Annotated in this window: 47 protein-coding genes (2 of these 47 running past the window's edge); 26 read left to right on the forward strand and 21 right to left on the reverse strand. The window is 67.7% G+C overall.

The features are described 5' to 3' along the window. The 10 genes from truB to ACE3SG_RS12875 form a co-directional block, all read left to right on the forward strand. Window positions 1-541, forward strand: the 3' portion of a protein-coding gene (truB, locus tag ACE3SG_RS12830) for a tRNA pseudouridine(55) synthase TruB (protein ID WP_374565469.1). It extends 416 nt beyond the left edge of the window; 541 of the gene's 957 nt are visible here — the last part of the coding sequence; the start codon falls outside the window, past its left edge; its stop codon occupies window positions 539-541. Then, window positions 538-2367 (forward strand): translational GTPase TypA, encoded by a 1830-nt coding sequence (gene typA / locus ACE3SG_RS12835; protein WP_374565471.1) that lies wholly within the window; start codon window positions 538-540, stop codon window positions 2365-2367. The genes truB and typA overlap by 4 nt, the downstream gene beginning before the upstream one ends. A 112-nt stretch (window positions 2368-2479) precedes the next feature. Then, entirely contained in the window at window positions 2480-3382 is a 903-nt protein-coding gene (locus ACE3SG_RS12840) for a DMT family transporter (protein WP_374565472.1), read from the forward strand. Between the two features lie 18 nt (window positions 3383-3400). Next, complete coding sequence (locus tag ACE3SG_RS12845; protein ID WP_374565473.1) at window positions 3401-4510, forward strand: enoyl-CoA hydratase/isomerase family protein; 1110 nt, start codon at window positions 3401-3403, stop codon at window positions 4508-4510. 80 nt (window positions 4511-4590) lie between these two features. Further along, window positions 4591-6219: a wax ester/triacylglycerol synthase family O-acyltransferase gene (locus tag ACE3SG_RS12850; protein WP_374565474.1), complete on the forward strand. Its 1629-nt coding sequence runs from the start codon at window positions 4591-4593 to the stop codon at window positions 6217-6219. Window positions 6220-6265: 46 nt separating this feature from the next. Beyond that, entirely contained in the window at window positions 6266-7069 is an 804-nt protein-coding gene (locus ACE3SG_RS12855; RefSeq protein WP_374565475.1) for an esterase/lipase family protein, read from the forward strand. Between the two features lie 4 nt (window positions 7070-7073). Then, complete coding sequence (locus ACE3SG_RS12860; RefSeq protein ID WP_374565476.1) at window positions 7074-7958, forward strand: alpha/beta fold hydrolase; 885 nt, start codon at window positions 7074-7076, stop codon at window positions 7956-7958. Window positions 7959-7985: 27 nt separating this feature from the next. Then, a complete protein-coding gene (gene dusA / locus ACE3SG_RS12865; protein WP_374565477.1) occupies window positions 7986-9023 on the forward strand; it encodes a tRNA dihydrouridine(20/20a) synthase DusA in 1038 nt (345 codons plus the stop codon). Between the two features lie 52 nt (window positions 9024-9075). Next, complete coding sequence (locus ACE3SG_RS12870) at window positions 9076-10179, forward strand: hypothetical protein (protein ID WP_374565478.1); 1104 nt, start codon at window positions 9076-9078, stop codon at window positions 10177-10179. A gap of 316 nt (window positions 10180-10495) precedes the next feature. After that, entirely contained in the window at window positions 10496-11473 is a 978-nt protein-coding gene (locus tag ACE3SG_RS12875; RefSeq protein WP_374565479.1) for a hypothetical protein, read from the forward strand. 28 nt (window positions 11474-11501) lie between these two features. On the opposite strand, the gene ACE3SG_RS12880 is transcribed toward ACE3SG_RS12875, so the two are convergent. The 15 genes from ACE3SG_RS12880 to ACE3SG_RS12950 form a co-directional block, all read right to left on the reverse strand. Beyond that, window positions 11502-11891, reverse strand: coding sequence for a hypothetical protein (locus tag ACE3SG_RS12880; RefSeq protein ID WP_374565481.1), 390 nt, complete (start codon window positions 11889-11891; stop codon window positions 11502-11504). Then, entirely contained in the window at window positions 11888-14824 is a 2937-nt protein-coding gene (locus tag ACE3SG_RS12885) for a G8 domain-containing protein (RefSeq protein WP_374565482.1), read from the reverse strand. The genes ACE3SG_RS12880 and ACE3SG_RS12885 overlap by 4 nt, the downstream gene beginning before the upstream one ends. A 110-nt stretch (window positions 14825-14934) precedes the next feature. Further along, window positions 14935-15897: a DMT family transporter gene (locus ACE3SG_RS12890; protein ID WP_374565483.1), complete on the reverse strand. Its 963-nt coding sequence runs from the start codon at window positions 15895-15897 to the stop codon at window positions 14935-14937. 30 nt (window positions 15898-15927) lie between these two features. Beyond that, window positions 15928-17259 carry a type III glutamate--ammonia ligase gene (glnT, locus tag ACE3SG_RS12895; RefSeq protein ID WP_374565485.1) on the reverse strand — a complete coding sequence of 444 codons (1332 nt, stop codon included), beginning with the start codon at window positions 17257-17259 and terminating at the stop codon, window positions 15928-15930. 112 nt (window positions 17260-17371) lie between these two features. Next, the gene (locus ACE3SG_RS12900; RefSeq protein WP_374565487.1) at window positions 17372-18859 is read right to left on the reverse strand and encodes an aldehyde dehydrogenase; all 1488 of its coding nucleotides are present in this window, start codon (window positions 18857-18859) and stop codon (window positions 17372-17374) included. Between the two features lie 62 nt (window positions 18860-18921). Beyond that, entirely contained in the window at window positions 18922-20295 is a 1374-nt protein-coding gene (locus ACE3SG_RS12905; protein ID WP_374565488.1) for a DUF3138 family protein, read from the reverse strand. A gap of 25 nt (window positions 20296-20320) precedes the next feature. Then, a complete protein-coding gene (locus tag ACE3SG_RS12910) occupies window positions 20321-21184 on the reverse strand; it encodes an ABC transporter permease subunit (protein ID WP_374565489.1) in 864 nt (287 codons plus the stop codon). Further along, window positions 21181-22110: an ABC transporter permease subunit gene (locus tag ACE3SG_RS12915; RefSeq protein WP_374565490.1), complete on the reverse strand. Its 930-nt coding sequence runs from the start codon at window positions 22108-22110 to the stop codon at window positions 21181-21183. The genes ACE3SG_RS12910 and ACE3SG_RS12915 overlap by 4 nt, the downstream gene beginning before the upstream one ends. A gap of 13 nt (window positions 22111-22123) precedes the next feature. Further along, window positions 22124-23215: an ABC transporter ATP-binding protein gene (locus ACE3SG_RS12920; RefSeq protein WP_374565491.1), complete on the reverse strand. Its 1092-nt coding sequence runs from the start codon at window positions 23213-23215 to the stop codon at window positions 22124-22126. 119 nt (window positions 23216-23334) lie between these two features. After that, complete coding sequence (locus ACE3SG_RS12925; protein ID WP_374565492.1) at window positions 23335-24450, reverse strand: polyamine ABC transporter substrate-binding protein; 1116 nt, start codon at window positions 24448-24450, stop codon at window positions 23335-23337. Between the two features lie 168 nt (window positions 24451-24618). After that, window positions 24619-26028, reverse strand: a complete 1410-nt coding sequence (locus ACE3SG_RS12930; RefSeq protein WP_374565493.1) for an aspartate aminotransferase family protein — start codon at window positions 26026-26028, stop codon at window positions 24619-24621. Between the two features lie 99 nt (window positions 26029-26127). Continuing rightward, on the reverse strand, window positions 26128-27495 hold the full coding sequence (locus ACE3SG_RS12935; protein WP_374565495.1) for a glutamine synthetase family protein: 1368 nt from the start codon (window positions 27493-27495) through the stop codon (window positions 26128-26130). 106 nt (window positions 27496-27601) lie between these two features. Continuing rightward, window positions 27602-28402, reverse strand: a complete 801-nt coding sequence (locus ACE3SG_RS12940; protein WP_374565496.1) for a gamma-glutamyl-gamma-aminobutyrate hydrolase family protein — start codon at window positions 28400-28402, stop codon at window positions 27602-27604. A gap of 5 nt (window positions 28403-28407) precedes the next feature. Then, entirely contained in the window at window positions 28408-29706 is a 1299-nt protein-coding gene (locus tag ACE3SG_RS12945; protein WP_374565497.1) for an NAD(P)/FAD-dependent oxidoreductase, read from the reverse strand. A gap of 60 nt (window positions 29707-29766) precedes the next feature. Next, on the reverse strand, window positions 29767-31086 hold the full coding sequence (locus tag ACE3SG_RS12950) for an aspartate aminotransferase family protein (RefSeq protein ID WP_374565498.1): 1320 nt from the start codon (window positions 31084-31086) through the stop codon (window positions 29767-29769). A gap of 163 nt (window positions 31087-31249) precedes the next feature. Here ACE3SG_RS12950 and ACE3SG_RS12955 point away from each other — a divergent pair, with 163 nt between their 5' ends. Further along, the gene (locus tag ACE3SG_RS12955) at window positions 31250-31738 is read left to right on the forward strand and encodes an Lrp/AsnC family transcriptional regulator (protein WP_374565499.1); all 489 of its coding nucleotides are present in this window, start codon (window positions 31250-31252) and stop codon (window positions 31736-31738) included. Window position 31739: 1 nt separating this feature from the next. On the opposite strand, the gene ACE3SG_RS12960 is transcribed toward ACE3SG_RS12955, so the two are convergent. Next, window positions 31740-32672, reverse strand: coding sequence for a hypothetical protein (locus ACE3SG_RS12960; protein WP_374565500.1), 933 nt, complete (start codon window positions 32670-32672; stop codon window positions 31740-31742). 288 nt (window positions 32673-32960) lie between these two features. Further along, entirely contained in the window at window positions 32961-34025 is a 1065-nt protein-coding gene (locus tag ACE3SG_RS12965) for a mechanosensitive ion channel family protein (RefSeq protein WP_374565501.1), read from the reverse strand. 266 nt (window positions 34026-34291) lie between these two features. Here ACE3SG_RS12965 and ACE3SG_RS12970 point away from each other — a divergent pair, with 266 nt between their 5' ends. The 5 genes from ACE3SG_RS12970 to ACE3SG_RS12990 all read left to right on the forward strand — a co-directional run bounded on the left by ACE3SG_RS12970 (window position 34292) and on the right by ACE3SG_RS12990 (window position 39934). Continuing rightward, window positions 34292-35599 carry an extracellular solute-binding protein gene (locus ACE3SG_RS12970; protein ID WP_374565502.1) on the forward strand — a complete coding sequence of 436 codons (1308 nt, stop codon included), beginning with the start codon at window positions 34292-34294 and terminating at the stop codon, window positions 35597-35599. Beyond that, on the forward strand, window positions 35596-36555 hold the full coding sequence (locus ACE3SG_RS12975; RefSeq protein WP_374565504.1) for a carbohydrate ABC transporter permease: 960 nt from the start codon (window positions 35596-35598) through the stop codon (window positions 36553-36555). Before ACE3SG_RS12970 ends, ACE3SG_RS12975 begins: the two co-directional genes overlap by 4 nt. Before the next feature lie 2 nt (window positions 36556-36557). Beyond that, window positions 36558-37427, forward strand: coding sequence for a carbohydrate ABC transporter permease (locus ACE3SG_RS12980; protein WP_374565505.1), 870 nt, complete (start codon window positions 36558-36560; stop codon window positions 37425-37427). 70 nt (window positions 37428-37497) lie between these two features. After that, entirely contained in the window at window positions 37498-38862 is a 1365-nt protein-coding gene (locus tag ACE3SG_RS12985) for a GH1 family beta-glucosidase (RefSeq protein ID WP_374565506.1), read from the forward strand. Window positions 38863-38884: 22 nt separating this feature from the next. Continuing rightward, window positions 38885-39934, forward strand: a complete 1050-nt coding sequence (locus tag ACE3SG_RS12990) for an ABC transporter ATP-binding protein (protein ID WP_374565507.1) — start codon at window positions 38885-38887, stop codon at window positions 39932-39934. A 39-nt stretch (window positions 39935-39973) separates the two neighbouring features. Here the strand turns inward: ACE3SG_RS12990 and ACE3SG_RS12995 are convergent, their stop codons facing one another. The 3 genes from ACE3SG_RS12995 to ACE3SG_RS13005 all read right to left on the reverse strand — a co-directional run bounded on the left by ACE3SG_RS12995 (window position 39974) and on the right by ACE3SG_RS13005 (window position 43122). Beyond that, window positions 39974-40849 carry a hypothetical protein gene (locus ACE3SG_RS12995; RefSeq protein WP_374565509.1) on the reverse strand — a complete coding sequence of 292 codons (876 nt, stop codon included), beginning with the start codon at window positions 40847-40849 and terminating at the stop codon, window positions 39974-39976. 2 nt (window positions 40850-40851) lie between these two features. After that, window positions 40852-42036, reverse strand: a complete 1185-nt coding sequence (locus ACE3SG_RS13000) for a hypothetical protein (protein WP_374565510.1) — start codon at window positions 42034-42036, stop codon at window positions 40852-40854. Between the two features lie 237 nt (window positions 42037-42273). After that, window positions 42274-43122, reverse strand: coding sequence for a DUF2272 domain-containing protein (locus tag ACE3SG_RS13005; RefSeq protein ID WP_374565512.1), 849 nt, complete (start codon window positions 43120-43122; stop codon window positions 42274-42276). Between the two features lie 189 nt (window positions 43123-43311). Here ACE3SG_RS13005 and ACE3SG_RS13010 point away from each other — a divergent pair, with 189 nt between their 5' ends. The 6 genes from ACE3SG_RS13010 to ACE3SG_RS13035 all read left to right on the forward strand — a co-directional run bounded on the left by ACE3SG_RS13010 (window position 43312) and on the right by ACE3SG_RS13035 (window position 49896). Further along, window positions 43312-44022, forward strand: coding sequence for a sterol desaturase family protein (locus ACE3SG_RS13010; protein WP_374565513.1), 711 nt, complete (start codon window positions 43312-43314; stop codon window positions 44020-44022). After that, window positions 44019-45752, forward strand: a complete 1734-nt coding sequence (locus tag ACE3SG_RS13015; protein WP_374565514.1) for a GMC oxidoreductase — start codon at window positions 44019-44021, stop codon at window positions 45750-45752. The genes ACE3SG_RS13010 and ACE3SG_RS13015 overlap by 4 nt, the downstream gene beginning before the upstream one ends. 73 nt (window positions 45753-45825) lie before the next feature. Beyond that, window positions 45826-46479 carry a hypothetical protein gene (locus tag ACE3SG_RS13020; RefSeq protein ID WP_374565515.1) on the forward strand — a complete coding sequence of 218 codons (654 nt, stop codon included), beginning with the start codon at window positions 45826-45828 and terminating at the stop codon, window positions 46477-46479. A gap of 6 nt (window positions 46480-46485) precedes the next feature. Further along, window positions 46486-47532, forward strand: a complete 1047-nt coding sequence (locus ACE3SG_RS13025; RefSeq protein ID WP_374565517.1) for an AraC family transcriptional regulator ligand-binding domain-containing protein — start codon at window positions 46486-46488, stop codon at window positions 47530-47532. Window positions 47533-47554: 22 nt separating this feature from the next. After that, window positions 47555-48583: a phospholipase gene (locus tag ACE3SG_RS13030; RefSeq protein ID WP_374565518.1), complete on the forward strand. Its 1029-nt coding sequence runs from the start codon at window positions 47555-47557 to the stop codon at window positions 48581-48583. Then, entirely contained in the window at window positions 48580-49896 is a 1317-nt protein-coding gene (locus tag ACE3SG_RS13035) for a peptidylprolyl isomerase (RefSeq protein WP_374565520.1), read from the forward strand. Before ACE3SG_RS13030 ends, ACE3SG_RS13035 begins: the two co-directional genes overlap by 4 nt. A 12-nt stretch (window positions 49897-49908) precedes the next feature. On the opposite strand, the gene ACE3SG_RS13040 is transcribed toward ACE3SG_RS13035, so the two are convergent. Continuing rightward, window positions 49909-50775, reverse strand: a complete 867-nt coding sequence (locus ACE3SG_RS13040; RefSeq protein ID WP_374565521.1) for a family 16 glycosylhydrolase — start codon at window positions 50773-50775, stop codon at window positions 49909-49911. 378 nt (window positions 50776-51153) lie between these two features. On the opposite strand from ACE3SG_RS13040, the gene ACE3SG_RS13045 reads away from it, so the two are divergent. The 4 genes from ACE3SG_RS13045 to ACE3SG_RS13060 form a co-directional block, all read left to right on the forward strand. Further along, entirely contained in the window at window positions 51154-54171 is a 3018-nt protein-coding gene (locus ACE3SG_RS13045; RefSeq protein WP_374565522.1) for a TonB-dependent receptor, read from the forward strand. 110 nt (window positions 54172-54281) lie between these two features. Further along, a complete protein-coding gene (locus ACE3SG_RS13050; protein WP_374565524.1) occupies window positions 54282-55829 on the forward strand; it encodes a tryptophan halogenase family protein in 1548 nt (515 codons plus the stop codon). A 103-nt stretch (window positions 55830-55932) separates the two neighbouring features. Then, window positions 55933-56631 carry a SapC family protein gene (locus ACE3SG_RS13055; protein WP_374565525.1) on the forward strand — a complete coding sequence of 233 codons (699 nt, stop codon included), beginning with the start codon at window positions 55933-55935 and terminating at the stop codon, window positions 56629-56631. 2 nt (window positions 56632-56633) lie between these two features. After that, on the forward strand, window positions 56634-57330 hold the 5' portion of the coding sequence (locus ACE3SG_RS13060; protein ID WP_374565527.1) for a cupin-like domain-containing protein. It continues 296 nt past the right edge of the window; only the first 697 of its 993 coding nucleotides appear in the window; the start codon lies at window positions 56634-56636; its stop codon lies beyond the right edge, outside the window.

The raw sequence follows: 57330 nt of genomic DNA on the forward strand, positions 1-57330 counted from the left end.
GTACGAATACGCCCGGGCCGGCATCGAGGTCGAGCGCGAAGCGCGCCGCGTGACGATTCACGCGATCGACATGCTGGGCTGGGACGATGCGCGGTTTGAGCTGACGATCGCCGTGCGCTGCAGCAAGGGCACCTACATCCGCACGCTGGCCGAGGACATCGGCGAGCGCCTGGGCTGCGGCGCGCACCTTGCGTCGCTGCGCCGCACCGAGACCGGCGCCTTGACGCTGGCCGGCGCGATCACGTTGGACGCCTTGGCAGCGCTCGACGAACCGGCGCGCGACGCGCTGCTGCACCCACCGGACTGCCTGCTCAACGACTGGCCGCTGCTGCGGCTGGCCGAGGCCGAAGCGGCGCGATTCCTGTCTGGATTGCGCCGCCGCGTGAATGAGCCGGACCGTGAAGCGGTCCGCGTCTACGGCCCCGAACCAGCCGCCTTCCTGGGCAGCGCCCACATCACCGCCGGCGAGCTGATCGCCGACCGCCTGCTGAGCCCGATCGAGGTGCAGGCCCTGATCCAAGTTACCGAGAGCACGACATGACCCGCCAGATCCGCAACATCGCCATCATTGCCCACGTCGACCATGGCAAGACCACGCTGGTCGACCAGCTGCTGCGCCAGAGCGGCACCTTCCGTGAGAACGAGAAGGTCGCCGAGCGCGTGATGGACAGCAACGACATCGAAAAAGAACGTGGCATCACCATCCTGGCCAAGAACTGCGCCGTCGAATGGAAGGGCACCCACGTCAACATCGTCGACACCCCGGGCCACGCCGACTTCGGCGGCGAGGTCGAGCGCGCGCTGTCGATGGTCGACGGCGTGGTGCTGCTGATCGACGCGCAAGAAGGCCCGATGCCGCAGACGCGCTTCGTGACCAAGAAGGCGCTGGCGCTGGGCCTGAAGCCCATCGTCGTCGTCAACAAGGTCGACAAGCCGGGTGCGCGCCCCGACTACGTGATCAACGCCGCTTTCGAGCTGTTCGACAAGCTGGGCGCCAACGACGAGCAGCTCGACTTCCCGGTCGTCTACGCCTCGGGCCTGAACGGCTGGGCGTCGCTGGAAGAAGGCGCACCGGGCGAGCAGTGGGGCCAGGACATGACCGCGCTGTTCGACACCGTGCTCAAGCATGTGCCGGCGCACCAAGGTGACCCCACCGCGCCGCTGCAGCTGCAGATTTCGTCGCTCGACTATTCCACCTACGTCGGCCGCATCGGCGTGGGCCGCGTCAACCAGGGCACGATCAAGCCGGCGATGGACGTGGTCGTGATGGAAGGCCCGGACGGCAAGACCATCAAGGGCCGCATCAACCAGGTGCTCACCTTCGAAGGCCTGGAGCGCGTGCAAGCCACCGAAGCCGGCCCGGGCGATATCGTGCTGATCAACGGCATCGAGGACATCGGTATCGGCGTGACCATCACCGACCCGCTGAACCCGCAGCCGCTGCCAATGCTGCGCGTCGACGAGCCGACGCTGACCATGAACTTCTGCGTCAACACCTCGCCGCTGGCCGGCCGTGAAGGCAAGTTCGTCACCAGCCGCCAGATCTGGGACCGGCTGCAGAAAGAGCTGCAGCACAACGTCGCGCTGCGCGTGAAAGAGACCGACGAAGACGGCATCTTCGAAGTCTCGGGCCGCGGCGAACTGCACCTGACCATCCTGCTCGAGAACATGCGCCGCGAAGGCTACGAGCTGGCCGTGTCGAAGCCGCGCGTGGTGTTCCATGAAGTCAATGGCGAGAAGCACGAGCCGATCGAGCTGGTCACCGCCGACGTCGAAGACACCCACCAAGGTGGCGTGATGCAGGCGCTGGGCGAGCGCAAGGCCGAGCTGGTCAACATGGAAACCGACGGCAACGGCCGTGTGCGGCTCGAATACCGCATCCCGGCACGGGGCCTGATCGGCTTCTCGAACGAGTTCATGAACCTGACCCGCGGCACCGGCCTGATCAGCAACATCTTCGACGGCTACGAACCCCACAAGGGCGACATCGAAGGCCGCAAGAACGGCGTGCTGATCAGCATGGACGACGGCGAAATCTTCACCTACGCGCTGGGCAAGCTGGACGACCGCGGCCGCATGTTCGTGAAGCCGGGCGACCCGGTCTACGAAGGCCTGATCATCGGCATCCACAGCCGCGACAACGACCTCGTCGTCAACGCCACCCGCACCAAGCAGCTGACCAACTTCCGTGTCAGCGGCAAGGAAGACGCGATCAAGATCACCCCGCCGATCGACCTGACGCTCGAATACGCGGTGGAGTTCATCGCCGACGACGAACTGGTCGAGATCACGCCCAAGAGCATCCGGGTGCGCAAGCGATTCCTGAAGGAACACGACCGGAAACGTGCCTCGCGCGAAGGTGCATAAGCACCTTCTTGCTCGGTACATTTCCATTTTCGTTTCGCTCCCTTGAGCCCCCTCCAAGCGGGGGCTCCAGTTTGAGTGACACTCGCGGCTCCTTGGGAGCCGCTTTCAATCCATGACCCACCGCCGCGCCGTGTTCGTGATGATTGTGGTGACCCTGCTGTGGAGCACCGCAGGCGTCATCACTCGGCAACTGGAGCAGGCGCGCTCGTTCGAGGTCACCTTCTGGCGCAGCCTGTTCAACGCCGTCGGCCTGATCGTGCTGCTCGGCTGGCTGCGCGGGCCGCAGGCGCTGGTGGCGCGCATCCGCACGGGCGGCAAGGTGCTGTGGGCCTCGGGCCTGTGCTGGAGCGTGATGTTCACTGCCTTCATGGTGGCGATCACGCTGACCACGGTGGCGAACGTGCTGGTCGTGATGGCCACCGCGCCGCTGTTCACCGCGCTGCTGTCGCGCTTTCTGCTGAATCACCGTCTGCCGGCCCGCACCTGGGCCGCGATCCTGGTGGCCGGTGGCGGTATCGCGTGGATGTTCGGCGCCGACATCAGCGGCGCCGGCGGCAGCCACCTGCTGGGCACCGGCATCGCGATGGGCGTGCCGGTGGCCGGCGCGATCAACTGGACGCTGATCCAGCACGCGTCGCGCAGCGAAGCCTCGTCCGACATGCTGCCGGCCCTGCTGATCGGTGCGTTGATCTCGGCGGCCGTCACCTTGCCGGTGGCCTGGCCGCTGCAAGCTTCGGCGCCGGACGTCGGCTGGCTCGCCTTGCTCGGCGTGACGCAACTGGCCATTCCCTGCGTGATGGCCGTGACGGCCGCGCGCACGCTGGCCGCGCCCGAAGTGGCCTTGCTGGCCTTGCTCGAGGTGCTGTTCGGCGTGGCCTGGGCCTGGCTCGGCGCTGGCGAAAAGCCGTCCCCTGCCGCGATGTTCGGCGGGGCGCTCGTGCTGGGTTCGCTGGCCGCCAACGAGTTGTTCGCCTTGCTGCGCCGGTCCACGGCACCCGCCCCGGCCTCTGTTTGACCTGACCTTGTAGTACCGATGAGCGACACCCTCCACACCGACGCGCAGATCCTGGCCGAACGACGCGGCCGCCTGGGCTTGATCACGCTGAACCGCGCGCCGGCGCTGAACGCGCTGTCGCTGGACATGATCCGCGAGCTGACCCGCTGGCTGCGAGCCTGGGAAGACGACGACCGCATCGACGCGGTGCTGGTGCACGGTGCTGCGCGGCCCGGCAAGGCGCCGGCCTTCTGCGCGGGAGGCGACATCCGCTTCTTCCATCAGGCGGCGCTGGCTGGTGACCCGAAGCTCGAAGACTTCTTCACCGAAGAGTACGCGCTGAACCACCTGATCCACGGCTACCCGAAGCCCTACATCGCCTGGATGGATGGCATCTGCATGGGCGGTGGCATGGGCATTTCGCAGGGCGCGTCGCACCGCGTCGTCACCGAGCACAGCAAGCTCGCGATGCCCGAGACCCACATCGGCCTGTTCCCGGACGTGGGTGGTGGCTGGTTCCTCTCGCGCTGCGCCGGCCGCCTGGGTGAATACCTCGCGCTGACCGGCCATGTGTTGAAGGCCGCCGATGCGATCGAGACCGGCTTGGCCGACATCGAGCTGCCCTCGGCCACGCTGCCGGCGGTGATCGACGCGCTGGCCGCTTTGCCGTGGTTGACGATGCAATCGATCGCCGACACGCTGCGCCACCACGCGGCCCCGCAGCACACCGCCGCCCCGATCGCCGCGCACCGCGCGCTGATCGACCAGCATTTCGCCGGCGCTCACCTGCAAGCCTTCGAGCAGTCGCTCGCGGCCGACCCCGGCGAATGGGCGCAGGCCACGCTGGCCGCGTTGCACAAGCAATCGCCGTTGATGATGGCCGTGACGCTGGAGCAGATTCGACGCGCGCGCCAGATGAGCCTGGCCGACGACCTGCGCATGGAGCGTGACCTGGTGCGCCACTGCTTCCACCTGCGCCCCGGCGCGGCGAGCGAGACGGTGGAGGGCGTTCGCGCCCTGGCGGTCGACAAGGACCACGCTCCGCGCTGGAACCCGCCGCGGGTGGCCGACGTGACGCCAGCGATGGTTGACGCCTTCTTCGACAGCCCCTGGCCCGCCTGGGCGCACCCGCTGGCCCAGCTGCGCTGATCCTAGGGCGACCCCCGAGCGTCCACCCCGGCGCTGCGCCCTAGCATGGGCCGATTCCGATTCGAACCGCAGGGACCCCCATGCTTCAGCTCAGCGGCCTGGACGCGACCTTTCTCTACATCGAGTCGCCCGAGATGCCCATGCACGTGGGCGCCTTGCATGTGCTCGAGTTGCCGAAGGGCTACCGCGGCCCATTCGTCAAGGACCTGCGGGCCCTGATGGCCGCGCGCCTGCCGTTGATGCCGGCGCTGCGCCGTCGCCTGTGGTGGATGCCGCTGAACCTGGCGAACCCGGTCTGGGTCGACGCCGAGCCCGATCTCACCCAACACATCGTCGAGGTCAAGCTGCCGGCGTCGGCCAAGAAGGGCGACGGCCTGGCCGAGCTGCATGCGGCCGTTGGCGCACTGCACCCGCAGCTGCTGGACCGCAGCAAGCCGCTGTGGCGGTTTCATGTGCTCGAGGGCCTGGGCAACTCGCACTCGGGCCACAAGCGCGTGGCGCTGTACAGCCAGGTGCACCACGCCGCGGTCGACGGGCAGGCCGCGGTGGCCCTGGCCAACATCCTGTTCGACCTGACCCCCGAGCCGCGGGTGATCGAGACGCGGCCGTCCAAGCGCGTGAAGACCTTTCGCCACGACATGGCCGAGATGCTGCGCGGCGCGATCGCCGGCGAGGTGCTGCAGGTCGGGCAGATCATCCGCGAGCTGCCGGCCACGGTCAGCAGCCTCACCCGCGCCGCCGGCGCAGTGGCCATGCACACCCCGCTGCTGAACCGCGGCAAGGGCAACAAGGTCAGCAACCTCGCGCTGGCGCCACGCACGATGCTGAACGTGTCGGTCACGCCGGGCAGGGCGTTTGCCAGCCTGTCGCTGCCGCTGGCCGAGATGAAGGCCCTGGCCAAGCTGCACGAGTGCAGCCTGAACGACGTGGTGCTGTTCGTCTGCGCCGGTGGCCTGCGCAAGTACTTTGCGGCCCATGGCATCACGGTGCCGCGCAAGCCGATGATTGCTGCGGTGCCGATCTCGCTGCGGCAGCCGGGCGACACCAGCTCAGACAACCAGGCCTCGCTCAGCTTCATCAGCCTGGGCACGCACCTGGCCGACCCGCAGCGCCGGCTGGCGCACATCAAGGCGTCTTCTGCGGCGATGAAGGCAACGATGGGCTCGCTCAAGAGCGTGCTGCCGACCGACTTTCCCAGCATCGGCGTGCCGTGGTTGATGGAAGCGGCCAGGTCCATCTACGGCAAGGCCAAGGTGGCCGAGCGCATCCCGCCGGTGGCCACGCTGGCGATCTCGAACGTGCCGGGCCCGCAGGTGCCGCTGTACCTGGCCGGCGCGCGCATGCTGACCAACTACCCGACCAGCATCGTCGTGCACGGCCTGGCACTGAACGTGACGGTGCAGAGCTTCGACAAGCACATGGACTTCGGCATGATGGCCGACGCCGCGGCGATGCCCGACGTTGCGCGCTACGCCGAGGCCGTGCGCGCCGCCTACGCCGACCTGCAACTGCTGCCGCCAGAGTCTGCGCCGGCACCAGCACCGGCACCAGCCCGCAAGCGGCCGGCGGCCAAGGCCCCGCCCGCGGCGAAGAAAGCCGGTGCCGCGCCGGCAGCCCAAGGCAGAAGGGCGCCCACGGCCGCATCGAAGCCGGCACCGGCGCCCGCCCGCCAGAGTCGCCAGCCTGTCACGAAGGCGACAAAAGCCTAGGGCAAGCGCCCGACCGGCGCTTGCAGCGGCTCGCTAAGATCGGGCCATGCCCGTTCATGACAACGATTCCAGCCCGGTGCGTGCGCCGGGGCTGCTGAAGCTGGCCCTCGAAGGCCGGGCGCCGTGGGAATTCGCCGCGCTGCTGGCCAGCGCGCCCTGGCTGCGCCAACTGCCGGCCGGCGACGGCCACCCGGTCATCGTCTTTCCCGGCCTCGGTGTTTCTGATTTCAGCACCGTGCCGATGCGCAACTTCCTGCGCGACCGCGGCTTCGCGCCGCAGCCGTGGCGCCAGGGCTTCAACTTCGGCCCGCGCGAAGGGGTGCTGGAAGGCTGTGTCGAGCTCCTGCAGCAGGCGCACGCGCGAACCGGCCAGAAAGTCAGCCTCATCGGCTGGAGCCTGGGCGGCGTCTATGCGCGCGAGCTGGCCAAGCAGCTGCCGGACCTGGTGCGCTGCGTCATCACGCTGGGCTCGCCATTCGGTGGTCACCCGCGGGCGACCAATGCCTGGCGCTTCTTCGAGCTGGTCAGCGGCAAGTCGGCCCACGACCCGGAAGTGATCGCCGAGATCCGCCGCCCGCCACCGGTGCCCACGACCTCGGTCTACTCGCGCACCGACGGCGTGGTGGCCTGGCAGTGCAGCCTGAACCCGCCGCTGCCGCACACCGAGAACATCGAGCTGCAGGCCAGCCACGTCGGCATGGGCATGAACCCGCTGACGATGTACCTGATCGCCGATCGCCTGCGCCAGCCCGAGGGGGCCTGGCAGCCGTTCGAGGCCGCCGGCGTGCGGCGCTGGTTCTTCAAGCCGACACCGGGCGACAGCTGGCACGCCGCGCCGCAGGCCGCTTGACCCCATGCAACTGAGCGCGAACGGCATTTCGATCGAGGTCGAAGACGAGGGCTCGACCGCCGGCGAGCCACTGCTGCTGATCATGGGCCTGGGCATGCAGCTGACCAGTTGGCCGACCGAGATGGTGCAAGCCCTGGTCTCCCGGGGTTTCCGCGTCATCCGCTTCGACAACCGCGATGCGGGGCTGAGCCAGGGCTTCGACCACCTCGGCGTGCCCAACCTGCCGCTGGCCACCATGCAGCACATGCTGCACTGGCCGGTGAAGGCGCCTTACCAACTGGCCGACATGGCGCGTGATGCGCTGGGCGTGCTCGACGCCCTGGGCCTCCGCAGCGCCCACGTCTGCGGGGCCTCGTTGGGCGGCATGGTGGCGCAGCACCTGGCGGCCGAGCATCCGCAACGCGTGCTCAGCCTGAACCTGATGATGACCACCAGCGGCTCTCGCAAGCTGCCGCAGGCCACCCTGGCGGCGCGCCGCGTGATGCTGCAGCGCCCGCGCACCAACGATCTGGAAGGCCTGCTCGAACACTACGCCCACCTCTTCCAGGTCATCGGCAGCCCGGCCTACCGGCCCGACCCAGGCGCCTTTCGCGAGCGCATGCGCCACAACGTGCAGCGCGCCTGGCGCCCGAGCGGCACGCTGCGCCAATTGGTGGCGGTGGCGGCCGATGGCGACCGCAGCCCGATCCTGGGCCGCATTCAGGCGCCCACGCATGTGATCCACGGCGAGGCCGACCCGCTGATCCCGGTCGACAACGGGCGCGACCTGGCCAGGCGCATCGCGGGCGCCACCAGCGACTACATCACCGGCATGGGCCACGACCTGCCGCTGCAGTTGCTGCCGCGCTTCGTCGATGGCATCGCGGCCAACGCCGCCCGCGCCGGCTGACAACCGCCCCGCGCCGATAATTCAGGGGTGAAAGCCCCTGTCTCTACCGCCGCGTTGCAAGCGGCCTCTGCCCCCGACAAGCCCGCGCCCGATTGGCGCCTGTCCGTCGCCCCGATGATGGACTGGACCGATCGGCATTGCCGCTACTTCCATCGCTTGATCACCAAGCGCACGCGCCTGTACACCGAGATGGTGACGACAGGCGCGCTGCGCCATGGCGACCAGCCGCGCCACCTCGACTTCAACACCGAAGAGCACCCGCTGGCGCTGCAGCTGGGCGGCAGCGAGCCCGAAGAGCTGGCCTTCGCCACGCAGCTGGCGCGCCGCTGGGGCTACGACGAGATCAACCTGAACTGTGGCTGCCCGAGCGAGCGGGTGCAGCGCGGCGCGTTCGGCGCCTGCCTGATGAACGAGCCGCAGTTGGTGGCCGATTGCGTGAAGGCGATGGTCGATGTGGCGGGCGGCCTGCCGGTGACGGTGAAACACCGCATCGGCATCGACAAGGAAGAGAGCTACGGTTTTGTGCGCGACTTCGTCGGCACCGTGGCCGCGGCCGGCTGCACGGTCTTCATCGCCCACGCCCGCAACGCCTGGCTGAAGGGCCTGAGCCCGAAAGAGAACCGCGAGGTGCCGCCGCTGCGCTATGAGTTCGTCTACCAGCTGAAGAAGGACTTCCCGCAGCTGACGATCGTGCTCAACGGCGGCGTGCAGGGCAACGACGACATCGCCGGGCACCTGCAGCATGTGGACGGCGTGATGCTGGGCCGGGAGGCTTATCACAACCCCTGGCTGATGGCCGAGTGGGACCAGCGCTTCTACGGCGAGGCCACGGCCACGCCGGACCGCGACCAGGTCGAGGCCGCGATGGTGGCCCACATGGAGCAACTGGCCGGGCGCTACGGCGTGCCCTGGTCGCACGCCGCGCGCCACATGCTGGGCTTGCGCCACGGCCAACCGGGCTCGCGCCGCTGGCGCCAGGTCTGGTCGGACCATCGGCTCAAGGGCCAGCACCCCCACGAAGTGAGTGCCGCAGCGCTCGCTGCGCTGGACCCCTCGGCGAGATAATCCGGCCGGCCCGGGCGCCCGGGCCGTGGATGGGATCGAAGGAAACAAACAAATGCAACGCCGTACTTCGCGTCAATCTTTGCTGCCCGCTCGGCAGCGCTTCACGGTGGTGACGGCTGCGCTGATTGCGCTCGGCGCCTGCGCCACCGCCCAGGCCGAGACGGTCTACAAGGTCACCGAGCTGTTGATCGGCCCCAAGAGCGACGTCACGCTGTACTCGACCGGCCGCGCCATCAACAAAGGTGGCCGCACCGCGGTGGAATACGGCTACAGCGTCTCGGGCTTCGCCGCGGCGCAGTGCGTGAAGGCGGTCTGCACGCAGATCCCCGAGTTGCAGGTGCGCTCGTTCCCCGCCACCTCGCCGAGCGGCATCAACGACGCCGGCCACATCACCGGCAGCTCGTTCGCCGGCTTCACGACCCACGCCTTCCTGTTCGACGGCACGCAGTCCGTCGACCTGGGCGGCCTGCCCGAAGACGGCTGCGGCGGTTGCATGCTCGACAGCTACGGCCGCGACATCAACAACAAGGGCGTGGTCGCCGGGATGGCCTACACGATCAATGGCAGCGCGCGGGCCTTCGTCTACAAGAACTCCCAGCTGACCAGCCTGGGCACGCTGGGCGGCGACTTCAGCGACGCCTACGCGCTGAACGACAAGGGCGACATCGTCGGTGTATCGACGCAGACCGGCGGCCAGCAGCGGGCATTCGTGTACCGCGGCGGTCTGATGAGCGACCTGGGCACGCTGGGCGGCACGCACTCGGCTGCCTTCGGCGTCAACGAGCTGCGCCAGATCGTCGGCTGCTCGACGCTGGAGGGCGACACCGAGCAACGCGGCTTTATCCACCAGGCGGGTGCGATGACGCCGCTGCCTTCGCTGGGCGGCAATGAATCGTGTGCGCTGGGCATCAACCGCAACGGCTGGGTGGTGGGCTACTCCAGTGAGCTGGGCGGCTCCAGCCCGCGTGCCTTCCTGTGGCAGGCCGGTGGCCCGGCGATCAACCTGAACACCAGGCTCGACCTCAAGACCGGCAAGAACTGGGTCATCACCGAAGCCCGCGCGATCAACGACAACGGCTTGATCATCGCGACCGGCGAGCACAAGGGCATCACCCGCGCCGCGTTGCTGACACCGGTGACCGTCGAATCCCACTGAGCGGGCGCGTCGCCGCCACACCGTCAACCGGAGCCCGTGGCAGGGTCATCGGGGTCTCCTGGGCAAACAACGATTGGCCAACATCGTAAAGCACGTCACATTTCAGCGGGGCTAGGGATGGTGTGTCCTATTGACGAGGCGCCTCATGCGCGTCCGCGCCGTGGGCATGGGGCCCGCGGCTGATAGCCCGGGAGGTCAAACGATGCAAGCAGTTGGGAACAAGCGTTTTGTTGCTTTTGCGTTCGCGGTTTTCTTGAGCTTGGGGTGCGCTGCCGCGACGGCCGCCCCCCTTTACCGACTGGTCGAGCTGCCTTTCATGGGGCCGCCGGACGACCCCTTCAACGACACCTCGGCGGTCGCGATCAATCGGGTCGGCGACACCGCCGTCGACTTCTACGGCCCGTATGGGTCCAGCGGCCTGCACTGCACGCGCACGCTTTGCACCGCCGTGCCGCCGCTCTACATCCCGCACTGGCCGTATGTTTCTGCCGGTGGCATCAACGACGCCGGCCTGATGCTGGCGACCTCGGCCGACACGGCCTACAACACGCATGCGCTGACCTACGACGGCAGCACCAGCACGCGCATCTACGGCTTCCCCGACGACTACTGCGGTGGCTGCGACAACGACAGCTATGGCTACGGCCTGAACAACCTGGGCCAGGCCGTCGGCAGCGCCTTCGGCAAGGACGGCCGCGAGCGTGGCTTCATCTGGCAGGCCGGCGTCGGCATGCAAGAGCTGGGCACGCTGGGCGGCAGCGTCAGCGTGGCTCGGGCGATCAACGACCACGGTGACGTGGTGGGTTATGCCTCCACCGCCAGTGGCGCCACGCACGGCTTCTTCTACCGGCGCGGCCGGATGCTGGATGTCGGCACGCTGGGTGGCAGCTGGGCGCAGGCCATGGGCATCAACGACGCGCGCCAGGTCGTGGGCTGCTCGACGCTCGAAGGCGACCAGGAGTCACGCGCCTTCGTCTACGCGCGTGGCACGATGACCGCGTTGCCGACACTCGGTGGCGGCTCGGCCTGCGCCTACGGCATCAACATGAGCGGCGTCATCGTCGGTGCGGCCAGCACGGCGGCCGAAGAGACCCACGGTTTCGTCTACGACGGGGCGCACACGGTCGACCTGAACAACCAGCTCAGCGCGGAAGACCAGGCCAAGTGGCTGATCATCGGCGCCAACGCCGTCAACCACCGCGGCATGATCGCCGCGACCGGGCAGAACCGCGCCAACGGCGTCGTGCGCGCGCTGCTGCTGCGCCCGCGGCCGGCCGCGGCGGTGCAGAACTGACGAGGTAGAAGGGCGGTGCGCCCGGCGCTCAGCCCTTGCCGGGCGCCGGCCAGAGGCTGCGTGCGGTCTGGCAGGCGCTGTCGTTCCAGCCGGCCGTGCAGCGGCTTTTCACCAGGCTACACATCGCCTCGCCGGACGCGCGGATCTCGCGATACGCCTCGGCGTTGATCGCGCCGAAGCCGGCCACGAACACCTGGCTCGCCGCGGGGCTGCTGCTCTGGGCGGTGTCGCGCTGGGCCACGCACACGTCACGCGTCATCGCGTCGACGCAGCGCGCGACCAGGGCGTCCAGCTCGCGCGTGGCCGGCGCGCTGGCCACCGGCTGGCAACCGGCCTGCGCCAGCAATACGGCGCCCAGCGAGGCCCAGCCGAGCCACGGCATGGCGCCGCCGCGCGGCCGGCAGGCCAGCCTCGTCACGGCAGGCCCAGCGCCTTGATGCGCGCCAGGCAGGCCGACAGGCTGCCCGCGCCGGTGCAGGTGTCCTTCGGGTAGACCACCGCCGAGTACATGCGGTACAGGTCTTCGTCGCTGTTCTTCTTCAGGTTCTCGAGGCCGGGGAAGGGCAGGCCGCCGACGTACTTGAACCAGACCAGGTTGTTGGCCTTGTCTTGCCAGAACTTGTCGCCCGCCGAAGACTGCACGGCCGCCAGGTTGGCCGCCGGCGCCATCGGCCGCACATTGGTGCGCTTGAGGTAGTTCGGGTCGAAGCTGCCTTGCTCGCGGTCCCACTGAGAGCCGGCGACCACGTAGGCGGCAGCGGGCAGGCGGCCGTCGAACTTCACCGCCATCAGGAACTTGTCTTCGCTGCCCGAGGCGTTGCTGATGTTGATGGCCAGCCACTTGGCCGCCGGCCAGCCGGGGAAGCTCAGCACATAACGGCCCGAGGCGCGGACTGCGAAGTGGCGCATGTGGCCCAGCTCCCACGAGCAGTAGTTGCCCGGCGGCGGGGTCACGCGGGTGTCGCAGGCGTATTTCTTGGCCACGTCCTGGTTGACGTACTGGGTGTAGCCGTTCTCGACCCGCCATGAGCCGATCTCGTTGCCGTTGCTGTCCTGGCGCGAGGCATTGATCGCCGCGGCGAACTCGTAGCGCGACGAATCGAAATCGGTCTGGATCGACTCGATGCCGTAGTACTCGCCCTCGCAGGTCTTGCCGTTGCGACCGGCGGGCTTGGCGTCGACGCAGTTGGCGCCGATCGTCAGGAACGGCGTGTCCGGCACGGTGTACCAGTTCTTCGGGCCCCACTGACCCTCGGTGTCCCAGATCGCGCCGGACAGCGCCCAGTTCTCGCTCGGCAGGTGTTGCTGGCGCAGGCCGGGCTGCAGGTTGCGGTAACCCGGCGAGCTGTTGGTCAGCCGGTTGTCGCCGTTGCGTGCCTTGCCGCGCTCCACGGCGACGGTGTAGTAGTCCTCCGCGCTGAAGGCGCCGCTGGTCTGCCCGTCGACGAACGGGATGTCGACGAAGTGGTTGGCCTTCACCGCCACGGTCGAGTGGTAGGTGGCGATGCCGGCCGGCTTGGCCGCACCGGAGGGGTACTTGCCATCGCTGTGGTTCAGGCTGGTGCCGACCAGCAGGCCGCGCTGGATCGTGCCTTCCTGGGCTGCGCCGCCGAAGGCCAGGCCCACGTTGTCGGCCACCGTCCATTCGAGGTAGTCGGGCTGCGTGACGCGGTTGCGGTAGGCGCCGTCGCGGTTCTTGAACGACGTCGTGCGCTTGATCGTCAGGCGCACCTGGGCGTCGGGGCAGAAGTCGTAGGGGCGGCCGCCGCCGTCCAGGCAGGGCTTGCCTCCCTTCATCGGCACGTAGCGTTGCGAGGCCAGCGTGCCTTGCGTCGTCTCAGGGTGGGCGACGTTGTCGTCGACCGGCACCCATTCGAGCAGCATGCCGGGGCCACGGGCCGTGTGCACGGTGTTGTTCTCAACCTGGCCCAGCGGCGTGTAGCGCGGCCAGGTCTTGACCGTGCGCGACAAGCCCAGCGGGTGCAGCGGGAACGACAGCCAGATGCCGTTGCCCTGCGCGTCGCCGGCCAGGTTGTTGGTCAGCTGGTTGTCGGGGTTGGTCATCCAGAAGCCCGACGGGCCCCCCTGGAAGACTTCTGCGCCTTCGTGGATCTTCAACAGGTTCTTCGGCGTCGGCGCCCGCGTCTTCAACGCGAGGTTGCCGTCGAAGACGTTGCGGCGCTCGACCGCGTCTTCGAGGAAGAACGCATGGCCCTTGATGTCGTAGCAGATGTTGTTCTGTACCGTGACACCATTTGTAGCGTGCAGCACCACACAGCGGTTAGACGAATCCCAGATCGCGCTGTTGCGGATGTAGTGGCCTGTGGCGTCGCCCAGCTCGGCGCCGGTGCCGGCGTCGTAGCTCAGCAGGTGCCAGTGCATCGGGTAGCGGCCCAACTGGCCGGCCTGGCCGACACGGCGGAACTCGACCCCGTCGACCTGCACCTGCGATTTCAGGCTCATCACCATCACATGGGCGCCGAAACCCTGGTTGCGCCAGGCGTCGTCGTCGGCACCCTGGATCACGATGCGGCGGCTCAGGTTGCCCACGGCGGCCCGCTCGTCCAGCGAGGTGGGTGCCGGTGTGGCCGGCGGGGTGTATTTGGGGTCGGCGGTCAGCGACATGCCGTTGGCCGTCGGGTACTGCAGGCGGCCCCAGCGCGACTTGACCAAGCCGGCGGTGGTGTTCACCGTGGAGCCGCTGGCCGATGCCAGCGTGAACGCTTCGGTGGACGAGATGCCGTAGTGATCGGTGGGCGCGACGATGATCTGATCGCCTGCTTTCCAATCAACATTTTGTTTCAATTGAAACTGTTTTGTGCCAACTGCGGCGTGCTGATTGAGCTTCGTCCAGCCCGGTTGGGGCGAAACGCCGTACATCAGCAGCTTGCCGCCGCTCACGCGCAGGCCGCGTGAAGCCCCATCGGTGCCGCCCGGAGCCCCCGTCAAGGTGATCGTCGCGCGGTGCGTGAAAGGCGCCGCGGCGGTGCCGGCTTGCAGCGTGCCGGTGACCAGGATCGACGCCGCGGTGAGCGACACATCCTTCTCGGCCAGGCGCAAAACGCCTTCGATGCGCAGGTCTGCCAGCTTGCGCGTGGCAGTGTCCAAAACCACGGTTTTCCCTGCGGGAATCACCACTGCAGCCCCGTCTGGCGGGACGGTGCCGCCCCAGGTCGCCGGGTCGGACCAGTTGACGTGCTCGCTGACCTGTTGGGGGGTCTCGTCGGGTGTGCTGTTGGCTGGTTCTGACCCCTCACCACCGCCGCCGCCGCACGAGGCGAGCAGGGCGGCAATGCACGCCGCCAAGAATTTCCAACGGGCGAAAGAGGGGGGCAGGTCGCGGTGGTGCATTGGCTGGTCCGAGTGAGGGCCGGCGGATACTAAGCCAGCGAGCCGTGACAAATTCTTTGAAAAACCCAGCGCAGCGTTGCGTAATTCGACAGTTCCACGGTCCAAGCCGTTCAACGCCCCCGATCGCGGCGCTGATCTCGTGCGCCCCCCGTCGGCCAGGTGGCGAGCAGCAAGCCGACCAGCGCCAGGCTGAGGGCGCCCAACTGGGCCGCGCCCAGGCTCTCGCCGAGGAACACGACCCCGACCGCCGTGGCCGCCACCGGCAGCATCACGCTGAAGACACCGGCGCGCGGCGCCGGCACGCTGCGCAGGCCCTGCATCCACAGCCACACGGTGACCACGCTGGCCGCCAGCGCGTAGAAAAGCAGCAGCAGCCAGGTGCCGACCTGCACCTGGCTGAAATCGAAATGCCAGGCCTGCCAGGCCCCCAGCGGCGTGACCAGCGCCAGGCCCCACAGGTTGATCAACGAGCTGATGCGGCGCGGCGATACCTGGGCGGTCAGGCGCTTGCCGATCACGACGTAGGCGGCCTCGCACAACACCGCCCCCAACAGCAGCGCATAGCCCCACAGCGGTTCTTGCCCGGGTGCCGTGCCGGCGGCGGCGCCATGGGTGCCCGAGCGCTCCAGCGCCAGCCAGCCGATGCCTGCCACCGCGCAGGCGATGCCGCCGCCCACGCGCAGCCCGATGCGCTCGCCCATGAAGGCCCACGACATCAACGCCACCGCCGCAGGGATGGCGGCCATCACCACCCCGGCCGCCACCGCCGAGGTGGCGGCCACGCCGAACAGCATGCAGATCGAGAACAGGAAGTTGCCGAGAAAGCTCTCCCAGAACAGCAGCTTGCGGTCATGGGGCGACAAGGCCGGCTCGCCGGGCTGGCGGCGCACCCAGCCCACCATCGCGACCGCGGCAATGCCGAAGCGCAGCCATGCCAACAGAAAGATCGGCAACGCCGCCACCAAGGTGCGCGACAAGCCCACGTAGCTGCCCACCAGCGCCATGCTGCCGGCCAGGCAGCCATAGGCCAGCCACGGTGTGCGCTCGGCCGCAGGCGACCCAGGTGCGCTCATTGGAGCGGCGGCAGCCAGTCCATCAGCGCACTAGAACGTTGCCGCATAACGCTGCAGTTCCCAGCCGCTGACGTGGCGGGCGTATTCCACCCATTCCATGCGCTTCAGGCGAATGAACTCGTGCGACAGCGTGTCACCCAGGGCGCCGCGCACCACCTCGTCGGCTTCGAGGGCGTCGACCGCCTGCTCCAGCGATTGCGGCAGCAGGCCATGACCACGCTGGCGGATCTCGGCCAGCGAGAGCTTGAACAGGTCTTCGGTGCAATCGGGGCCCGGGTCCAGCCCGCGGTCGATGCCGTCCAGCCCCGCCGCGATCAAGGCCGCGGTGGCGAGGTAGGGGTTCGCGCTCGCGTCGGGCAGGCGCCACTCGAAACGGCCGGGCAGGGTGCGCAGCGTGGCGCTGCGGTTGTTCGGCCCGTGGGCGATGTAGGCCGGTGCCCAGGACGTGCCCGACAGCGATTCACCGACGACCAGGCGCTTGTAGCTGTTGACGGTGGGCGCGGCCAGCGCGCACAGCGCGGGCGAATGGGCCAGCACGCCGGCCAAGAACTGCCGCCCCAGCGGCGACAGCAATTCAGGCCCGCCCTTGGTGGCCGGCGCAAAGAGGCAGCGGTGGGTGGTGTCCCACAGCGAGAGGTGAAAGTGCAGCCCGCTGCCCGGCTGGTTGGCAAAGGGCTTGGGCATCATCGAGAAGACCATGCCGCGCTCTTCGGCCAGCGCATGCGCGGCCAGCTTGAACAGCATCACGTGGTCGGCGCTCGACAGGCAGTCGTCGAAGGCGAAATTGACCTCGTACTGGCCATGCGCGTCTTCATGGTCCAGTTGCAGCACGTCGAGACCGCTCTTCGACAGCGTCTCGTGCAGCGCGTGCAGGTAGCCCGCCTGGCGCGGCAGCGACTTCAGGTCGTAAGAAGGCTTGTCGAGCCGGTCATGGTCGTCGGCGGGGCGCCATTGGCCGGCCTCGTGCTTCAGCAAGAAGAACTCGGGCTCGATGCCGGTCTTCAACACCCAGCCGCGCTCGGCCAGCCGCTGCACGCCGCGCAGCAACACCTGCCGGGGGCAGGCATCGAAGGGCTGGTTGTCGACATAGCCGCTGCACACTGCGCGCGCATAGCCCGGCATCCACGGCATCGGCTGGATGCGCTCGACATCGGCGCGGGCGTAGTACTCGGCCCGCGCACCGGTGCGTGGCAAGGCCGTGCCCCAGATCGACGGGCCGGCAAAACCGGCACCGGTCTCGATCAGCTCACCGAGCTTGGCCAACGGCACATACTTGCCCTTGGCCACGCCGTGCATGTCGGTGAACTGGGCGAGCACGGTGTGCACGCCTTGGGCTGCCAAGCGCTGCTGAATATCTATCACCCCCACGCTCCCTCTGGTCGCTGCCCCCCGAGGGGGCTCGCGCGGCGGACCGGCAGAGCCGGATCCGCGCACGCCACTTGAATCGGGCGACACTGCGTGCGCCCGGAAATGCTTAGTCCAACCGTATCCAGGTCGTCTTGAGCTCGGTGTACTTGTCGAATGCGTGCAGCGACTTGTCGCGGCCATTGCCGCTTTGCTTGTAGCCGCCGAAGGGCACGGTGATGTCGTCTTCGTCGTACTGGTTCACGTGCACGGTGCCGGCGCGCAGCGCGCGGGCCACGCGGTGGGCGCGGTTGATGTTGTCGCTCCACACGCTCGCCTGCAGGCCGTAGCTCGAGTTGTTGGCCAGGGCGATGCCCTCGGCTTCGGTCTCGAACTTGATGATGCCCATCACCGGGCCGAAGATCTCTTCGCGAGCGATCTTCATGCCGTTGTTGACGTTGGTGAACACGGTCGGCTCGACGTAGTAGCCGCCGGTCTCGCTGCGGACCTGCTTGCCGCCGGCCAGCACCTGGGCGCCTTCCTGGTGGCCGGCGTCGATGTAGCTCAGCACGGTGCGCAGCTGGGTTTCGTCGACCAGCGCGCCGAGCTCGGTGCTGGCGCTCAGCGGGTCGCCCGGAGCGTACTTCGGTGCCTCGGCGGCCACCAGCTTGGCGAACTCTTCGGCGATGCCGGCTTGCACCAACACGCGCGACGGCGCGTTGCAGCTTTCGCCCTGGTTGAAGAACATGCTGCCGGCCACGGTGCGCGCGGCGCGCTGGATGTCGGCGAAGTCGTCGAAGACGACGAAGGCCGACTTGCCGCCGAGCTCGTTGTAGACGCGCTTGAGGTTGCTCTTGCCGGCGTATTCGTACATGCGGCGGCCGACGCGGGTCGAGCCGGTGAAGCCGATCGCATCGACCTCCATGTGCATCGCCAGCGCTTCGCCGGCCTCGTGGCCAAAGCCCGGCACCACGTTGAACACGCCGGGCGGGATGCCGGCCTCGACGGCCAGTTCGGCCAGACGCAGCGCGGTGTAGGGGCTCTTCTCGCTGGGCTTCAAAACCACCGAGTTGCCGGCGGCCAGCGCGGGGCCGAGCTTCCACGCGGCCATGATCATCGGGTAGTTCCACGGCACGATGGCGCCGATCACGCCCATCGGCTCGCGCGTGATCAGCGCCAGCGCCGAGTCCGGCGTCGGGGCGATCTCGTCGTAGATCTTGTCCACGGCTTCGGCGTACCAGGCGATGCAGCGGGCGCACGAAGGCACATCGACGCTGAGCGAATACTGGATCGGTTTGCCCATGTCCAGCGTTTCGAGCAGCGCGAGTTCTTCTTTCGCGCCGAGGATCTTGTCGGCGAAGCGCTGCAGGATCTTCTTGCGCGCGGCCGGCGCCTTGCCGGCCCAGCGCCGGTCTTCGAACGCGGCGCGGGCGGCACGCACGGCGAGGTCGATGTCGGCGGCCTGGCCGCGCACGACGGGGCCCAGCAGCCGGTTGTCGATCGGTGAGTGCTTGTCGAAGGTCTGGCCGTCGGCAGCGGCGACACGCTCGCCGTTGATCACGCTGCGGCCATCCAGTGTCTGCGTGGTGGCGCGTTGGGTCCAGTCGATGGTGGACATGATGGGTCTCTCCAAAAGTGAAAGTGGCCGCCTGGTGGGCGGCCACCGTGGCTGCCGCCAGATTAGAACGCGACGACCATCGACGCGCCGATCAGGGAGTTGTTCTTCTTGAACGTGCCGTCGGTGACGTCTTCGAACACCGCGCGGTCGGCGCCGTCCAGGCGGTATTCGAGCTTCACGGTGGTCGCCTTGTCGAAGGCGTACTTCAGGCCCAGGCTGATCGCGTAGCGGTTGGCGCCGCGGTTCAGGTCGCCGGCCGGGTCGGGGCCGATGCCGTTGCGGCTGTCGTTGTAGCTGCCGTTGTCGGGGTCGTAGTAGCCGTTGTAGGTGTACAGGCCGCCGCCGTTCTTGTCGTTCTTGATGTAGTCGGCGCGCACCAGGCCTTGCAGGCGCGGCGTGAACATGTAGCCCGCCAGGCCCGACAGGCCCACCCATTGCGAATCGCGCCAGTTGCCGTTGGCGTCCGGCGTGATCGCGCCTTCCTTCTGCTTGCCCAGGCTCAACTGGCCTTGCAGCGTCCAGTCGCCACGGATGAAGTAGCCGTCGACCTCGGCCAGGTAGGCCATGGTGTTCTTCTGCTCGAAGTTGAAGTTCGGCGACTTGCCGACCAGGCTGGCGAAGCCCCAGCCGTTGAACTCACCCTTCGCGTAGTCGACGCGGAAGGCCCACACCGGCGACTTCTCGTGCGCCTGGCGGATCGGCGCGTTGACGTTGGCGATCGCGGTGCGCACCCACCACTTGCCGTCCTTCAGGTCGAGGCCCACGCCGGTGTAGCCGAAGGGCAGGGTGAAGTCGTACAGCAGGTTGTGGGTGGTGAACGGGTTCAGCGTCGGTTGCTGGTACTCGTAGCCCGACCAATCGGGGATCTGGCCGGCGATCAGGCGCGTTTGCAGGCTGCCCAGCGGCACCGAGACGCTGGCCTCTTGCACGATGCTCATGCCGTCGATGCCGGCGCCGACACCGCGGTTGGGCGTCAGTGTCAGGTGCCAGAGCGTGCCGCCGTCGGTTTCTTTCAGGAAGTCGATCGTCGCCGAGCCCATGAACGAGGTGTCGTAGGCATAACCGTCGGACTGCTGGTTCAGGAACTGGAAGCCCGCGCGGTCCTGGCGCTGGTTGTAGATGAACACCGGCTCGATGAAGCCGGTGACCTTCAGGCCCTTGTAGCCCTGGCTTTCCAACGAGTCTTCGATCGCTTCGGTCTTCACCGCGATGCGGTTGAAGTCCTGCACCTGCTCGGGCGTCATGCCCCACTTGGGCTCGGCGGCCGCGGCGGGCTTGGCCGGCTGGGCCGCGACCTTCTTCTCGAGCTCTTCGACGCGGGCGCGCAAGGCCTTCAGTTCTTTCAGCAACTCCTCGTTGCTCTGCGCCATGGCGCCCGGGGCCCCGAAAGCGGCCAACAGGGCAACGGACAAGGCGGTGAGTCGGATGTTCTTCATAGGGTCTCCGGGGGGTGAGGACTTTTCAGGACGCATCGCGCTGGGCAGCGCTGATTTCGAGAGCCCGCCGGCGCTCGGCTCGGGCAACCAGGATGCTGGCGACGGTGACGCACACCGCCACGACAACGATGATCACGGTGGCCACGGCGTTGACGCTGGGGTTCAGGCCCAGCCGGGCACGCGAGAAGATGACGAGCGGCATCGTCGTGGCGCCAGGGCCCGACAGAAAGGCCGACACCACCACGTCGTCGAGCGACAGGCTGAAGGTCAGCAACCAGGCCGACACCAGCGACTGCGAAATCATCGGCAGCGTGACGAGGTAGAAGACCTGCCAGGGCTTGGCGCCCAGGTCCATCGCGGCCTCTTCGAGCTGCGGGTTCAGGTCTTGCAGGCGCGCCGAGATGACCACCGCCGCGTACGACAGGCCCATCATCAGGTGGCCCAGCAGGATGGTCAGCAGGCCACGCTCCGGAAAGCCGATGGCCTTCTGGATCGACACCAGCATCAACAGCAGCGACAGGCCCTGGATGACCTCGGGCATCACCAGCGGCGCGTTGACCATGCCCGAGAACAGCGTGCGGCCGGTGAAGCGCTTGTACTTGACCAGCGCGAAGGCGGCGAGGGTGCCGAAGATGACCGAGAAGCAGGCCGACAGGAACGCGATCTTGATCGACAGCCACAGGCCCGACAGGATCTCGCTGTCGCCCGCCAGCTTCTCGTACCACTCGAGCGTGAAGCCGCCCCACGAGGTGGGCAGCGGCGATTTGTTGAACGAGTAGATGATCAGCGTGATCATCGGCAGGTACAGGAACAGGTAGCCCCCGACCAGCCAGGCCTTGCTGAGCCCGCTCGTGAAGCGGGCGCCGAAAACGGTGCGGTGCGAGCTCATGCGCGGCGCTCCTGGGCTTCCGCCTGGTATTTGTTGAACAGCGCCAGCGGCAGCACGATCAGCAGCACCAGCACCACGGCGACAGACGACGCCATCGGCCAGTCGTTGTTGCTGAAGAATTCGTCCCACAGCACGCGGCCGATCATCAGCGTCTGCGGGCCACCCAGCAGTTCGGGCGTGACGAACTCGCCGACGCACGGGATGAACACCAGCATCGAGCCGGCGATGATGCCGGCCTTGGACAGCGGCACCGTGATCTTCCAGAACGCCACCGACGGTGTCGCACCCAGGTCGGCCGCGGCTTCGAGCAGGCGCAGGTCCATCTTCGCCAGGTTCGCGTACAGCGGCAGGATCATGAACGGCAGGTAGGTGTAGGTCATGCCCACCACCAGCGAGAACGGCGTGTGCATGTACTTGTCCAGCGCCTCGATCATCCCGCCGGCCAGCAGCAGGTGGTCGATGCGCAGCCAGGTCAGCAACTCGGCCACCCAGCCGCCTTCGTCGAGCAGGCCCTTCCAGGCGTACACACGCAGCAGGAACGACGTCCAGAACGGCAGCATCACCAGCATCAGCAGCGTCGGCTGCAGTGAGGGCCGCGAGCGGGCCATGAAGTAGGCGAACGGGTAGCCGATGAACAGGCAGCAGATGGTCGTCACCGCGGCGTACTTCAGGCTCGACAGGTAGGCCTTGAAATACAGGTCGTCGCTGGTGATGAAGATGTAGTTCGAGTACTTCAGCGTCAGCTTAACGATGCCGTCGGCGACGGTCATCACGTCCTGCACCGCGACCGCCCCCATCTCGGAGAACGAGAACTTCAAGACGATCAGGAACGGCGCCAGGAAGAACAGCAGCAGCCAGGCATACGGGATGCCGATGACCGCGCTGCGGCCGCGCCACCAGCGTGGCTTGCGAAGGGCAAAGCTCATGGGTGGGTGCCTCTTATTGCGTCAGCACCACGTGCGCCGCGTCGGTCCAGTGGGCCCAGACGGTGTCGCCCCAGGTGAAGTCGTGCTGGCGGTGCCGCTCGGTGTTGGCCTGGCTGACCGCCATCACCATGCCGCTGGCCAGCTTGATGCGGTAGACGGTGAAGCTGCCGAAGTACGACAGCTCTTCGACCGTGCCGCGCGCGGTGTTGAACTCGCCGTCGGGCTTTTCGGCTGCGAGCTGGATCTTCTCTGGCCGCAGCGCCACCGCCACCGGCATGCCCAGCGTGCCGGTGATGCCGTGGCCCACATAGTGGCGGCAGTCGGCGCAGTCGATGACCACGTGGTCGGGTTCGTCGACCGCCACGGTGCCGTCCATCAGGTTGACGTTGCCGATGAAGTCGGCCACGAAGCGCGAGGCCGGGGTTTCGTAGATCTCGTTTGGCGTGCCCACCTGCAGGAAGTGGCCCTCGCTCATCACCGCGATGCGCGAGGCCATCGTCATGGCTTCTTCCTGGTCGTGCGTCACCATCACGCAGGTCACGCCGACCTGCTCGATGATGTTGACCAGTTCGATCTGCGTCTGCTCGCGCAGCTTCTTGTCGAGTGCGCCGAGCGGCTCGTCCAGCAGCAGCAGTTCAGGCTGCTTGGCCAGGCTGCGCGCCAGCGCCACGCGCTGCTGCTGGCCGCCAGACAGCTGATGCGGCTTGCGCTTGGCGAACTTGCCCAGTTGCACCAGCTTGAGCATCGCGTCGACACGCGCATCGACCTGGTCCTTGGGCAGCCCGTCACGCCGCAGGCCGAAGGCGATGTTGTCCCACACCGTCAGGTGCGGGAACAGCGCGTACGACTGGAACATCATGTTCAGCGGCCGCTCGTAGGGCGGCATGCCCGACAGGTCGACGCCGTTGAGCACGATGCTGCCCGAGGTGGGCGTTTCGAAACCCGCCAGCATGCGCAGCAGTGTGGTCTTGCCGCAGCCCGAGGAACCCAGCAACGCAAAGATCTCGCCCTTGGCGATGTCCAGGTTCACATGGTTGACGGCCTTGTAGCCGCCGAAGTCCTTCACCACGTCTTTGATCTGAAGAAACTTCGAGTTGTCAGTCATAGTGCCCCCACGCTCCCTCTGGTCGCTGCCCCCCGAGGGGGCTCGCGCAGCGGGCCGGCAGAGCCGGACCCGCGCACGCCACCGGGCTTGGTTGATTTGTGTTGGAAGGGAAGGGACTCTTACAGTCCCGTCTTGAAGCTCGTGTAGACCCGGTTCTGCTGCCGGCGGATCTCGTTGTTCAGCAGGTCGGCCGAGCCCTTCATCAGCTTCACGTTTTCTTCCGACAGGAACACCGTCGGGTTGTTGGCGACCTCGGGCTTGATGAACTTCTTCGACTCGGTGGTCGGGTTGGCGTAGAAGACCTTGTTGGTCAACGACGCGCTGACCTCGGGCTTCAGGATGTAGTTGATCCACTTGTGCGCGTTGCCCGGGTGCGGCGCGTCGGCCGGGATCGCCATCACGTCGAAGAACAGCAGGCCGCCGTTCTTCGGGATCAGGGCTTCGATCTTCTGGCCGGTCTTGCCGTCGATCGCGCGCTGGCGGGCGATGTTGATGTCGCCCGACCAGCCCAGCGCCACGCAGATCGAGCCGCTGGCCATGTCGTTGATGTAGCCGGACGAGCTGAACAGCGTCACGTAGGGCCGCACCGTCTTCAGCAGGTTCGAGGCCGCGGTGTAGTCGGCCGGGTTCTTCGAGACACGCTCCTTGCCCAGGTAGTGCAGCGCCGATGGCACCACTTCGTCGGCCGAGTCGAGGAACGACACGCCGCAGGACTTCAGCTTGCTGATGTACTCGGGCTTGAAGACCAGGTCCCAGACGTTGTCGGGCATCGGCGTCGAGCCCAGCGCGGCCTTGACCTTGTCGACGTTGATGCCCACGGTGGTGTACCCCCACAACCAGTCGACGAGGTGCTCGTTGCCCGGGTCGATCTTCGACAGCTGCGCTGCGATCGCCGGGTCGATGTTCTTCATGTTCGGGATCTGCGACTTGTCCAGCTTGGCCAGCAGCCCGCCCAGGATCTGCAGGCCTGCCCAGTTAGATGAAGGGACGACGATGTCGTAGCCCGTCTTGCCGGCCACCAGCTTGGCGTGCAGGATTTCGTTGTTGTCGAAGTTGTCGTAGCGGACCTTGATGCCGGTCTCTTTTTCGAAGTTCTTGACCGTGTCGTCAGCGATGTAGTCCGACCAGTTGTAGATGTTGAGGACCTTTTCTTCCTCTTGGGCCTGGGCCGGGCCGGCGACGGCCAGCAAGGTGGTGGCCAGCATCAAGGCTGTGCGGGCGAACGAGAACTTCATGTGGGAATCTCCGTTTGACGAAGTGAAATCAGGGGAAAGGGCTGGCGCAGCGGGGTGGTTCGCAAGGCGAGGGCGGGCCCGCTGCCGGCGGGGTCGACCGGCAGTCTAGGCGCCGCCTTTCCGGGCGGTCATCGGGGGAAGCCATCGGTGCGGCCGCCGCTCCTGAAATCAAAGCCAGCCCTTGGCTTGCACGTCGGCCAGCGTCAGGTCGAGGGCCTTGCGCACCAGCGCCATCATTTCGTCGATCTGCGCGCGGGTCATCACCAGCGGCGGGGCGATGATCATGCGGTCGCCCACGGCGCGCATGATCAGCCCGTTGCCGAAGCAGTGGCCGCGGCAGACCATGCCGACTTCCAGCTCGCCAGGGAAGGGTGTGCCCTTTGCCTTGTCTTTCACCAGCAGAATCGCGCCCATCAAACCGCATGTGTCGGTGCTGCCGACCAAGGGGTGGTCGCGCAGCCCGGCGAATTGCTCCGCAAGATACGGGCCAACGTCCTCGCGCACATGCTCGACCAGCTTCAGCTGCTGGATCAGCTTGATGTTGGCGATCGCCACCGCGCAGGCCACCGGGTGGCCCGAGTAGGTGTAGCCGTGGTTGAAGTCGCCGCCTTGCTCGATCAGCACCTTGGCCACGCGGTCGCCCACCATCACGCCGCCCAGCGGGATGTAGCCCGAGGTCACGCCCTTGGCGAAGGTCATCAGGTCGGGCTTGCTGCCCATGGTCTCGCAGCCGAACCAGTTGCCGGTGCGGCCGAAGCCGGTGATGACCTCGTCGCTGACCAGCAGGATGTTGTACTTGTCGCAGATGCGCTGGATCTCGGGCCAGTAGGTCTTGGGCGGCACGATCACGCCACCGGCGCCTTGCACCGGCTCGCCGATGAAGGCAGCGACCTTCTCGGGCCCCACTTCGAGGATCTTGGCCTCGAGCCAGCCGGCGGCCACCTTGCCGAACTCGTCCGGGTCCATGCCCTTGCCGTTTTCGAACCAGTAGGGCTGCTCGATGTGCACGATGTTGGGGATCGGCAGGCCCCCTTGGGCGTGCATGCCGCTCATGCCGCCGAGCGAGGCGCCGGCCATCGTCGAGCCGTGGTAGCCGTTGTGGCGGCTGATGATGACCTGGCGCTCGGGCTGGCCAAGGATGTCCCAGTAGCGGCGCACCATGCGCACGATGGTGTCGTTGCCTTCAGAGCCCGAGCCGGCGAAGAACACATGCTGGAACTGCGGCGGCGTCACCTGCGACAGCAGCTCGGCCAGCTCGATGGCGGGTGGCGTGGCCGTCTGGAAGAAGGCGTTGTAGAACGGCAGCTCTTTCAGCTGGCGCGTGGCCGCGTCGATCAGCGCCTGCTGGCCGTAGCCGACGTTGACGCACCACAGGCCGCTCATCGCGTCGAGGATCTTCTTGCCCTCGCTGTCCCAGAGGTAGATGCCTTCGGCCTTGGTGATGATGCGCGAGCCCTTCTTGGCCAGTGCGCCGAAGTCGGTGAACGGGTGCAGGAAGTGCGCAGCGTCGGCCTGCTGCCACTCCTTGGTCGAACGCTTGCTGGCAACGGCGGGGGCTTGGATGGTGATGTTGCTCATGGTGATCAGCAGGAAGAGGTCAAAAACATGGTGAGGGTGGTGAAGAGTCCGTGCCGAGCGGGCCGAGATCGGTTCGCTCAGCAGGGGGATCCACCGCGCTCAGACGTGAAGCAGCAGGTGCTCGCGCTCCCACGGCGAGATCACCTTCATGAACTCGGCGTGCTCGATTTCCTTCACCTCGGTATAGACGGTGACGAAATCCTTGCCCAGCACGTCGGCCAGGGCGGTCTCGTTGCGCAGCAGTTCGAGCGCTTCGCCCAGGCTGCGCGGCAGCTGGTAGTCACCCAGGTAGGCATCGCCCTTGCACTCGGGCGACGGGGCGATCTTGTTCTTGATGCCGAGGTAGCCGCAGGCCAGCGTGGCGGCCAGCGCGACATACGGGTTGGCATCGGCGCCGATCACGCGGTTTTCGATCCGGCGCGCCTGCGCGCTGGCCACCGGTGAGCGGATACCGACGGTGCGGTTGTCGGTGCCCCACTGGATGTTGATCGGCGCCGCGGTGAAGCGGGCCAGCCGGCGATAGCTGTTCACGTAAGGGGCGAACAGCGCCATCGCGGCGGGGATGTATTTCTGCAGCCCGCCGATGTACCAGTAGAACTCGTCGCTGGGCGTGCCGTCTTCCTTGCTGAACAGGTTGCGGCCGGTCGCCTTGCTGACCAGGCTCTGGTGGATGTGCATCGCGCTGCCCGGCTCGCCGGCGATCGGCTTGGCCATGAAGGTGGCGTACATGTCGTGCCGCAGCGCCGCCTCGCGCACCGTGCGCTTGAAGAAGAACACCTCGTCGGCCAGGCCCAGCGGGTGGGCGTGGAAGAAGTTGATCTCCATCTGGCCGGCACCGATCTCGTGAATCAGCGTGTCGACGTTGAGCTCCATCTTCTCGCAGTAGTCGTAGACGTCTTCGAACAGCGGGTCGAACTCGTTGACCGCGTCGATCGAATAGGCCTGGCGCGAGGTTTCGCTGCGACCGCTGCGGCCGACCGGCGGCTTCAGCGGCATGTCGGGGTCGGTGTTGCGGGCCACGAGGTAGAACTCGAGCTCCGGCGCGACCACCGGCTCCCAGCCCTCGGCGGCAAACAGGTCGCACACGCGGCGCAGCACCGAGCGCGGGGCGAAGGGCACCAGGTTGCCGTCGCGGTCGTAGCAGTCGTGGATGACCTGCGCCGTCGGGTCGGTCGCCCAGGGCACGATGCGCACGGTAGCCGGGTCGGGCCGCAGGTGCATGTCGCGGTCGGTCGGATTGATGACGTCGTAGTACGGGCCCTCTTCGGGGAACTCGCCCGTCACGCCCATGCCGACGATGGCTTCGGGCAGCCGCATGCCGCGGTCCTCGGTGAACTTCTGGCGCGGCAGGATCTTGCCGCGGGCGACACCGGTGAGGTCGGGCACGAGGCACTCGATCTCGGTGACGCGGTTCATGTTGAGCCACTGTTCGAGCTCGGCGAAATTGAAATGTTCTCTGCTGGCCATGAGGCACCTGCTGTTGTGTATCTGCGCGCGGGTGGGCCCCCGGTTTCAAGCCGAGGCGCGGGCCGCGCGGGCCCCGCGATAGGGTGGTGGCGTCAGGTGGGCCCGGTCACGGGTGGGGGCCTCGCCGCCCTTCGCGGTAGCGGCGGCAGGCTTCGCCGAAAGCGGTGAGCATCTTCATCGACACGGGGTTGTCGGCGGCCAGCCACTCGGGGTGCCATTGCACGCACAGCGAGAAGCCGGCCGAGTCGGCCACGGAAAAGGCTTCGACCACGCCGTCTGGCGCGCGGGCCTCGACCCGCAGGCCATCGGCCAGCCGCTTGACCGCCTGGCCGTGCACCGAGTTGACCTCGAAGCGCGGCTGGCCGACGACCTTGGCGAGCACACCGCCTTCGGCCACCACCACGTCGTGGGCGGGGGCGTAGACCTCGTCCGCCGGTGCACCGTCGGCGCCGCGGTGGTCTTCATGGCCCTCGTGCTCGTGCACCGCCTGGTACAGCGAGCCGCCGAGCGCCACGTTGGCCTCTTGGGTGCCGCGGCAGATGGTGAACAGCGGGATGCCGCGGTCGACCACGCGGCGGATCAGCGGCAGTGTCCAGCTGTCGCGCAGCGGGTCCAGCGGCAGCGCCGGGTCGTGCACCTCTTCGCCGAAATGGCTGGGGTGCACGTTCGACGGCGAGCCAGTCAGCAGCACGCCGTCGGCCAGGTCGAGCAGCGTGTCGAGCTCGGCCTCGTCGGCCGAAGGCACGACCAGCGGCTGGCCACCGGCCAGGCGCACGGCGTCGATGTACTTCTTGCCGGCGATGTGGAAAGGGTGCTCGCCGAGCATGCGGTTGCACGCTGGCACGAGCACGATGGGCTTGGCCGCGACAGGGGTGCCGGCGGCGGCCAGGGTTTGGGGCTGGGTCATATCGTTCATCCGAGCAAGTCTCTCAGGCGGTACCAGGCCATGCCCAGCACCAGCGCCGGGGTGCGCAGCCAACGGCCGCCCGGGAAGGCATGGTGCTTCAGGCGTGCAAAAACGTCAAAGCGCGAGGCGTCACCGTTCATGGCCTCGGCCACCAGCTTGCCGGCCAGGCCGGTCAACGCCAGGCCGTGGCCCGAGAAGCCTTGCAGGTAGTAGAGGTTGGGGCCGATGCGGCCGAAATCGGGCGCGCGGTTCATCGTGATGTCGACGAAGCCGCCCCAGGCGTACTGGATCTTCACGCCGGCCAGCTGCGGGAAGGTGCCCACCATGCGCTGGCGCATGCTTTCGGCCAGGTTGCGCGGCGTCATCGTGCTATAGCTCACCCGGCCGCCGTACAGCATGCGGTTGTCGTTGGTCGGGCGGAAGTAGTCGAGCACGAAGTTGGTGTCGCAGACGGCCGAGCGGTTGGGCACCAGCGAATCGGCCAGCGCCGGCGCAATGGGCTCGGAGCAGACGATGTAGGTGCCGACCGGCATGATCCGCTGTTCGAGCTGCGGCGCCATCCCTTGAAGATAGACGTTGCCGGCGAGCAGCGCCTGCTTGGCGCGTACCTCGCCCTGGGCGGTGGCCACGCGCACGCCGCCGGCCACCTGCTCGATGGCAGTGACCGGGCTGTTCTCATGGATTTGCACGCCCGCCCGGGCCACGGCCGCGGCGATGCCGAGCGAATACTTCAGCGGGTGCAGGTGGCCCGAATGCGGGTCGTGGATGCCGCCGGCGTAGCGCGGGCTGTCGATCCAGCGCTGCGTTTCGCTCGGCGCGATGCGGGTGAACTGCGCGCCGTAGACCTCGGCCATGCGGTCGGCCCAATCGGCCAGGTCTTTGGCCTTGCTGGGGCTGGTGGCCAGGCCCAGGTAGCCGTCGCGCCAGTCGCAGTCGATCTGATGGGTGGCGATGCGGGCGCGGATCAGGTCGATCGCTTCGAGCGACATCGCCCAGACGCGCTTGGCGTCTTCGAGCCCGAGCTGAGCCTCGATGGTTTCCTGGTCGCATGCCAGGCCGTGGATGGCCTGGCCGCCGTTGCGCCCGCTGGCGCCCCACGCCACGTCCTTGGCTTCCAGCAGCGTGACCTTGAAGCCCAGGCCGGCCAGCTCCAGTGCGGCGCTGAGCCCGGCGAGGCCGCCCCCCACGATGGCCACGTCGCAATCGACAGTGCCAGTCAACGAAGGGAACCCCGGCCCGCGCTGCACGGTGGCAGCGTAGTACGAATCGCGGGCGAGATCGCGGTCAATGCTGAGGAAACTCATATGTAGGCGCTAGGCATGCCCTCGGTTCGTGGATCGGCGTCGGCTATTGGCGTGATGGGTTCAAGCGACCCGCTTCAGCGCCGTGGCAATGGTGCCGACGAGTTGGTCGATCTGCGCCCGCTCGATGATCAGCGGCGGCGACAAGGCAATCGTGTCACCGGTGGTGCGGATCAGCACGCCGGCGTTGTAGCAATCGAGGAACACGTCGAACGCGCGTTGCGTCGGTGCGCCGGGGCGCGAGCTGAGCTCGATGCCGCCGACCAGCCCGATGTTGCGGATGTCGATGACGTTGGGCAGGCCCTTGAGCGAGTGCAGGGCTTCGGCAAAGTAACCCTGCAGCTCGGCGGCGCGGGTCAACAGGCCTTCTTCGGTGTAGGTCTCGAGCGTGGCCAAACCCGCCGCGCAGGCCAGCGGGTGGGCCGAGTAGGTGTAGCCGTGAAAGAACTCGATCAGGTGCTCGGGCCCTTGCATGAAGGTGTCGTAGATCGACTGCTTGGCGATCACGGCGCCCATCGGCACGCAGCCGTTGGTCAGGCCCTTGGCGGCGGTGATCAGGTCGGGGGTGACGCCGAAGGTCTGCGCCCCGAAGGCCGAGCCGGTGCGGCCGAAGCCGGTGATGACCTCGTCGAAGATCAGCAAGATGCCATGCTGGTCGCAGATCTGGCGCAGCTTGTTCAGGTAGCCGACCGGTGGCACCAGCACGCCGGTAGAGCCGGCCACCGGCTCGACGATCACCGCGGCGATGGTCGAGGCGTCGTGCAGCGCGATCAGGCGCTCGAGGTCTTCGGCGATCTCGGCACCGTTGGCCGGCTGGCCGACGCTGAAGGCATTGCGCGCCGGGTCATGGGTATGGCGGATGTGGTCGACGCCGCCCAGCATGTTGCCGAACATCTTGCGGTTGGCGACCATGCCCCCGACCGAGATGCCGCCAAAGTTGACGCCGTGGTAACCCCGCTCGCGGCCGATCAGCCGGGTGCGCTGGCCTTCGCCGCGCACGCGGTGGTAGGCCAGGGCCATCTTCAGCGCGGTTTCCACCGACTCGGAGCCCGAGTTGGTGAAGAACACCTTGTTCATGCCGGCCGGGGCCAGCTCGGCCACCTTGTGCGCCAGCTCGAAGGCCTTGGGGTGCGCCATCTGGAAGGGCGGCGCGTAGTCCAGCTCGGCGGCCTGCTCGGCGATCGCCTTGACGATCTTCGGCCGCGCATGGCCGGCGTTCACGCACCACAGGCCGGCCACGCCGTCGAGCACCTGGCGCCCATCGTCGGTCCAGAAGTGCATGCCCTCGGCCCGGGTGAACATCCGCGGGGCCTTCTTGAACTGGCGGTTGGCCGTGAACGGCATCCAGTAGGCGTCGAGAGCGGCGGGCGAGGGCGTGGTCATCTTCGATCTCCGGGCCCTGCCAGCGACTGGGCTGTCACTGATGAGGGCGTTGATAGGGAAGAGAGTCTAGAGAAGACCCCACGCAATGTGCTTGCGCGATCTGCACGGGGCAACCCTAGGTGGCGCAACTTTCTGCGAAGAATTCTGAGACACTTGGAACAATATGCGAGATTCTCCGAAAACACCGCAATTGGATGCGATCGACAGGCTCATTCTGGAGGAGCTTCAGGCCGATGGAAAGCTGTCGAATGTCGAGCTGGCGCAACGGGTTCATTTGTCGCCCTCGGCCTGCCTGCGGCGCGTCAAGCAGCTGGAAGACGAGGGGGTGATTGCCCAGTATGTCGCGCTGCTGAACCCCAAGGCGATCGGCCAGCACGGCACCAGCTTCACCATCATCAACCTCGAGAACATGAGCAACGCGCTGCTCGAGGCCTTCGAGCGGGCGGTGCGCGACGAGCCGCAGATCCTGGACTGCTTCTATGTGGCCGGCTCGAACGACTACCTGATCCGCTTCGCCTACCGCGACGCCGAAGACCTGGAGCGCTTCCACACCGAGGTCTTGATGCGCCTGCCGGGTGTGGAACGCTCGAACTCGATGCTGGTGCTGCGCACGGTCAAGAAGACGACGGCGTTGCCGTTGAGCGTGGATTAGCTTAGCTTGCGGGCACGAAGGCAGCAGCTCGTTTGGACCGAATCGCGCTGAGCAGCGAGTTGGCCAGAGTCTGAACTTGGACGAACGTGCCGTCAGGGCCCCGACCAATTTGCAATGCCTCGGCCACGTCGGATCCGCACCAGTCGCGCGTGGCGCACAGCAGCAGTGTTTGCGTGGCCTCGGCGTCGCAGACGAGGCCCAGGCTGCATTCGACCAGCAGCCAGGCATCGTCCATCAGGTCGCGGTCGGCTGGACTTCGATAGTGGTGCCCATCGAAATACGGCGTCTCGCCAATTGGATCGCGAAAGTCGAGGTGGACCAGGCTTTCCATCGCAATGGGGTCGCCACTGTCCAGGAGCGCCCGGGCTTGACGAAGGCTGTCTTCCCTGGATTTCCCGCTTGAATTCGGCACCAGCATCGCAAACAGGGGGTCTGAATTGAGCGTGGCCTTTTCTGCGCTCAGTGCTGCCGACAACCGCTCGAAGAACTCGTCGGACGTGATGTCGCAGCGAGCTTCGAGCAATGCAGCGGACTGGAGTGCCTGGTTGGATGTCGCCTGCGGTTTCGTCGAATCGCGCGCCGACTGAAACTTGTCGCACTGTTGACTCGCCTCTGCCGCATAAATGAAGCCGCCACGCGGCGCGTCCTTCAGGGCTGCCGCAATGAATTGCCGATAGCTTCTCGCATCGTTGAGTTGGCGAAGAAGGGTTTCCAATGCTTGGCGCGTCTCTGGCGATGCCGAACTTGAAGCAACGGGTTCGGAGTTCAGGCGCTGCTCGTTGAATGCGGGTGAGGCTTCAACAGTCGCGGGAGCTGTGGTTTCTCGCGTACCGGATGAAGTCTGTGAGTCACCTGCCGACTGGGATGGATACAGGGCGATGGCAACCACAACGGCAACCGCGCCCACGGCTGCCAATGCATGCAGTCTGTTCACGAATTCAGACTCTCGTTTGAAGTTGACGCTCGAGCCGGCGGCGCGGCATCAAATGCAATATTTCTGCCGGGGACCGAGTTCGCCAACGATTGGCTGACCACCATTCGCCGCAGGTTGCCGTCATCGATATTCGATCGCGCAGCCAGTCGATCTGTACATCGACCCACGGCAAGCCGATGGATGCTAGCACGCAGCTAACGAATTACATGTTCGCAGACAGGGCCCATCAAATTGCACGAGCTGGGGAAAGTATCGTTGGCTCGCGTTTCTGTTCGCGGGGCGCCGTGCTCACGGCGCGGGCGCAGGCCGTGGCCGCGTCACCTCGGCCTGCAGCCGCCGCAGCGGCAACGACTGCGGCGATGTGCGGGCCAGAAAGCTCAGCAACCCCTCGCGCACTTCGCAACGCAAGTCGAAGTTGGGCCCTGAAGCGGCCGAGCTGACCAGCACCCGCAGCTGCATCGCCTGATCGTTGGTGTCGGTCACCTGCACCAGGCAGACCTTGCCGTCCCAGTGCTGCGAGGCCTCGCACAGGCGGCGGGCTTCGGCGCGGACGGCGTCGACCGATGCCGTGAAATCGACCCACAGGAAGACGGTGCCGAGCAGGTCGGCGGTCGTGCGGGTCCAGTTCTGGAACGGGTGCTCGATGAACCAGCTCAGCGGGATGACCAGCCGCCGCTCGTCCCAGATGCGCAGCACGACATAGGTCGCGGTGATCTCCTCGACGCGGCCCCATTCGCCTTCGACGATCAGCACGTCGTCGATGCGCAGTGGCTGCGCCAGCGCGATCTGCAGGCCCGCCAGCAGGTTACTGAAGACCGACTTGGCGGCGATGCCGACCACCAGCCCGGCCACGCCCGCCGATGCCAGCAGGCTGGTGCCGAACTGGCGCGCGCGCGGGAACGTCATCAGCACGAGGGCCAGGCCGGTGACCAGCGTGGCGCTGCCGGCGATGCGCGAGAGCACCCGGGCCTGGGTGTGGATGCGCCGGGCGGCGAGGTTGTCGGCCACGTCGGCCGGGTGCCGGGCGATCACGCCGTCGGCCAGGCCGCGTATCGCGCCGATGCCCAGCAACGTCAGCGACAGGATCAGCAGCACGCCATTGATGTGCTGCACCAGCGCGAGGCCGGGCAGGTCGTCCGGCGCCCCTTGCCACACCAGTTGCAGCACGATCAGCGGCAACAGCGCCTGGGCCGGCCGGTCGCAACGGCGCAGCACCGCCTGCGCCACCACCGACCAGCCCGCCATGCGGCGCAGCACCGGCCGCAGCAGCCGGTGCGCCAGTTGTGCCACCACGAGCACCCCGCATGCCAGCAAGGCCAAGTTTCCCCAGGGTTCCAGAGCCGTCCAATTCATCGTTCGTCCACAAAAAACAAAGCGATCGCGCACCGGAGCAAATATCGCTCCTGCATGGGGTGCCTCTGCAAGGCACAGGGCCCGCAGCGATGCAATTTGGCAGCCCATCCGCGGGCCTCCTCTGTTGACAGCCCTGGCGGCGACGGTTAAATTGTCTGAAAGCGCTTTCAGCAACCGTTTTCGGCCAACGCCATCCGGGTTGAAATCAAGGCGGCGGCAAAGCAGAACACGACGAGGCGACATTGGGGACAGTTGAGCAAGCGCAAATGCATGGCGGGCAAGACGGCGAATCGGCCGGGCCCAGCCGACGGGCCTGCCTGGCCGGGGCGGCCGGCTTGGCGGCGGCTTGGGCGCTGCCGGGTTCGCCGGCACGGGCCGCCGGCGACACCCGCCAGCACCTGACGATCGCTGCCTATCCGGCGGTCGACAAGGTCGTCAAGGCGGCGCTGCCGGCCTTCAAGGCGCAGCATCCGAACGTCGACATCGACGTGATCAGCCGCGAGTTCGCCGACCACCACACGGCGATGACCACCGCGCTGACCACCGCCAGCAACCTGCCGGACCTGATGACGCTCGAGGTCGACTACCTCGGCCGCTTCGCCCGCGGCATCGGGCTGGAAGACTTGGCCCAGCCGCCGTACAACGCGCTGCAATACCGCGACCGGTTCGTGCCCTATGCGTTCGACCAGGCGATCGACAAGACCGGCGCGGTGCTGGCGCTGCCCACCGACATCGGCGCCGGCACGCTGCTGTACCGCGCCGACCTGCTGGCCAAGGCCGGCGTCAGCGAAGCCGACCTGACCGCGTCGTGGGACAGCTACGTGGCTGCCGGCCTGCGCGTGCGTGCGGCCACCGGTGCCTACTTGCTGCCCAACGCGCGCGACATCAAGGACATCATGATCCGCACCCGCATCGAGCCGGGCGAGGGGCTGTTCTACGACAAGCAGTCGCGGGCGCTGATCACCACGCGCCGGTTCCACCGGGCCTTCGAGCTGTCGCTGAAAGTGCGGCAGAACAAGCTCGACGCGCAGGTGCGGCCGTGGTCGTCCGACTGGGCCGAGGGCTTCCGGCGCGGCGCCATCGCCACGCAGATGACCGGCGCCTGGATGGCCGCGCACCTGCACGGCTGGCTGGCGCCGAAGACGAGCGGCCTGTGGCGCGCCTCGCAGTTGCCCGAGGGCGCCTACGCGGCGTCCGGCGGCACCTTCTTCGCCATCCCGCGCTGCTCCACGCCCGAGCACAAGCCCCTGGCCTGGGAGTTCATCCGCATGATGACGCTCAGCCGCGAGCAGCAGCTGGCGGCCTTCAAGTCTCAAGATGCGTTTCCGGCGCTGCTCGAAACCTACGACGACCCGTTCTTCGAGCAGCCGATCGAGTTTCTCGGTGGCCAGGCTGGGCGTGTGTTGTGGCGCGACGCGGCGCGCCGCATCAAGGCCGTGCAGGTGCACAAGCAGGACCACTTCGCGAGCGAGGTGGTCAACACCGAACTCGACAAGGTGCTGGACCAGGGCAAGCCGATCGATCAGGCGCTGGCCGATGCACAACGCCTGATCCAGTCGAGGGCGCTGCGATGAACCAACCCGTGTCTGCGGTGAACACCGCCGCTGCCGCCGTGCCCCAGCGCGCCGCAGTTGGCCTGCGCGCGCGCCTTCGGCTGTCTCCGCGCTGGGCGCCGTATGTGCTGCTGGCGCCGTTCCTCGTGCTGTTCGTGGTGTTCGGGCTGTACCCGCTGCTGTTCTCGCTCTACCTCGCGTTCCAGAGCTGGGAGCCCACGAGCGGCCTGCATGCGATGCAGTTCGTCGGCCTCGACAACTTTGCCTTCGCGCTGCAAGACGAGTGGTTCTGGAAATCGCTGTCCAACACCGGCTGGCTGGCGCTGGCCTCGGGCTTGCCGCAGCACCTGGTCGCGATCCCCGTGGCGTGCTTCATCCATGCCCGCATCAAGCGCTTTCGCAACCTGCTGGTCGGGGCGTATTTCGTGCCCTACATCACCTCGACGGTGGCGATCGCGATCCTGTTCACCTCGCTGTTCTCGACCGACTACGGGCTCATCAACTCTGGCCTGCGCGCCATCTGGAACGGCGAGCCGATCGACTGGCTGAACAAGCCCGGCACGATCAAGCCGACGATCGCGCTGCTGGTGTTCTGGCGCTATGTAGGCTTCAACGTGGTGCTGTACCTGGCGGCGCTTCAGACCATCCCGGCCGATCTGTACGAAGCGGCGACGATCGACGGCGCCAAGGCCTGGCAGCAGTTTCGCTACATCACGCTGCCGAGCTTGCGGCCGGCCATCCTGTTCGGCGTCACGCTCAGCGTCATCGGCGGCCTGCAGCTGTTCGAAGAGCCGTTCATCCTGACCAACGGCAAGGGCGGGTCCGACCAGGCCGGCATGACGACCGCGTTCTACCTGTTCCGCATGGCCTTTGACTTCAACGATTTCGGGGCGGCCAGCGCGATGTCGTGGCTGCTATTCGCGGTGGTCGCCGTGTTGACCTGGGTCACCCACAAGGCCCTGGGCCGGAGGACCTGACGATGGCCCACACTGCAAGCGCCACCTTGTCGAGCCGCACATCCAGCCGCGCGTCGCAGCGCCTGAACGCCTGGACGGCCTACACGACCGTCGGCCTCGGCGCGCTGGTGATGCTGACGCCGTTCTACTTCCTGTTCGTCTTCGCCACCCAGTCGCGGCAAGAGCTGTTCAGCCTGCCGCCGCCGCTGTTCTTCGGCAACGACCTGTGGGCCAACATCGAGATCCTGACCGGCCGCATCCCGTTCCTGCGCAACCTGGGCTGGAGCGTCTACGTGGCGCTCGCCTCCACCGCGCTGACGCTGCTGTTCTGCTCGATGGGCGGCACCGCGTTCGCGCTCTACGAGTTCCGCTTCAAGAAGCAGCTGTTCGCGCTGGTGATGGCCACGATGCTGCTGCCGTCGTTCATGACCATCATCCCGAACTTCATGGTGATGGACGCGCTGGGCTGGATCGACCAGCCGCGGGCGCTGTACGTGCCCGGCGCGGCCGGCGCCTTCGGCATCTTCCTGATGCGGCAGTCGGTGATCGCGGCGATCCCGCGCGAGCTGATCGAGGCCGCGCGGATGGACGGCTGCGGCGAATTCGCGATCTATTGGCGCATCGTGCTGCCGCTGCTGAAGCCGGCGCTCGGCACGCTCGGCCTGGCGACCTTCATCGCTTCGTGGAACAACTTCATCGGGCCGCTGGTGGTGATGCGCACGCCCGACATGTACACGCTGCCGCTGGCGCTGCGCACGATGCAAAGCCCGGTCGACACCGAGTGGGGCGCGCTGATGGCCGGCACCGCCATCGCCACGCTGCCGCTGCTGGTGTTGTTTGCCCTGGCGTCCCGGCAACTGATCGCGGGCCTGACGGCCGGCGCGGTCAAGTAGTGAATCGACTTTCCCTCTCCGACAACCTTCGGCAACTCACGGCCCACCCGGCCGCACCTTGGCGTTTGCAATGAATTCGAACGACATCAACAACATCGACTCGACGTTCCCGCCCGATTTCTTGTGGGGCGTGGCCACCAGCGCCTTCCAGATCGAAGGCGCCGCCGCCGAGGATGGCAAGGGCCGTTCGATCTGGGACGATTTCTGCCGCGTGCCTGGCGCCATCGTCGACGGCAGCAATGGCGACCGCGCCTGCGACCACTACCACCGCTGGGCCGGCGATCTCGACATCGTCAAGGGCCTGGGCGTCGATGCCTACCGCTTCTCGATCTCGTGGCCGCGCGTTCGCCCGGGCGGCACCGGCGCGTGGAACGAGCGCGGCATGGCCTTCTACGACCGGCTGATCGACGGCCTGCTCGAGCGCGGCCTCAAGCCCTGCCTGACGCTCTACCACTGGGACCTGCCTTCAGAGCTGCAGGCCGCGGGCGGCTGGGCCAGCCGCGACACCGTGCACCGCTTCGTCGAGTACGCGCAAGAGATCGGCCGCCGCTTCGGTGACCGCGCCGAGTCGATCACCACCCACAACGAGCCGTGGATCGTGGCCACGCTGGGTTACGAGACCGGCACCTTCGCGCCCGGCCTGAAAGACCGCGCCATGGCGGCCCAGGCCTCGCACCACCTGCTGCTCAGCCACGGCCTGTCGCTGCAGGCGCTGCGCGCGCAGGGGTGCAAGGCGCCGCTGGGCATCGTGCTGAACCTGTCGCCCACGTACCCGGCCACCGATTCGCCCGAGGATCACAAGAGCGCCAAGCTGGCCGACGCGCACCTGCTGCGCTGGTACCTCGACCCGATCTTCCATGGCCGCTACCCGCAAGAGGCGCTGGACGACCTGGGTGCCAGTGCGCCGAAGGTTGAAGCCGGTGACTTCGAGGCCATTGGCCAGAAGCTGGACTACCTGGGCATCAACTACTACTCGCGCTCGGTCATCAGCGCCAACGGCCCGTGGAAGGCCGGCAGTCAGGGCCACGCCCTGACCGACATGGGCTGGGAGGTCTACCCGCAGGGGCTGACCGAGCTGCTGCTGCGCCTGCACCGCGACTACGCCGGCGTGCCGCTGTACATCACCGAGAACGGCGCCGCCTTCAAAGACCAGATCGCCAACGGCCAGGTGCACGACACCGACCGCACGCGCTACCTTGCCGAGCACATCCAGGCGGTGGCCAACGCGATGAAGCAGGGCGCCCCGGTCGGCGGCTACATGGTGTGGAGCCTGATGGACAACTTCGAATGGGCCTCGGGCTACGAGAAGCGCTTTGGCATCGTGCATGTCGACTACGAGTCGCAGGCACGGCACCTGAAAGACAGCGCTTGCTGGTACCGAGATTTCCTGAAGCGCCAGCGCCTGCTGCGCAGCAGCGTCACCCGGCCGGCTTGATCGAACTGCGAGGGACAACCCCATGGCACAAGTCTCGCTGCGCGGCCTGCGCAAACGCTTTGGCGATGTCGAGGTCCTGAAGGGCATCGAGCTCGACGTGCGCAACGGCGAGTTCATGGTCTTCGTCGGCCCGTCGGGCTGCGGCAAGTCGACCACCTTGCGCCTGATCGCCGGGCTGGAGGAACTGGACGAGGGCGACATCCTGATCGACGGCGCGAGCGCCAAAGACCAGCGCCCCGCCGAGCGCGGCACCGCGATGGTGTTCCAGAGCTACGCGCTGTACCCGCACATGACGGTGGCCGACAACCTGGGCTTTGCGCTCAAGATGGCCGGCGTGGGCAGCGCCGAGCGCAAGGCGCAGGTGCAGCGCGCGGCCGAAACGCTGCGCATCACCGACCTGCTCAAGCGCTACCCGCGCGAGCTTTCGGGTGGCCAGCGCCAGCGCGTGGCGATCGGCCGCGCGATCGTGCGCAAGCCGCGGGTGTTCCTGTTCGACGAGCCGCTGTCGAACCTCGACGCCGCGCTGCGCGTGGACATGCGCATCGAGATCTCGCGCCTGCACCAGGAGCTGGGCACGACGGTGATCTACGTCACCCACGACCAGGTCGAGGCGATGACGATGGGCCAGCGCATCGCGCTGTTCAACAAGGGCCGCATCGAGCAGGTCGGCGCACCGATGGACCTGTACCGCGCACCGGCCAACGAGTTCGTCGCCGGCTTCATCGGCTCGCCACGCATCAACCTGATCGACCGGCCAGTGGCCGGCCAGGCCACGCCGGAGCATGGCGCCTTGTGGGACAAGCTGGGCTTGGGGCCTGCGCAGCGCGCGGGCCTGCGGCCCGAGCACCTGGCGGTCGCGCCGAGCGGGCAGGGCGTGCCGGCGGTGGTCGAGCTGGCCGAATACCTGGGCGACTCGACCCTCGTCCACCTGCGTGTGCCCGGCGTGGCGAACCTGCTGACCGCCCGGGCCAACGGCGGCATCGAGGTGCTTCATGCCGGTGCCCCGGTCGGCCTGCTGCCCGAGGCCGACAAGGCGATCGCCTTCGACGCGCAAGGTTGCCTGGTGGCTTGACGCTCGGCGCGGGTGGCCGCGCCTCGCGCAGCCCCGGGCTCACCCGCCCACGACACTGTCGGGCCGGTGTACGACGCCGGGGCGAGATAGATCGTGGACGGTGGGCGTGCTGGCCCAGGCTCGCCTCAAATCCGCCACCGGCAACGCCGGCCGCCAGTGGCCGTGCGCCAGCTCCTTCAGCCGGACACGCAGCAGGTATTGCCAGGGGTCGAACACCTCCTGCATGCGCGGCTTGCCGTGGAACTTGACGATGGTGCTGGCGGCGAGGGCCGCGCGCGCCTGGGCCGGTGAACGGCGCGCCAGGCGCATCAGCCGCTTGAAGCTTTCCACGGTGCCGGGCGAGAAGGTGCTGACTGAAGCCTGCAGGCCGCGCGCGGCGATCACGCCGTTGATGAAGTCCTGGTCGCCGGGCACGCGCTGGTCGAAGCGCTCGCCGTTGACGAAGGCCTCGTAGATGGCCGACAGCGCGCCGCGGCGGATGCACATCACGCTGGAGTTGAGGCCCTCGTGGTGCCAGTCATCGACAGCCACCAGGCCGTGCGGGCAGGTGAAGGCTTCGTGCAGCAGGCTGGCCATGTCGCGCTGGATCACCAGCGTCAGGTCCAGGTACAGCAGGCGCTCGAATTCGACGTAGGCCGGGTTGAACAGGCCGAGCTTCAAGGTCGTGGCGCGCATGCCTGGGCGCCGAAGCTCCGTCCAGCCATCGCAGCGCCGCAGCTCGACACCTGGCGGCAGCCCGCGTTCACGGTCGCTGAAGCAAACCAGGCGAAACGGCACCGGGCAGTGGCGTACCAGCATGCCGTGCAGCCGGGCCACATACAGGTCGGCCCGGCCTTCCATGTCGCCCACGGCCAGGCAGCCAATCGCGATCGGCGGCGCGCCCGCCGGAGCCAGTGGCGAAGGTGAGGCCAGCATGCTCAGGTGGCGCTGTCGATCGGCACGCCCATCGCGGTGAAGGCCTGCTGCATCGCGCGGCGCTCGGCGTCGGACTTGAATTGCACCCGGTCCCACCCGAAGGCGCGCACCTGGGTGTCGGGCCCATAGATCTGGCGCGCCAGCAGCAAAGAGGTGGAACGCACACCCACGACCGCGGCAAAGGTCTGGCGCGGCATCCATTGCTCCAGCGGCTCGTCGAGCTCGACCTGCACATCGCCGGCGACCGACAGCTCGGCGTGCTTGTCCTTGGGGTGGGACTTGTAGACGACGTGGTGGATGTCGTTCTCGGTTAGCCAGTCGCGCATGCGCGAGGTCACCGCCGACAGGCCGGCCGCGTCGAGCAGGCCGGTGCCCACCAGGGGTTGGCCGATCACCAGTGCGCGCCGCACGCCGGCTGGCCGGGCCGCCTGCGGCGCCGCGGGCTGCGCCAGGCCCGCCAGTGCGACGACCTTCTGCGCGGGGTATTCGTGCGGCAGCCCCGGCAGCACATAGATGCGGTCGCAAAAGGGCGCGTCAGAGCCGATGCGGTCGCCCGAAAACGGCGTGTAGCGAAGCTCTGGCGCCACCAGGCGGCGAACGCCGCGCAGGCGCATCAGCCATTGCTTGGTGCCCGACAGCGGGTAGCGCCGGACGTTGATGATGCCGTCGGGCAGGATGCGGGCGTGCATCGACCGGGCGCCGCACAGGCGGGGCAGGGCATGCAGCAGGTAGTTGATGGCTTCGGTGTCGAAGACGGCGCTGTGCAGGTGCAGCACGTCGGCCTGGCCGATCAACCGCGCCACGCGGCGGATGTTGTCGCGCAGCCGGCGATGGCGGCCGAACGGGCCCGGCAGCGGGTCCCACCGGGGCCACGGCATGTGCATCGTGGCGTCCCAGTCCTGCTGGCGCACGATGGCCTGCACGCCGGGCTGGTACCAGACCAGCACCTGCATGGCGCCGGCCTCGTGCTGCTGCGCGATGCGGCGTGCCGCCAGGTACTGCAGCGGCGACGCCACGAAATACACCGCCACGCGGCGCGACGCCAGGGCCGCAGCAGGCTGCCTGAGTGGGCCGGGGCTGCCCGCCCACGGCCCGACCGCGGCAGACGATGCCGACCACTGCAGCGAAGCGCCGGCAGCTTCCTCGGGCCCGGCCGGGTGGGGCCAGGGCGACGCGTGCGATGACATGGGCGGGCCTTGGGCAAGGTGAGGTTCAGCCCAGCTTAGGCAGCCGCGGTGAATCTGTATTGACAGCCCCCGGCGGTCGATCGGCGCGCCGGCGGGCGAGTGCGATCGTCACGGGCGGCGGCCCGAGATCACGGCCTGGCAGGGGGCCGCCCACGCGGCCGAAGTGCCCAGTGCCGGTGTCGAAAAACCGACATCCGGGCCCCAAGGTCTCAGGGCCGCTCGCCGCAGGGCGGTGGCTCAGTGGCCGTGGGCACCCTGGGCGAATCCGCCGGCCTCGGTTCTGGCCCGCATCGCCAGCACCCAGTTGCGATCGGCACTGGCGTCGTACTGCAGCCGGCCGTCGGCGTCGATCGGCACGATGGTCTTGGCCACCGTCTGCTTCACGTTGCCGCCGATCGCCTCGAGATGGCCTTCTGGGGTGTTCACCGCGACCACGATGTCGCAATGCATCTCGTCGCCCGCGCCGATGGCGTGCAGGGTGCTCGGGTCGATGCGGTAGCGGCTGCGGCCCCGGCTCGAACAGATGACATCGCCCGGGCTGACCACGGAGGGCGTGCGAACCACCTCATACGCCGACGCATAGCCGTCGCGGGCGGCCTCGATGTAGAGCGCGTGGCGCCCGGTGGGCATGAATTCGGTGGTGGTGAAGCCGGCCCTGGCCATCATGGCGCTGACAAAGGCGGCTGACCAGGCCTTGTTGTCGTCGCGGGTCAGGCCGCTGTCGCGCGGCCACTGCCATTCGCACACATCGACCAGGCGGCAGGTGTTGACGAAGCGCTCGGGAACCGCCTGCCAGTAGTCGTTGACCACGGGGCACAGCGCGGCCGTCTGCTCCTGGCCGCAACCGTCGTCGACATCGCGGCAGCTGCCGTCGGACACCAGCAGGCACAACGGCTCGCCCGGGCGCACATGGGCGAGCTTGCGCCCCCAGCGGGCCCATTCGGCGTCGGCCTCGGCCAGCAGCCTGGCGATCTTCTCGGGCGGCACTGCGGTGGGTGGCACCTTGGGGCGCAAGACCATCGGGGTGCCGCACGACGACAACCAGATCGCAGCCAGGCAAGACGCCAGTGCGGCGACTCGTCTCATCGTTTCTCTCCCATGGGGACCGCTTAGTGGGATGCGGCAACCCCGAGGTTGTACCAACAAGCGCCACGACTTTCGCGCAGCACTTGGTGACAAGGCTGCGCGCGAAAGCAAATGCGGTGGCGCAAAGAGACAAGACGAAGCGGCAGGCCGGACCGACGCTATGCGGATTCCAACCCGTCGGGACCCACCATGCAGCAGCCCCCGGACCACGGCACCCAGCGCTTTCGCGAGCAATACCGCAGCGAAATCCTGCCGGCCGGGTATTCGGGCTGGCGGCATGTGGCGCTGGTGGCGGTGGTCGGCCCGGCGGTCATCGCCGCGGCGCTGGTGCTGGCCTCGCGCAGCTGGCGCCCGGCTGATGCGTGGGTCGTGCCGGCCACGCTGCTGATCGCCAACCTGGTCGAATACCTGGCCCACCGCGGGCCGATGCACCACCGCGTGCGCTGGCTGACCTTGCTGCACCTGCGCCACAGCAGCCGGCACCACCGCTACTTCACCGCGAAGGCGATGACCTTCGAATCGACGCGCGACTTCCATGCGGTGCTGTTCCCGCCGGTGCTGCTGCTGTTCTTCGGCGGCATCGCGGCGTTGCTGGGCGTGCTGGCCACGCTGCTGCTCGGCACGGCGGGCGGCGCGCTCTTCTTTGCCACCTCGATGGGCTACTACCTGCTGTACGAGGTGCTGCACTTTCTCTACCACGTGCCGCCGCAGTGGGCGGTGGCCCGGCTGCCGGGCGTGCGCTGGCTGGCGCAACTGCACCGGCTGCACCACGACCCGCCGCACATGCTGCTGTGCAACTTCAACCTCGTGTTTCCGTTGTGCGACTGGGTCGCCGGCACGCTGGACAGCGACCAAGCACCCCAGCGCGCGTTGCAGGAAAAAGGAGCATCGCCCAAATGAGCACGCCCGTTGAACAACGCCGCCGCCTGGTCGGTGCGCTGGGGGCCATCGCCGCCAGCGGCTGCCTGCCGTCCACCGCAGCCGCGGCGCCCAAGCGCCAGGTGCTGGCCCGCTCGCTGTCGCAGATGGCGGCGGAGTACGACGTGGTCGTCATCGGCTCGGGCTACGGCGGCGCCGTGATGGCCGCGCGGCTGGCGCCGGGGCGACGGCTGGCCGTGCTGGAGCGTGGGCGCGAGTGGCCGCCGGCCGATTTCCCGTCGTCGATGATCGACGTGCTCGGCCAGTTTCGCGGTGGGCTCACGCCGTTCGGCCTGTTCGACTACCGCCTCGGCCAGACGATGGATGTGCTGGTTGGCAGCGGCCTGGGCGGCACCTCGCTGATCAATGCCAACGTGGTGGCCGCGGCCGACCGCGACGCGTTCAACGCCTGGCCGGCCAAGATCCGGCAAGACGTGGCCAACGGCGTCTTCGCCGGCTACGAGGCGCGGGTGAAGCAGATGCTTGGGGCCGACCAGGTCATCGAGAGCGATGCCTTGCGCAAGCACTGGTTCCACCGCAGCACCACGCTGGCCCGCACGCGCCAGGGCGTGTCGACCCAATCGGTGCCGCTGCCGATCGCGGTGAACCTTCGCAAATACAACAACGTGCCCAATGCGCAGGGCGTGAAGCAGCCGCTGTGCTCACGCTGCGGCGATTGCGTCACCGGCTGCCGCACCGGCGCCAAGAACACGCTCGACGTCAACTACCTGCCGCTGGCGCGCGCCGGCGGCGCCGAGATCTTCACCCGCGTCGAGGTCGATTGGCTCGAACACCTGGCTGATGGCCGGTGGCGCGTTCATACGATCACGCGGCCCGATGGCGTCACCCCGGTGCATGGCGAGGTGATCGCCGGCAGCGTGGTGCTGGCCGCCGGCACGCTGGGCAGCACGCAAATCCTGCTGCGTTCTCGTGCGCAGGGGTTGGCGCTGTCATCGGCGCTGGGCACCCGCTTTTCGGGCAATGGCGACCTGATCGCGCTGGGCTACAACACCAGCGTGCAGACCAATGTGATGGGCTTCGGCACCGGCACGCCGCTGGCCGGCGAAGCCCAGGCCGGGCCGACCATCACGATCGCCGCCGACTACCGCGCGCAGCAGCCGCTGGCGCAGCGCTACCTGATCGAAGACGCTGCCGTGCCGCGCGCGCTGGTGGACGCGGTGAGGCTGGCGCTGCCGCTGTCGGCCGGCATCTTCACCGACTTTCCCGCCGCGCAGCGCGTGGCGCGCGACCTGCTGTACAGCCGCACCGACGGCGCGCTGAACCACAGCATGGTCTACCTCGGCATCGGGCACGACAGCGCCAGCGGCCGCATCCAGCTGGATGCCTGGGGCAACGCGCAGGTGGTGTGGCCCAACGTGATGCAAGAGCCGTTCGTCGCGCGGCTGAAGGCCGAGATGGAGCGGCACGCGCTGGTGTTCGGCGGGCGTTATGTCGACTACCCGCGCACCAGCCCGATCTTCGGCGGCGCGCTGACCACCGTGCACCCGCTGGGCGGCTGCCCGATGGGCGAGCAGGTCGACAGCGGCGTGGTCAACGCCGAGGGCCAGGTGTTCGATGCGCGTGCCGGCGGTGCCGCCGTCTATTCGAACCTGCGCGTGGTCGACGGCTCGATCGCGCCGGCGTCGATCGGCGTCAACCCGTTGCTGACGATCGCCGCGCTGGCCGAGCGCGCGGCCGAGCACTTCGCTTGATGAGCACCCCCACGCTCCCGGGGGTGATCCAGAAACTCGGGAACGGCCCTTCGTTTCTTGAGAGGACGCTGTGATGAAAAGACTGCATTCCCTCGTGTGGATGATGCTGTTGGCGCTTCTGGCGCTTCTGGCGCTGACGTCGACCGCGGCCTCGGCCGCGCGCGGCCTGAAGTTCGCCGAAGAGATGCGCGGCTACGCCTACTGGGACGGCGAGTACCGCAACGCCAGCGTGTCGCTGAAGATCACGATCAACGACATCGACAAATGGAGCGTCGACCCGAACTACCCGGCCACCGTGACCGGCACCTTGTTCATGGACCGCGTGCCGGCCCAGCCGATCAGCGGCACGCTGCAGATCCTGGCGCCCGCGCCGAACGACGATGGCCGCCTGCTGACCTACCGTTTCACCAGTGCCACGCTGCAGTTCAACGGCATCAAGCACGTGCGAGACTCTGCCGGCGCCGAAGTGTTCGACGACATGACCACGCTGCATGGCATGTTCCAGCCCAAGGGCCAGACGCCGCCGTCGATCCTTGATCTGATGTACCAGGCCTTGTGGACGTCCGAGCTGCACTTCGAGTGGTGGGACCCGACGACGGTCTGGAACTTCACGATGTCGTTCCAGACCATCAACACCCCTTGGTACGAGGTGCTGGAAGTGGAAGCCATCTTCGTCGTCACCGTGTTCGGCGCGCTCGCCCACACGCTGTTCCCCTGGTTGTGTTGACGGCGCATGCTCAGCCCCGCCAGGCCCCCCGCACCCAGCGTTTCGGTGTCGTACGAGCGCTCGCTGAACGCATACCTGCAGACCCGCGGCCTGCCGCTGGGCCGCCCTGGCGCGGACGCCTGCCTGAGCCCCGCATCGCGCGTGGACGGGCGCACCTTCGGCCACGCGCTCACGCACAGCGGCCGGGTGCTGGGTGATGCCACCACCGGCCTGGCCTTCGGCCTGTGCGTGGGCGGCGCCGGCTTCGGGCTGCTGGGCGTGGCGGCGGCGACCGCGCCCACGCTGCGCGACTCGGTGCGCCAGCTGCAACGCTTCGAATCGCTGACCAGCACGCTCGGCCACATGACCGTGCGACAGCACAGCCGCCACCTCGTCTCGTTGTGCTGGCAGCCGGCCGCGCCCGACACGCCGCCCGCGGTGGCCGAGGCCATCATCGCCGGCTGGGTGTCGTTCGGCCGCTACCTGCTCGACGAGCGGGTCGAGGTGGTCGAGGCGAGCTTCGCGCACCGCGCGTCGGCCCCGCGCTCGGCCTACGAGGCCGCGCTGGGTTGCCCGGTGCGCTTCGAGGCTGATCGGCACAGCGTCACGCTGGCGGCCGAGCTGCTGGACGCGCAGCCGCGTTTCGCCGAGCCGACGATCAGCGGCGCGCTGGACGCGTGGCTCGACCGCTGCACGCTCGGCGTGGCCACGCCACCGCAGCAGCAACCCACCGCGCGCCGGGTGGCGCAGGCGCTGGCCGGCGGGCTGCCGCTGGCCGATGCCGACGAGGATGCGGTTGCCACAGTTCTGCAACTGAACCGCCGTACGCTGCAGCGGCGCCTGACCGAAGAAGGCGCGAGCTTTCGCGCGCTGCTCGATGCGGCGCGCGCGCAGCACGCGATCGTCGGTGTTTTGCGCGGCGGTGTGTCGCTCGCGCAACTGGGGGCGGACATCGGCTTCGACGAACAGTCGTCGCTGTGCCGCGCCTTTCGCCGCTGGACCGGCTATGCACCGCTGGCCGTCAAGAGCCGGCTGCAGCCGATGTTCAGCGAACTTCGTTCCACCACTGTCTGATGAACAACAAAGAGGAGACCTGATGAGAAGAGCTTTGCCCTCCTGGCGCTTCGGGCTCGCGCTCGCTGCGCTGCTGCCCGCGGCGGCACAGGCGTTTTCGCCTGACACGCACGCCCGCCTGGTGATCGACGCGGTGAACTACATGGCCGCGCACCCCACCACCACCAACTACCAGAAGCTGGTGCAAGGTGCGAACAAGGCCGGCTACACCATCGACCAGTTCGCGCAGGCCATGTCGCAAGGCGCGCACGATGTCGACTACTTCGAAGACACCTACATCTGCGGCGCCATCACCGGCGACTGCGTGAAGGCGCCGCTGTGGGGCCTGGGCACCGACATCGCCCGCTACACCTCGTTCTGGCACTTTCAAGACCACGCGCATGGCACCGATGCGCACGGCAACCGCTACGGCGGCTACAACTACAAGCGCATCGCCATCGTCGGCGACATCGACACGGTGGCCGCCGGCTGGCTGTGGAACGACTACCTCGACGACGGCCGCGGCGGCATGGGCGGCATCTTCGGCGACACCAGCCGCTACAACACCTACGGCGTCACCGAGTTCAACTACCGCCAGGGCAGCACGTCGACCAAGTCGATGTACGCCGACTACCAGGCCTTCCCGTTCCAGCCGATCAACAACCTGGGCCAGTACTGGTTCACGCAGTTCCTGGCGCGGCCCACGGCGCAGAACATCGGCTTCGTGCTGCACACCACCGACACCGGCGTGCCGCAGCACACCTGGAACACGCTGGGCAACAACCACTCCGATTGGGAGAGCTGGGTGCTGACCTACTACGACAGTGAGCAGCTCGGCGCCTTCAACCTGGTCGAGCAGGCGATGGCTGACATCACCCCGCTGTCGCCGACCGCGACCGACGTGCGGCCGGTGATGTACCAGCTGGGCGCCTATTCGTACGCCAACGGCACGCTGGTGCTGTCGTCGACCGCGCATGCCGACCGCGTGATGGTCGGGCGCAAGGTCGTGCCGCATGCCATCGCGATGGTGGTCAACATCCTCAACCGCGCCGCCGAGCGCCTGGTGCAATGAAGCGCAAATCCTTGAGGGCCTGGGCCCTGATTCCCGCCCTGATCGCCACGCCTTGGGCCTTGTACGCGGCGCCCGCTGCCGATGCCGGCACGGTGCTGCGTGTCAATGAGTGGCGCCTGTCGGCGGCGTCGATGGACGTGCTCTACCGCGCCGCCAAATCCCAAGATCCGCAGGCCACGCGGCAAGCGGTGGCCGAGGCCGCGGCGCAAGACCACCTGCTGGGCCGCTACGCGCAAGCCCAGTTCCGCGACGAGCAGCTGTTCGTCGGTGCGCGGGTCGGCTTTGCGCTCGATGCTGCGGCCGAGGCGAGCCTGGTGGCCACGCTGGAGCGGGTCTACCAGCCGGCGCTGGCCGAGGCGTTCGGTGCCGAAGGGCCGCAGCGCTTTGTCGTGCGGCGCCACCCGCTCGACGCGGCCACGCTGCAGTCGCTGCTGGGTGACGGCTCGGTCGCGCGGCTGGACGACCGGCTGCCGGCAGGCGGCGAAGACGCGCTGGCCCGCGTGAGCCTGCTCGACTACCGCTTCGGCGACGGGCCGCTGCAGCCGGTGACGCTGCGCGACGTGTGGCGCCAGCTCGATGTGCACGGCCGCCAGGCGCTGGCCCGGCAAGACGCCGACTTCGCCCACCACCAGGCCCTGCGGCTGGTGCGTGCCGCGTTCGTGCGCCATTGGGCGGTGAGCCAGGGCGGCCTGCAGGCCGCGGACCTGCAGGGCCTGCGGCAACTGATGGTCGACCGTGAACGCCGCTTCGCGCTCGAGCAGGCGATGGGCGCCGGCGGTGGCCTGCACGGCCAGAGCGCCGAGCTGATGGACCTGCGGCAGCAGGTGACCCAGGCCGACATCGCGCGCTACTACGCGCAGCACCCCGAGCAGTTCCAGCGCACCGAGCGTGTGCTGGCGCGCCACATCCGCTGCAAGGACGAGGCGAGTGCCGAGGCCGCCGCGGCCGAGCTGGCGCAGGGCCAGCCTTTCGCCGAGGTGGCGCGACGCCATTCGGTGGCGGCGTCGGCGATGAAGGGTGGGGCGCTCGGCTGGGTCGACGCGCAGCAGGCGCCGAGCCGCTGGCTCGCCCAGGTGCTGTTCGCGCAGCCGCCGGGGCCCGCGTCACGCCCGATCCGCGAGCCCGAGGCGGCGGGCCGCGCGCCCGGCTGGCAGATCGTGCAGGTGGACGAGCGTGTGCAAGGCCTGCACCCGGCCGACAGCGAAACCGTGCGCTTCATCGCCACCGAGGCGATCGCCAAGGCGCGCGCGGTCGAGCGCTACAACGCGCTGAAAGACCAGCTGCTGCGCGACGCCCGCATCGCGCAGAACTGATCTGAGTGGCGCCTAACGCGGCGCCTGGTAGACCCGCACATAGTCGACCTCCATCTGCACCGGGAAGATGGTGTCGTCGACCGGGCCGCCCAGGTGGCCGCCGACGGCGATGTTGAGAATCAGGAACTCGGGCGTGTCGAACGGCCACTGCGCCGTGCCGGTGCCCGCGTTCTTGAAGGTGTGGTGCACACGCCCGTCGATGCCGAAGCGCATCTGCTGGGGCGTCCAGTGCAGCTGGTAGGTGTGGAAGGCGGTGCAGGCGTCTGGCACCTGCGTGCCGTTGCCGGTGCCGTTGGCGCCGTTGCCGGCGGTGGTGTGCAGCGTGCTGAACACATGGCCCGGCTCGCGCCCCACATGCTCGACGATGTCGATCTCGCCACCGGCCGGCCACACCACCGGCGTGTTCAGCATCCAGATCGCCGGCCACGTGCCGCGGCCGCAGGGCAGCTTGGCGCGGATCTCGAAGTAGCCGTAGGTCCAATCGGCCTTGCCCTGGGTGATCAGCCGCACCGAGCTGTATTTCTGGCCGCCCCAGTCGGCCTGCTTCGACAGGTCTTCCCTGCGCGCGATGACGAGCAGCTTGCCGTCGCGCACCACACTGTTCTCTGGCCGCGCCGCGCTGTAGTACTGCAGCTCCGCGTTGTGCCAGCCCTGCTTGTTCATGCCGGTGTCGTAGGCCCACTTCGACGGGTCGGGCAGGCCGTCGGTCGAGAACTCGTCAGCCCAGACGAGCTGGTAGCCGGCGGGCAGGGCGAGCTTGTCGGTCATGGCGGCTTGGGGCTCGGTGGCCGAGGCGGCACTGGCCAGCGCGCCATGAAGCGCCAGGCCGGCGGCGCAGAGCAGGGCCGCGGGGTGCAGGGAAAAAGGCAGACGATTCATCGCAAGACGGGGCCTTCGTGGCCGTTCAAGGTTGTTGTGCGGCGCACAAGACCGCGGGCGTGGTGTGGATGGCTCGGCCCAAACTAAGTTGAGATCGAAGTAACGAAACGCGCCAGGCGAGCGTGCCGGCGAGGGCGTGCTTGGCCCGGTTTGGGCGCTTGCACCTGCGGCGCTGGGTGGGTTCGCATGTCCCGTCGATGTTTCGTTAGTTACGAGGCGGCGGCGCCGGCCTAGGGTGTCTACTAAGTTGCAAGCGCTTGCACAATGCGTATTCTCTTGAAACCGCTTTCAAAGCAGCGTCGCCATTGTGGCTGATGGCGCCGAAAGCGTCGATGCCGGAAGGGGCATCGCAGTCAAAAACCTACTGGAGACCGCCTCATGTCCATTAGCCCTCCTGCCAGCCGCCAGATCAGCCGGCACCCGGCGTTCCGCATGACCCACCTTGCTGCGGCCTGCGGACTCTTGATCGGCGGGGCAGGTTCTGCCATCGCACAACAGCAGGCTGCCGCCGCGCCTGCCTCTGCCAAGCCGGAAGGCGAGCAGGTCGAGACGGTGGTGGTGACCGGCATCCGCAAGAGCCTGGACACTTCGCTGAGCCTGAAGCGCGATTCGTCGGGCATCGTCGATGGCATCGTTGCCGAAGACATCGGCAAGTTCCCCGACACCAACCTGGCCGAGTCGATGCAGCGCATCAGCGGCGTGTCGATCGACCGCTCGGTGGGTGAAGGCTCGAAGATCACCGTGCGCGGTGTCGGCCCTGAATTCAACCTGGTGCTGCTCAACGGCCGCCAAATGCCGTCCGCGGGCATCGTCGACACCGGTGCCTCGGGCTCGCGTGCCTTCGACTTCGCCAACCTGGCGTCTGAATCGATCTCCGCGCTCGAGGTCTACAAGACCAGTCGCGCCGCCTCGCCGGCCGGCGGCATGGGCGCCACCATCAACATCAAGACCGCCCGCCCGCTCGACAACCCGGGCTTTCGCGCCAACCTCGGCGTGAAGGCGATGTACGACGAGTCGAACAACCGCATTCCCGATTCACTGCGCGGCAGCCAGGTCACGCCCGAGGTCTCGGGCATCTACAGCAACACCTTTGCCGACGGCACCTTCGGCATCGCGATCAGCGGCAGCTACCAGGAGCGCAACCTGGGCCTGAGCTACGCCGGCGTGCCCAATGGCTGGCGCTCGTTCAAGGGCGACGAGAACAACTGGGGCACGATCCCGCAGCCGGGCCAGCCCGGCTCGGAGAACATCACCAACCGCCCAGGCCCGGACGACATCTATTCGGTGCCGCAGAACATCAACTACGGGGTCAGCGGCATCCAGCGCCAGCGCACCAACGGGCAGCTGACGCTGCAGTGGGCGCCGATGAAGGAGCTGACCGCCACGCTGGACTACACCTACTCCGAGCTGAAGCTCCAGACCAAGCGCAACGAGCTGTCGGCCTGGTTCAACTTCGGCCCGTCGTCCAGCTCGTGGACGGACGGCCCGGTCGCCGGCCCGATCTTCTATTCGGAGACCATCAACCCGGCTACCAGTGACATCGCCATGGGCGGCGCGAAGTTCGCGACCAAGAACACCAACGACTCGCTCGGCCTGAACGTGGCCTGGAAGGCGACGAACAGCCTCAGCTTCGAGCTCGACAGCCACCACTCGAGCGCTGAGTCGGGCGCCGACAGCCCGTATGGCTCGAACTCGGTCCTGGGCACCGCCAGCTTCAACCGCGGCACGACCACGGTGGACTTCACCAAGGACTTCCCGGTCTTGAGCATCGAGGGCTCGACGCTCGACCCGTCGAAGATGATGGTCACCGGCTCGTCGTTCCGCAACAGCTACATGAAATCGGAAATCGACCAGACGCAAGTCAAGGGTCGGTACAAGTTCGAAGACGCGTCCAAGCTCGACTTCGGCGTCAGCCTGACCGATGCGGACAACCGCTCGGCCTATTCGAACGTGCAGCGTGACACCTGGGGCGGCGCAACCAACCCGGGTGACTACCCGGACGGCGTGTGGCACCCGGACAAGATGAGCCGCTATTTCGGCAGCGTCAGCGGCAGCAACAGCTCGGCCTTCTTCAACAACTTCTACACCTGGGACTTCGACCAAGTCCGCGCGCTGGCGGCGCAGGCGGCCGGCGACGATTCGCTGTACCGTGCGTCCAACGTGTTCACGACGGACCGCCGCGTGAACGAGAAGTCGCAGAGCGCCTTCGTGCAGTACAGCACCGATTGGGAATGGGGCGTGCCGATGGGCATGGCCGCCGGCCTGCGCTATGAGCACACCGATGTCACCTCGAAGGCCCTGGTGCCGGTCGCGACCGGCATCAGCTGGGCGTCGAACAACGAGTTCTCGGTGGGCTTCGGCGACCCGACCTTCACCCAGCTGAAGGGCAGCTACAGCTACGTGTTGCCCAGCATCGACTTCGACGCCGACCTGACCAGCAAGCTGAAGGCGCGCGTCAGCTACGGCGAAAGCATCGGCCGGCCACAGTGGGACTACATCCAAGGCGGCCAGACGCTGAACCAGCTGGCCCGCATCGACGGCGGCACCGGCTCGCAAGGCAACCCGGCGCTGAAACCGCTGAAGTCGAAGAACATCGACCTGTCGCTCGAGTACTACTACGCCAAGGGCAGCTATGTGGCGGCCGGCTACTTTGCGAAGAACCTGTCGAACTATGTCGGCGTGACGACGGTCGAGGGCACGCCGTTCAACCTGCACACGCCCGCCAACGGCGTGCTGTTCCAGGAGGCCGTGTCGCAAGGCGGCTGCACCGACAGCGACCTGACCTGCATCCGCAACTACATCTTCACCAACTACGACGGCACGCGCGGCGTGACGAAGACCGGTGTCGATGGCAATGGCAACTCGGTGGGCACCATCGTCGGCCAGCCGGACGACCCGGTCGCGACCTTCCAGATCACGACCTACTCGAACCAGCACAAGGCACGGCTGTACGGCCTGGAGCTGAACTGGCAGCACATGTTCGGCAACAGCGGCTTCGGCGTGTCGAGCAACTACACCTACGTGAACTCGGGGCTCAAGTACAAGAACGGCAGCCTGGGCGAGCAGTTCGCGCTGGAAGGCCTGAGCGACACCGCCAACCTGGTGGCGTTCTACGAGAACGACACCTACGAGGTGCGCGTGGCCTACAACTGGCGCGACCAGTTCCTGGCCGCCCGCTTCGACGGCAGCGGCACGCCCAACCCGGTCTACACCGAGGCCTACTCGCAGATCGACCTGAGCGCCGGCTACAAGCTGAGCGACAACCTGTCGTTCCAGTTCGAGGCGATCAACCTCAACGATGCGGTGGTGCGCCAGCACGGCCGCACGAAGAACGAGATCATCGGGGTCTGGCAGACAGGGCCGCGCTACACGATCGGCGCCCGGTACAAGTTCTGAGCTTGAACACCGGCAAAGGTCATTAAGCTCGGGTCTCGCCCCAGGCGCAAGCAGGGGGCGGGACCCGTCAGGTGCTGGCGTGGTGGGGCGAGTACCTGGGCGAAAGAATGATGAGCGATACGTCAGGTCACGCGATTCAGCGTGTCATCGTGGTGGGCGGGGGATCCGCCGGCTGGTTGACGGCCGGCCTTCTGGCGGCCGAGCACGGGGCCCGCCTGCAGATCGCGCTGCTCGAATCGCCGACGGTGCCGCCGATCGGCGTGGGCGAGGGCACCTGGCCGACGATGCGCGATTCGCTGCGCGACATCGGCGTCAGCGAAGCGGCGCTGTTCCGCGAGTGCGAGGCGTCGTTCAAGCAAGGCTCGCGTTTCAACCGTTGGGTCACCGGCCAGCCCGACGACCGCTATTTCCACCCGTTCGTGCTGCCGCAGGGCTACACCGAGGCCCACCTGGCCGCGGCCTGGCTGCAGCAACACCCGGCCGCGCCGTTCGCCGAGGTGGCCAGCTTCCAGCCCCACCTGTGCCTGCAGGGCAGGGCGCCCAAACAATTCGCCACGCCCGAATACGCGGCGGTGGCCAACTACGCCTACCACTTCGATGCCGGCAAGTTCGGCGTCTTCCTGCGCGCGCACTGCGTCGAGCGCCTGGGCGTGCGGCATGTGGTGGACGAGCTGGTGGCAGTGCAATCGCGCGACAACGGCGACATCGCCGCACTGCAGACCAAAGCCCACGGGGCGATTGCCGGCGACCTGTTCATCGACTGCACCGGCATGCCATCGCTGCTGCTGGGCCAGCACTACGGTGTCAAGTTCGTCTCGCAAAAGCACGTGCTGTTCTGTGATTCGGCGCTGGCGCTGCAAGTGCCCTATGCCGACGAACAGGCGCCGATCGCCTCGCAAACCCTGTCGACCGCGCAAGGCAGCGGCTGGGTCTGGGACATCGGCTTGCAGACGCGGCGCGGCGTCGGGCTGGTGTATTCGAGCGCGCACCAGGGCGACGACGAGGCCCAGGCGGTGCTGCGCGACTACATCGCCAGCACCGGCGGCCCGGCAGACCTGCCGCCCGCCCGCAAGCTCGGCTTCGAGCCGGGCCACCGCGAAACCTTCTGGCACCGCAACTGTCTGGCGATCGGCTTGTCGGCCGGTTTCCTCGAGCCGCTGGAGGCCTCGGCGCTGGCGCTGATCGAATACTCGGCCGCGTTCCTGCGCGACCAACTGCCCGCCACACGCGAGGCGGTCGACATCGTCGCGCGGCGCTTCAACCAGGGCCACCACTACCGCTGGGCGCGGATCATCGATTTCCTGAAGCTGCACTATGTGCTGAGCCAGCGGCGCGACACCGACTTCTGGCGCGACAACCAGCGCGCAGAGTCGATCCCCGATGCGTTGCGCGACGCGCTGGCGCTGTGGCGCCACCTGCCGCCGTCGCGCTACGACCTGGTTCGCCACGACGAGGCGTTCCCCTCGGCGAGCTACCAATATGTCTTGTACGGCATGGGCTTCAAGCCCGAGAGCCTGCCGTGCAGCGGCCGCGATGCCGACCAGGCGGCGGGCTACTTCCAGGAAGCCGCGCAATTGACCCGCAAGATGCTCCCCGCATTGCCCAGCAACCGCGAGCTGATCGACCACATCAAGCGCCATGGCATGCCCCGCATCTAAGGCAACGCTGAACCAGCCCCACGCGGGCCGCTGCGTTGCTCGTCTTCGCCACCGCACGAGCCACCTCCCGTTTCTCAAAGGCCGGCCCGACCGGTGAATGCCCATGACCCGCAACGTCTTGCTGAACAACGTCGAACACAAGGACCTGCGCATCGTCACCGACCGCGGCGCCGCCTATGGCGACGACGTGATGTTCGCGGTGACCTTCGCGTCGGAGTTCCGCAACCTCCAGGCGCACTATCCGATCGTGTTCCAGAAGTCGCACGACGGCACGAGCTTCCAGCCGGTCGCGTTGTTCGGCTTCAGGGAGGGCCAGAACCTGTTCCTGCGCGGTGACCGCTGGGATGCCCACTACGTGCCGCTGGCAATCGAGCGGCAGCCGTTCCTGATCGGCCTCGACGGCGACGAGCTGATGGTCCATGTCGACCTCGACCACCCGCGCGTGAGCACCACGCAGGGCGAGGCGGTCTTTCTGCCCTACGGCGGCATGACCGAATACCTGGACCGCATCAGCTCGGTGCTGTTGACCATCCACCAAGGGCTGCAGAGCAACAAGGCCTTCGCCGCAGCCTTGCTGCAGCATGAACTGCTGGAGCCGTTTGCGCTCGACATCGAGCGGGCCGACGGTTCGCAACACCGCTTCTCGGGCTTCTACACGATCCACGAAGAGCGGCTGCAAAAGCTCGACGGCCGGGCGCTCGATCAGCTCCACCAGGCCGGCCACCTGTTTGCGATCTACATGGCCGTGGCGTCGCTGTCGCGCCTGCGCGACCTGATCGAGCGGGCCAGCACGGCGAACTGACCATGCGCGAGCTGACCGGCATCGACCCGCAGGCCCTGCCAGGCGATCTGTTGTGCTCGACCGAGCCGGTGGTCGTGCGGGGGCTGGTCGCCGAATGGCCCGTGGTGCGCGCCAACAGCGCGCCCGGCGGCGTGCCGGCCTACCTGCGCCGCTTCGTGGGCGGCGCCACCGTGGGTGCCTGGTTCGGCCCGCCCGAGATCGATGGGCGCTTCGGCTACAACGCCGACTTCAGTGGCTTCAACTTCGCGCGCGAGATGGTCCGCTTCGACGCGGTGCTCGACACGCTGGCGCGCCACCAGGCAGACGAGCGCCCGCCGGCGCTGTATGTGGGCTCGACCACGATCGACACCTGCCTGCCGGGCTTTCGCGCCGAGAACGACCTGGCGCTCGATCACCTGCAGCCGCTGGCCAGCCTGTGGGTCGGCAACCGCGCGCGCGTGGCGGCGCACCAGGACCTGCCCGACAACCTGGCCTGCGTCGTGGCCGGGCACCGCCGCTTCACGCTGCTGCCGCCGGACGAGGTGGGCAACCTCTACATCGGCCCGCTCGAGCACACGCTGGCCGGCCAGCCCACCAGCCTGGTCGATTTCAAGCACCCCGACCTCGATCGCTTCCCGAAATTCGAGCAGGCGTTGCGCCGCGCGCAGGTGGCCGAGCTGGCCCCGGGCGATGCGATCTTCATCCCCAGCATGTGGTGGC

Origin of the sequence: Ideonella sp. (genome assembly GCF_041914305.1) — a bacterium.
In the GTDB taxonomy this organism is placed as follows: domain Bacteria; phylum Pseudomonadota; class Gammaproteobacteria; order Burkholderiales; family Burkholderiaceae_C; genus Ideonella.

Coding starts and splice junctions, on each gene's coding strand:
- typA (WP_374565471.1), top strand. CDS start 538: ATGACCCGCCAGATCCGCAACATCGCCATCATTGCCCACGTCGACCAT.
- ACE3SG_RS12840 (WP_374565472.1), top strand. CDS start 2,480: ATGACCCACCGCCGCGCCGTGTTCGTGATGATTGTGGTGACCCTGCTG.
- ACE3SG_RS12845 (WP_374565473.1), top strand. CDS start 3,401: ATGAGCGACACCCTCCACACCGACGCGCAGATCCTGGCCGAACGACGC.
- ACE3SG_RS12850 (WP_374565474.1), top strand. CDS start 4,591: ATGCTTCAGCTCAGCGGCCTGGACGCGACCTTTCTCTACATCGAGTCG.
- ACE3SG_RS12855 (WP_374565475.1), top strand. CDS start 6,266: ATGCCCGTTCATGACAACGATTCCAGCCCGGTGCGTGCGCCGGGGCTG.
- ACE3SG_RS12860 (WP_374565476.1), top strand. CDS start 7,074: ATGCAACTGAGCGCGAACGGCATTTCGATCGAGGTCGAAGACGAGGGC.
- ACE3SG_RS12870 (WP_374565478.1), top strand. CDS start 9,076: ATGCAACGCCGTACTTCGCGTCAATCTTTGCTGCCCGCTCGGCAGCGC.
- ACE3SG_RS12875 (WP_374565479.1), top strand. CDS start 10,496: ATGGGGCCGCCGGACGACCCCTTCAACGACACCTCGGCGGTCGCGATC.
- ACE3SG_RS12885 (WP_374565482.1), bottom strand. CDS start 14,824: ATGCACCACCGCGACCTGCCCCCCTCTTTCGCCCGTTGGAAATTCTTG.
- ACE3SG_RS12890 (WP_374565483.1), bottom strand. CDS start 15,897: ATGAGCGCACCTGGGTCGCCTGCGGCCGAGCGCACACCGTGGCTGGCC.
- ACE3SG_RS12900 (WP_374565487.1), bottom strand. CDS start 18,859: ATGTCCACCATCGACTGGACCCAACGCGCCACCACGCAGACACTGGAT.
- ACE3SG_RS12905 (WP_374565488.1), bottom strand. CDS start 20,295: ATGAAGAACATCCGACTCACCGCCTTGTCCGTTGCCCTGTTGGCCGCT.
- ACE3SG_RS12910 (WP_374565489.1), bottom strand. CDS start 21,184: ATGAGCTCGCACCGCACCGTTTTCGGCGCCCGCTTCACGAGCGGGCTC.
- ACE3SG_RS12915 (WP_374565490.1), bottom strand. CDS start 22,110: ATGAGCTTTGCCCTTCGCAAGCCACGCTGGTGGCGCGGCCGCAGCGCG.
- ACE3SG_RS12920 (WP_374565491.1), bottom strand. CDS start 23,215: ATGACTGACAACTCGAAGTTTCTTCAGATCAAAGACGTGGTGAAGGAC.
- ACE3SG_RS12925 (WP_374565492.1), bottom strand. CDS start 24,450: ATGAAGTTCTCGTTCGCCCGCACAGCCTTGATGCTGGCCACCACCTTG.
- ACE3SG_RS12930 (WP_374565493.1), bottom strand. CDS start 26,028: ATGAGCAACATCACCATCCAAGCCCCCGCCGTTGCCAGCAAGCGTTCG.
- ACE3SG_RS12935 (WP_374565495.1), bottom strand. CDS start 27,495: ATGGCCAGCAGAGAACATTTCAATTTCGCCGAGCTCGAACAGTGGCTC.
- ACE3SG_RS12940 (WP_374565496.1), bottom strand. CDS start 28,402: ATGACCCAGCCCCAAACCCTGGCCGCCGCCGGCACCCCTGTCGCGGCC.
- ACE3SG_RS12945 (WP_374565497.1), bottom strand. CDS start 29,706: ATGAGTTTCCTCAGCATTGACCGCGATCTCGCCCGCGATTCGTACTAC.
- ACE3SG_RS12950 (WP_374565498.1), bottom strand. CDS start 31,086: ATGACCACGCCCTCGCCCGCCGCTCTCGACGCCTACTGGATGCCGTTC.
- ACE3SG_RS12955 (WP_374565499.1), top strand. CDS start 31,250: ATGCGAGATTCTCCGAAAACACCGCAATTGGATGCGATCGACAGGCTC.
- ACE3SG_RS12965 (WP_374565501.1), bottom strand. CDS start 34,025: ATGAATTGGACGGCTCTGGAACCCTGGGGAAACTTGGCCTTGCTGGCA.
- ACE3SG_RS12970 (WP_374565502.1), top strand. CDS start 34,292: ATGCATGGCGGGCAAGACGGCGAATCGGCCGGGCCCAGCCGACGGGCC.
- ACE3SG_RS12975 (WP_374565504.1), top strand. CDS start 35,596: ATGAACCAACCCGTGTCTGCGGTGAACACCGCCGCTGCCGCCGTGCCC.
- ACE3SG_RS12980 (WP_374565505.1), top strand. CDS start 36,558: ATGGCCCACACTGCAAGCGCCACCTTGTCGAGCCGCACATCCAGCCGC.
- ACE3SG_RS12985 (WP_374565506.1), top strand. CDS start 37,498: ATGAATTCGAACGACATCAACAACATCGACTCGACGTTCCCGCCCGAT.
- ACE3SG_RS12990 (WP_374565507.1), top strand. CDS start 38,885: ATGGCACAAGTCTCGCTGCGCGGCCTGCGCAAACGCTTTGGCGATGTC.
- ACE3SG_RS12995 (WP_374565509.1), bottom strand. CDS start 40,849: ATGCTGGCCTCACCTTCGCCACTGGCTCCGGCGGGCGCGCCGCCGATC.
- ACE3SG_RS13000 (WP_374565510.1), bottom strand. CDS start 42,036: ATGTCATCGCACGCGTCGCCCTGGCCCCACCCGGCCGGGCCCGAGGAA.
- ACE3SG_RS13005 (WP_374565512.1), bottom strand. CDS start 43,122: ATGAGACGAGTCGCCGCACTGGCGTCTTGCCTGGCTGCGATCTGGTTG.
- ACE3SG_RS13010 (WP_374565513.1), top strand. CDS start 43,312: ATGCAGCAGCCCCCGGACCACGGCACCCAGCGCTTTCGCGAGCAATAC.
- ACE3SG_RS13015 (WP_374565514.1), top strand. CDS start 44,019: ATGAGCACGCCCGTTGAACAACGCCGCCGCCTGGTCGGTGCGCTGGGG.
- ACE3SG_RS13020 (WP_374565515.1), top strand. CDS start 45,826: ATGAAAAGACTGCATTCCCTCGTGTGGATGATGCTGTTGGCGCTTCTG.
- ACE3SG_RS13025 (WP_374565517.1), top strand. CDS start 46,486: ATGCTCAGCCCCGCCAGGCCCCCCGCACCCAGCGTTTCGGTGTCGTAC.
- ACE3SG_RS13030 (WP_374565518.1), top strand. CDS start 47,555: ATGAGAAGAGCTTTGCCCTCCTGGCGCTTCGGGCTCGCGCTCGCTGCG.
- ACE3SG_RS13035 (WP_374565520.1), top strand. CDS start 48,580: ATGAAGCGCAAATCCTTGAGGGCCTGGGCCCTGATTCCCGCCCTGATC.
- ACE3SG_RS13040 (WP_374565521.1), bottom strand. CDS start 50,775: ATGAATCGTCTGCCTTTTTCCCTGCACCCCGCGGCCCTGCTCTGCGCC.
- ACE3SG_RS13045 (WP_374565522.1), top strand. CDS start 51,154: ATGTCCATTAGCCCTCCTGCCAGCCGCCAGATCAGCCGGCACCCGGCG.
- ACE3SG_RS13050 (WP_374565524.1), top strand. CDS start 54,282: ATGAGCGATACGTCAGGTCACGCGATTCAGCGTGTCATCGTGGTGGGC.
- ACE3SG_RS13055 (WP_374565525.1), top strand. CDS start 55,933: ATGACCCGCAACGTCTTGCTGAACAACGTCGAACACAAGGACCTGCGC.